The sequence below is a fragment of the Paenibacillus fonticola DSM 21315 genome (genome assembly GCF_000381905.1).
In the GTDB taxonomy this organism is placed as follows: domain Bacteria; phylum Bacillota; class Bacilli; order Paenibacillales; family Paenibacillaceae; genus Fontibacillus; species Fontibacillus fonticola.
In genome coordinates, this window is record NZ_KB907262.1 from 57,672 (window position 1) to 115,342 (window position 57,671).

The 57,671-nt window shown below is 48.1% G+C and carries 55 protein-coding genes, 1 pseudogene and 1 riboswitch (1 of these 57 only partly in view); of the genes and pseudogenes, 45 read left to right on the forward strand and 11 right to left on the reverse strand.

Annotation, left to right across the window (positions count from 1 at the left end):
• The 9 genes from G358_RS0117980 to G358_RS0118020 form a co-directional block, all read left to right on the forward strand.
• Positions 1–108, forward strand: partial view of an ATPase, T2SS/T4P/T4SS family gene (locus tag G358_RS0117980; RefSeq protein WP_019638635.1) — the end only. The gene continues 1,704 nt to the left of window position 1, outside the view; 108 of the gene's 1,812 nt are visible here — the last part of the coding sequence; the start codon falls outside the window, past its left edge; it ends in the stop codon at positions 106–108.
• Complete coding sequence (locus tag G358_RS0117985; protein WP_019638636.1) at positions 98–2,221, forward strand: hypothetical protein; 2,124 nt, start codon at positions 98–100, stop codon at positions 2,219–2,221. Before G358_RS0117980 ends, G358_RS0117985 begins: the two co-directional genes overlap by 11 nt.
• Before the next feature lie 20 nt (positions 2,222–2,241).
• Complete coding sequence (locus G358_RS0117990) at positions 2,242–2,733, forward strand: hypothetical protein (RefSeq protein ID WP_019638637.1); 492 nt, start codon at positions 2,242–2,244, stop codon at positions 2,731–2,733.
• Position 2,734: 1 nt separating this feature from the next.
• Positions 2,735–3,154 (forward strand): hypothetical protein, encoded by a 420-nt coding sequence (locus G358_RS0117995; RefSeq protein WP_019638638.1) that lies wholly within the window; start codon positions 2,735–2,737, stop codon positions 3,152–3,154.
• A gap of 9 nt (positions 3,155–3,163) precedes the next feature.
• On the forward strand, positions 3,164–3,739 hold the full coding sequence (locus tag G358_RS0118000; RefSeq protein WP_240480061.1) for a hypothetical protein: 576 nt from the start codon (positions 3,164–3,166) through the stop codon (positions 3,737–3,739).
• Positions 3,726–4,706 (forward strand): hypothetical protein, encoded by a 981-nt coding sequence (locus G358_RS0118005; RefSeq protein ID WP_019638640.1) that lies wholly within the window; start codon positions 3,726–3,728, stop codon positions 4,704–4,706. Before G358_RS0118000 ends, G358_RS0118005 begins: the two co-directional genes overlap by 14 nt.
• Before the next feature lie 89 nt (positions 4,707–4,795).
• Complete coding sequence (locus tag G358_RS0118010) at positions 4,796–6,343, forward strand: ABC-F family ATP-binding cassette domain-containing protein (RefSeq protein WP_019638641.1); 1,548 nt, start codon at positions 4,796–4,798, stop codon at positions 6,341–6,343.
• 69 nt (positions 6,344–6,412) lie between these two features.
• On the forward strand, positions 6,413–7,492 hold the full coding sequence (locus tag G358_RS0118015; protein WP_019638642.1) for a MoeB/ThiF family adenylyltransferase: 1,080 nt from the start codon (positions 6,413–6,415) through the stop codon (positions 7,490–7,492).
• Between the two features lie 107 nt (positions 7,493–7,599).
• Positions 7,600–8,277: a winged helix-turn-helix transcriptional regulator gene (locus G358_RS0118020; protein WP_019638643.1), complete on the forward strand. Its 678-nt coding sequence runs from the start codon at positions 7,600–7,602 to the stop codon at positions 8,275–8,277.
• A gap of 163 nt (positions 8,278–8,440) precedes the next feature.
• Here G358_RS0118020 and G358_RS0118025 read toward each other — a convergent pair whose 3' ends face one another.
• The 3 genes from G358_RS0118025 to G358_RS0118035 all read right to left on the reverse strand — a co-directional run bounded on the left by G358_RS0118025 (position 8,441) and on the right by G358_RS0118035 (position 10,785).
• A complete protein-coding gene (locus G358_RS0118025) occupies positions 8,441–8,962 on the reverse strand; it encodes a C40 family peptidase (protein WP_019638644.1) in 522 nt (173 codons plus the stop codon).
• 262 nt (positions 8,963–9,224) lie between these two features.
• On the reverse strand, positions 9,225–9,866 hold the full coding sequence (locus tag G358_RS0118030; protein WP_019638645.1) for a thiamine diphosphokinase: 642 nt from the start codon (positions 9,864–9,866) through the stop codon (positions 9,225–9,227).
• Between the two features lie 190 nt (positions 9,867–10,056).
• A complete protein-coding gene (locus G358_RS0118035) occupies positions 10,057–10,785 on the reverse strand; it encodes an alpha/beta hydrolase (RefSeq protein ID WP_019638646.1) in 729 nt (242 codons plus the stop codon).
• Positions 10,786–11,039: 254 nt separating this feature from the next.
• Here G358_RS0118035 and pdhA point away from each other — a divergent pair, with 254 nt between their 5' ends.
• The 13 genes from pdhA to G358_RS0118100 all read left to right on the forward strand — a co-directional run bounded on the left by pdhA (position 11,040) and on the right by G358_RS0118100 (position 23,932).
• A complete protein-coding gene (gene pdhA / locus G358_RS0118040) occupies positions 11,040–12,113 on the forward strand; it encodes a pyruvate dehydrogenase (acetyl-transferring) E1 component subunit alpha (RefSeq protein WP_019638647.1) in 1,074 nt (357 codons plus the stop codon).
• Positions 12,114–12,209: 96 nt separating this feature from the next.
• Positions 12,210–13,187, forward strand: coding sequence for an alpha-ketoacid dehydrogenase subunit beta (locus G358_RS0118045; RefSeq protein ID WP_019638648.1), 978 nt, complete (start codon positions 12,210–12,212; stop codon positions 13,185–13,187).
• A 26-nt stretch (positions 13,188–13,213) separates the two neighbouring features.
• Complete coding sequence (locus G358_RS0118050; protein ID WP_019638649.1) at positions 13,214–14,521, forward strand: dihydrolipoamide acetyltransferase family protein; 1,308 nt, start codon at positions 13,214–13,216, stop codon at positions 14,519–14,521.
• Between the two features lie 4 nt (positions 14,522–14,525).
• Positions 14,526–15,941: a dihydrolipoyl dehydrogenase gene (gene lpdA / locus G358_RS0118055; protein ID WP_019638650.1), complete on the forward strand. Its 1,416-nt coding sequence runs from the start codon at positions 14,526–14,528 to the stop codon at positions 15,939–15,941.
• 272 nt (positions 15,942–16,213) lie between these two features.
• Positions 16,214–17,059 carry a hypothetical protein gene (locus G358_RS0118060; protein ID WP_019638651.1) on the forward strand — a complete coding sequence of 282 codons (846 nt, stop codon included), beginning with the start codon at positions 16,214–16,216 and terminating at the stop codon, positions 17,057–17,059.
• A 161-nt stretch (positions 17,060–17,220) separates the two neighbouring features.
• Positions 17,221–17,685 (forward strand): VOC family protein, encoded by a 465-nt coding sequence (locus G358_RS0118065; protein WP_019638652.1) that lies wholly within the window; start codon positions 17,221–17,223, stop codon positions 17,683–17,685.
• A 73-nt stretch (positions 17,686–17,758) separates the two neighbouring features.
• A complete protein-coding gene (locus G358_RS0118070) occupies positions 17,759–18,307 on the forward strand; it encodes a nucleotidyltransferase family protein (protein ID WP_019638653.1) in 549 nt (182 codons plus the stop codon).
• 88 nt (positions 18,308–18,395) lie between these two features.
• On the forward strand, positions 18,396–19,013 hold the full coding sequence (locus G358_RS0118075) for a LysE family transporter (RefSeq protein WP_026342338.1): 618 nt from the start codon (positions 18,396–18,398) through the stop codon (positions 19,011–19,013).
• A gap of 54 nt (positions 19,014–19,067) precedes the next feature.
• Complete coding sequence (locus G358_RS0118080; RefSeq protein ID WP_019638655.1) at positions 19,068–19,583, forward strand: NUDIX hydrolase; 516 nt, start codon at positions 19,068–19,070, stop codon at positions 19,581–19,583.
• A gap of 56 nt (positions 19,584–19,639) precedes the next feature.
• The gene (locus G358_RS0118085; protein WP_019638656.1) at positions 19,640–20,071 is read left to right on the forward strand and encodes an NUDIX hydrolase; all 432 of its coding nucleotides are present in this window, start codon (positions 19,640–19,642) and stop codon (positions 20,069–20,071) included.
• A gap of 105 nt (positions 20,072–20,176) precedes the next feature.
• The gene (gene thyA / locus G358_RS0118090) at positions 20,177–20,971 is read left to right on the forward strand and encodes a thymidylate synthase (RefSeq protein ID WP_019638657.1); all 795 of its coding nucleotides are present in this window, start codon (positions 20,177–20,179) and stop codon (positions 20,969–20,971) included.
• 38 nt (positions 20,972–21,009) lie between these two features.
• A complete protein-coding gene (locus G358_RS0118095; RefSeq protein WP_019638658.1) occupies positions 21,010–21,501 on the forward strand; it encodes a dihydrofolate reductase in 492 nt (163 codons plus the stop codon).
• A 139-nt stretch (positions 21,502–21,640) separates the two neighbouring features.
• Complete coding sequence (locus G358_RS0118100; protein WP_019638659.1) at positions 21,641–23,932, forward strand: type IA DNA topoisomerase; 2,292 nt, start codon at positions 21,641–21,643, stop codon at positions 23,930–23,932.
• Positions 23,933–24,038: 106 nt separating this feature from the next.
• Here G358_RS0118100 and G358_RS0118105 read toward each other — a convergent pair whose 3' ends face one another.
• The gene (locus tag G358_RS0118105; RefSeq protein ID WP_019638660.1) at positions 24,039–24,836 is read right to left on the reverse strand and encodes an HAD family hydrolase; all 798 of its coding nucleotides are present in this window, start codon (positions 24,834–24,836) and stop codon (positions 24,039–24,041) included.
• A gap of 30 nt (positions 24,837–24,866) precedes the next feature.
• Positions 24,867–25,790 (reverse strand): ArsR/SmtB family transcription factor, encoded by a 924-nt coding sequence (locus G358_RS0118110; RefSeq protein WP_019638661.1) that lies wholly within the window; start codon positions 25,788–25,790, stop codon positions 24,867–24,869.
• A gap of 193 nt (positions 25,791–25,983) precedes the next feature.
• Between G358_RS0118110 and G358_RS0118115 the strand changes: the two genes are divergently transcribed.
• The 5 genes from G358_RS0118115 to G358_RS30415 all read left to right on the forward strand — a co-directional run bounded on the left by G358_RS0118115 (position 25,984) and on the right by G358_RS30415 (position 31,431).
• Positions 25,984–27,180, forward strand: coding sequence for an MFS transporter (locus G358_RS0118115; RefSeq protein WP_019638662.1), 1,197 nt, complete (start codon positions 25,984–25,986; stop codon positions 27,178–27,180).
• A 64-nt stretch (positions 27,181–27,244) separates the two neighbouring features.
• Positions 27,245–27,979 (forward strand): phosphonate ABC transporter ATP-binding protein, encoded by a 735-nt coding sequence (locus G358_RS0118120; RefSeq protein ID WP_019638663.1) that lies wholly within the window; start codon positions 27,245–27,247, stop codon positions 27,977–27,979.
• An 8-nt stretch (positions 27,980–27,987) separates the two neighbouring features.
• Positions 27,988–29,250 carry a hypothetical protein gene (locus G358_RS0118125; RefSeq protein WP_240480062.1) on the forward strand — a complete coding sequence of 421 codons (1,263 nt, stop codon included), beginning with the start codon at positions 27,988–27,990 and terminating at the stop codon, positions 29,248–29,250.
• Between the two features lie 25 nt (positions 29,251–29,275).
• Entirely contained in the window at positions 29,276–29,974 is a 699-nt protein-coding gene (locus G358_RS0118130) for a response regulator transcription factor (RefSeq protein WP_019638665.1), read from the forward strand.
• A complete protein-coding gene (locus G358_RS30415; protein ID WP_019638666.1) occupies positions 29,971–31,431 on the forward strand; it encodes a sensor histidine kinase in 1,461 nt (486 codons plus the stop codon). The genes G358_RS0118130 and G358_RS30415 overlap by 4 nt, the downstream gene beginning before the upstream one ends.
• A 100-nt stretch (positions 31,432–31,531) precedes the next feature.
• Here the strand turns inward: G358_RS30415 and G358_RS0118140 are convergent, their stop codons facing one another.
• Positions 31,532–32,761: a glucose-1-phosphate adenylyltransferase gene (locus tag G358_RS0118140; RefSeq protein ID WP_019638667.1), complete on the reverse strand. Its 1,230-nt coding sequence runs from the start codon at positions 32,759–32,761 to the stop codon at positions 31,532–31,534.
• Positions 32,762–32,950: 189 nt separating this feature from the next.
• Here G358_RS0118140 and glgB point away from each other — a divergent pair, with 189 nt between their 5' ends.
• Together glgB and glgA are read left to right on the forward strand one after the other, a co-directional pair.
• Positions 32,951–34,900 (forward strand): 1,4-alpha-glucan branching protein GlgB, encoded by a 1,950-nt coding sequence (gene glgB, locus G358_RS0118145; RefSeq protein ID WP_019638668.1) that lies wholly within the window; start codon positions 32,951–32,953, stop codon positions 34,898–34,900.
• The gene (gene glgA, locus G358_RS0118150; RefSeq protein ID WP_019638669.1) at positions 34,897–36,333 is read left to right on the forward strand and encodes a glycogen synthase GlgA; all 1,437 of its coding nucleotides are present in this window, start codon (positions 34,897–34,899) and stop codon (positions 36,331–36,333) included. The genes glgB and glgA overlap by 4 nt, the downstream gene beginning before the upstream one ends.
• Before the next feature lie 93 nt (positions 36,334–36,426).
• On the opposite strand, the gene G358_RS0118155 is transcribed toward glgA, so the two are convergent.
• Positions 36,427–38,172: an alpha-glycosidase gene (locus G358_RS0118155; RefSeq protein WP_019638670.1), complete on the reverse strand. Its 1,746-nt coding sequence runs from the start codon at positions 38,170–38,172 to the stop codon at positions 36,427–36,429.
• A 483-nt stretch (positions 38,173–38,655) separates the two neighbouring features.
• Here G358_RS0118155 and G358_RS0118160 point away from each other — a divergent pair, with 483 nt between their 5' ends.
• The 5 genes and pseudogenes from G358_RS0118160 to G358_RS0118180 all read left to right on the forward strand — a co-directional run bounded on the left by G358_RS0118160 (position 38,656) and on the right by G358_RS0118180 (position 43,274).
• Positions 38,656–39,462, forward strand: a complete 807-nt coding sequence (locus tag G358_RS0118160; RefSeq protein ID WP_019638671.1) for a transporter substrate-binding domain-containing protein — start codon at positions 38,656–38,658, stop codon at positions 39,460–39,462.
• A gap of 117 nt (positions 39,463–39,579) precedes the next feature.
• Entirely contained in the window at positions 39,580–40,254 is a 675-nt protein-coding gene (locus G358_RS0118165; protein ID WP_019638672.1) for an amino acid ABC transporter permease, read from the forward strand.
• Positions 40,241–40,963, forward strand: a complete 723-nt coding sequence (locus tag G358_RS0118170; RefSeq protein ID WP_019638673.1) for an amino acid ABC transporter ATP-binding protein — start codon at positions 40,241–40,243, stop codon at positions 40,961–40,963. The genes G358_RS0118165 and G358_RS0118170 overlap by 14 nt, the downstream gene beginning before the upstream one ends.
• A 179-nt stretch (positions 40,964–41,142) precedes the next feature.
• Positions 41,143–41,407: pseudogene (locus G358_RS34030) on the forward strand (hypothetical protein); the annotation flags it as partial.
• Positions 41,408–42,415: 1,008 nt separating this feature from the next.
• A riboswitch (cyclic di-AMP (ydaO/yuaA leader) is annotated at positions 42,416–42,594 on the forward strand.
• Between the two features lie 5 nt (positions 42,595–42,599).
• A complete protein-coding gene (locus G358_RS0118180) occupies positions 42,600–43,274 on the forward strand; it encodes a 3D domain-containing protein (protein WP_019638675.1) in 675 nt (224 codons plus the stop codon).
• A gap of 125 nt (positions 43,275–43,399) precedes the next feature.
• Here G358_RS0118180 and G358_RS0118185 read toward each other — a convergent pair whose 3' ends face one another.
• Positions 43,400–44,197, reverse strand: coding sequence for a polysaccharide deacetylase family protein (locus G358_RS0118185; RefSeq protein WP_019638676.1), 798 nt, complete (start codon positions 44,195–44,197; stop codon positions 43,400–43,402).
• 225 nt (positions 44,198–44,422) lie between these two features.
• Here G358_RS0118185 and G358_RS0118190 point away from each other — a divergent pair, with 225 nt between their 5' ends.
• From G358_RS0118190 to mobB, 5 genes are all read left to right on the forward strand, one after another.
• Positions 44,423–45,130 carry a dihydroorotate dehydrogenase electron transfer subunit gene (locus G358_RS0118190; RefSeq protein WP_019638677.1) on the forward strand — a complete coding sequence of 236 codons (708 nt, stop codon included), beginning with the start codon at positions 44,423–44,425 and terminating at the stop codon, positions 45,128–45,130.
• A complete protein-coding gene (locus tag G358_RS0118195; RefSeq protein ID WP_019638678.1) occupies positions 45,127–46,059 on the forward strand; it encodes a dihydroorotate dehydrogenase in 933 nt (310 codons plus the stop codon). The genes G358_RS0118190 and G358_RS0118195 overlap by 4 nt, the downstream gene beginning before the upstream one ends.
• Positions 46,056–46,412: a prenylated flavin chaperone LpdD gene (gene lpdD / locus G358_RS0118200; RefSeq protein WP_019638679.1), complete on the forward strand. Its 357-nt coding sequence runs from the start codon at positions 46,056–46,058 to the stop codon at positions 46,410–46,412. Before G358_RS0118195 ends, lpdD begins: the two co-directional genes overlap by 4 nt.
• A 146-nt stretch (positions 46,413–46,558) precedes the next feature.
• A complete protein-coding gene (locus tag G358_RS0118205) occupies positions 46,559–47,845 on the forward strand; it encodes a molybdopterin molybdotransferase MoeA (RefSeq protein WP_019638680.1) in 1,287 nt (428 codons plus the stop codon).
• A gap of 187 nt (positions 47,846–48,032) precedes the next feature.
• Positions 48,033–48,572: a molybdopterin-guanine dinucleotide biosynthesis protein B gene (mobB, locus tag G358_RS30420; RefSeq protein WP_019638681.1), complete on the forward strand. Its 540-nt coding sequence runs from the start codon at positions 48,033–48,035 to the stop codon at positions 48,570–48,572.
• Between the two features lie 151 nt (positions 48,573–48,723).
• Here mobB and xerS read toward each other — a convergent pair whose 3' ends face one another.
• Both xerS and G358_RS0118225 read right to left on the reverse strand, forming a co-directional pair.
• Positions 48,724–49,812, reverse strand: a complete 1,089-nt coding sequence (gene xerS / locus G358_RS0118215; protein ID WP_019638682.1) for a tyrosine recombinase XerS — start codon at positions 49,810–49,812, stop codon at positions 48,724–48,726.
• A 454-nt stretch (positions 49,813–50,266) separates the two neighbouring features.
• Positions 50,267–51,196, reverse strand: coding sequence for an L-lactate dehydrogenase (locus tag G358_RS0118225; RefSeq protein WP_019638684.1), 930 nt, complete (start codon positions 51,194–51,196; stop codon positions 50,267–50,269).
• 330 nt (positions 51,197–51,526) lie between these two features.
• Between G358_RS0118225 and G358_RS31825 the strand changes: the two genes are divergently transcribed.
• The 4 genes from G358_RS31825 (at position 51,527) to G358_RS0118245 (ending at position 54,953) form a co-directional block, all read left to right on the forward strand.
• On the forward strand, positions 51,527–52,516 hold the full coding sequence (locus G358_RS31825) for a polysaccharide deacetylase family protein (protein WP_019638685.1): 990 nt from the start codon (positions 51,527–51,529) through the stop codon (positions 52,514–52,516).
• Positions 52,517–52,596: 80 nt separating this feature from the next.
• On the forward strand, positions 52,597–53,865 hold the full coding sequence (locus G358_RS0118235) for a WD40/YVTN/BNR-like repeat-containing protein (protein WP_019638686.1): 1,269 nt from the start codon (positions 52,597–52,599) through the stop codon (positions 53,863–53,865).
• Positions 53,866–54,110: 245 nt separating this feature from the next.
• A complete protein-coding gene (locus tag G358_RS0118240; protein WP_019638687.1) occupies positions 54,111–54,293 on the forward strand; it encodes a hypothetical protein in 183 nt (60 codons plus the stop codon).
• 240 nt (positions 54,294–54,533) lie between these two features.
• A complete protein-coding gene (locus G358_RS0118245; RefSeq protein WP_019638688.1) occupies positions 54,534–54,953 on the forward strand; it encodes a DUF2500 domain-containing protein in 420 nt (139 codons plus the stop codon).
• A 66-nt stretch (positions 54,954–55,019) separates the two neighbouring features.
• On the opposite strand, the gene G358_RS0118250 is transcribed toward G358_RS0118245, so the two are convergent.
• On the reverse strand, positions 55,020–56,348 hold the full coding sequence (locus G358_RS0118250; protein WP_019638689.1) for an FAD-dependent oxidoreductase: 1,329 nt from the start codon (positions 56,346–56,348) through the stop codon (positions 55,020–55,022).
• A gap of 287 nt (positions 56,349–56,635) precedes the next feature.
• On the opposite strand from G358_RS0118250, the gene G358_RS0118255 reads away from it, so the two are divergent.
• Together G358_RS0118255 and gerQ are read left to right on the forward strand one after the other, a co-directional pair.
• On the forward strand, positions 56,636–57,058 hold the full coding sequence (locus G358_RS0118255; RefSeq protein WP_019638690.1) for a cell wall hydrolase: 423 nt from the start codon (positions 56,636–56,638) through the stop codon (positions 57,056–57,058).
• Between the two features lie 49 nt (positions 57,059–57,107).
• Positions 57,108–57,611, forward strand: coding sequence for a spore coat protein GerQ (gerQ, locus tag G358_RS0118260; RefSeq protein WP_019638691.1), 504 nt, complete (start codon positions 57,108–57,110; stop codon positions 57,609–57,611).
• Positions 57,612–57,671: the final 60 nt, after the last annotated feature.

Sequence of the window (57,671 nt, forward strand, 5' to 3'; positions counted from 1 at the left end):
ATATCGAGGCAAATGAGGGAAGAGATGGCCCGGGAGATGGCACAGGAAGACCGCATCGCCTTTGAACGATTTCATGACGCCTATTGGAGGGAAGAAATTGGAGCTTAAAACCGCATTAATCGGTGTGTTTTTTATTTCCCTGCTATTCTTCCTTGCCTTGTACATGGCATCCCAGAGACTGATGCGCCATGAAAGGGATGAGGCGCCCGGAAACAGTGGCAGTAATCGCAGCTTACGCGCATTTGTCCGTAATCTAATCACTGCCGTCCTGTTAAGGTCCTATGCCGTATTCAATAAAATCCCTCCGCTGCGATATTACGTCCTTAAAGTCCGCAGCAGATTGTCCTTGATGCATATGTATGCTGAATTTGAATTGCGCAGGAAGACGATGCTGTTCGTGTATACGATCTTTCTCGTATTTGGATCCGGAATTGCTGTGCTTACTGTAATAAATCCCAATATTATATTTTTTCTTACTCTATTAATTACGGCAGCTGTACTGCAAGGACTGTTTCTTGACGGGCTCGTAAATCGAATCGAGACGAAATTGCTGGAGCAAATGCTCGAATTTTTTGCCTCTGTCCGCCACGCCTACCATCGGCACAATATGGTAATTGAAGCGATTGAGGAGGCCGCGGAGGGACTGGGCGAAGAGATCGGCTCCCATGCTTATCGCATCAATGAGGCGCTGTTGTCTCCGCAGCAGAAAGTAACTTTGGAACAATATTATGAGACTGCTCCGAATCGTTATTTAAAGGCGTTTGCCGGTATATCCAGCTTAGTGCTGGATTATGGCGATAAAGCGGATATGGAGAACAAAGCGGGACGAGCACGCAAACAAGGCGCAGCGGACAAGAAGGGCTCCATCTATTTGCGGGCGATCTCCAGCCTAACGCAGGAGATTCATTTGGAGCTGATACGCCGCAACAAACTGGATTATTTGCTGAAAGGCTTGCATGTCATCGCCCTGATTCCGCTATTTTTTACGAAGCCGATCGAAATGTGGGCAAGACAAAACTTTCCGCTAATGGACCAATTTTATTTGAGCAAAGCAGGCATCATCATAAAAATATTAATATTTGTAATTATATTAATCTCATATATCCTGCTGCAAAAACTAAAAAATGATGAGGAGACCTTATATCGGGCAGCTCCTGACCTCATGCCGTGGGAAGCGCGGTTCTATAAACTTACACCGGTACGTATCGTTGTTCGCTGGTTTGTCCCGCCGGGCTCGTCCTTTGATTACTATCGCCTCACCGAGCTGTTTAAGGATACGAATCTTAAGATGAGGGTGGAGTGGTTTCAATTAAGAAGACTGAGCCTGTTTATGGCCAGCTCCCTGCTTACATTGACGTTAGCGGTATCCCTTCATATCATTTCACAGCACAGAATCATGAGCGAGCTTCCAGAGCATGCGGTGTTTTTCGGCAAAGCAACCTTATCTGAGGAGAACAAGGCCCGGGAAACGCTGGAGATAGAAAGGATGGCCATGGAAAGCCTGAACATGCCGGCAAAGGTCAGTTACGAAGCAGCCTTGAACTCGGCAGAAAAGGCGCTTTTGCTCAAAGGGAAAACAATGAGCCCGGAAAATATAAAGCTGCTTGCCAATCGGATCATTGATAAATTGAACCGTTGCAACAACGAATATTTAAAATGGTGGGAAGTCATTCTCGCTTTGGCAGCAGGAGCTGTCGCATACTGGGTTCCCTTATGGATGCTATGGTTTCACAAAAAAGTGAGGCTGATGGATATGCGGCATGAAATTTATCAATTTATGACGATGATCGGAATCTTTAAGGAATTGGAGCGTATTTCGGTCGAGGAGATTTTGGAATGGCTGTACGTTTATGCCGTAATTTTTAAAGCGCCGATTGAAGAATGTCTGTTGAATTACAGCCAGGGTGCTGAAGCTGCACTGGAGAAAATGAAAGAGGGGGTGGGCTTGGAGGAATTTCAGCGTTTGGCAGATAAGCTGCTGCTGGCAGCCGGTAAAATTACAATCGCCAAAGCATTTGACGATTTGGAGGATGAAATGTCCTTCCATTTTGAGCGGCGGCGTTTGGAATATGAGAAATCTTTGGATACTCGGGCCGGGCTTGGGCGCATGATCGGGTTTACGCCGATGTACAGCCTGGTGTTTGCCTACTTGGTCACTCCTTTAATATGGATGAGCTTTAAGCAGATGGACTTGTATTTTGAGCAAATTCAAAAATTATAAATATCAGGGAGGAAATAAAAATGAATAACGCGTCATCGGCATTGAAAGTAGCAGCGGGCATATTTTTGACCATTGCGCTTATTACGATCGTAGTCATTTTATTTGTATCGGCACAGGAGGCAACCAAGACGGCGCAAAACAACTTTTCCGACATTCAAACCGAGCTATCGCAAGCCTCGTTTACGGTGTATGACGATACAACGGTGAGCGGATCGCAAGTAACGAATGCCCTGCGGAAATTTAAAGACCGGGAGCAGTTTGGCATTCAGGTCAAAACCGGAAAAAATGGCAAGGGACAATGGTACGGCAACGTGCTGCGGGTAGGGGATAATTTGGCGGTAGAGGACTATGGGGCCGTCATTAGCGAAAAGATAGGGAACATTAACAATGCCTGGAATGAAGTTCTTGACGAATATGTAAATCCGAGCGGAAAGTTTAAAGCGAGCGTCATTAAGGACAATTCCAATGTCGTCCGCGGCATTATATTTACACAGACGACGGTCATTTATTAATATGTCTGCCGCTTTAAACAGAATGCTGTGGCTATTCGCCTCTTCCGTGCTTTGCGTCGGGGCGGCATCGGTTATATTGGAGCAGGCCAGGCTTCAGGATGAGGTGCTGAACACGCTGATTCTGTTTACGCAAGGACAGAAGGACAGCATACATTCCACGATAGGGATCTCACCGCAGCATGAACAGTATTCTGGGCTGGAATTGATGTATAGTTTGCGGCAGCTTGGCCGGCAGGGGACGATTGTAGAGATTGACGGTGCCCTGATCGATCTCGAAGGAATGGGCAGCGACGACGTGTCTATCCAAGATAGCGTTGCAGCTAGAGTTTCGGCGAGTTTGGTCATGAAGGCAAGCTATCGGGTTCATGCCCAATACAATGCTGATGGCAGTATGCGAATCATTTCGTTTTTTATTCAATGAAGGAGCTGTATGATGTCAAATGCTCTATCCAAAATTACAGCGGCAATATTGGCTGTAATTCTAGTCTATTTGTATCCGGCGGTTCAGTCCGCGCATCGTCAAGAAGATTACCGTGCGCTGGCGGCCTATAATACGTTAGTAAGATTTACTGATGCGGTTAGAAATAAAGGGTATGTAACGCAGGAGATGTACAATGATTTCGTCTATGAGCTTGCGGAATCAGGCAGCGAGTACCGGATTGACCTCGAACACCGGCATAAGAAATTCCATCCTGAGTACGGCGATGCCGCCGATTCTTCCACCTTTTTGGATCGGTTCAGCATTCATTATGAGGCGCATTACAGTCAGGAAATATTGTCACAGCTGTTCCCGGAACCTGCTGTGTTGCCTGTTGGGAAACGGGAACTGGAGTCGGGGGCGGGGCCGGTATATTTAATGGAAGTCAGCGATTATTTTACGGTTACGATTACAGCCTTAAGCCGGACCCCGTACACCATTTTCAATGAACTGCTGTACGGTCCGGCAAGCGGTAGCGGCCCGGATGCCTTCACTTATGGAGGAATGGTACTTAATGAAGATTACTGACTGGTCGATTGTTTTCATGTTAATCGTTACGCCTGTACTATGGGCTCTGAACTTGCATACCCAGGATTTGCGGGAAGCTCATAGCCTGCAGCTCCGTTATACATCTGCTTTACATACTGCGGTGCAGGACGCAGCTGCTTCGCTCAATTTAAATGAGCTGCAGCAGTTCGAGAGCGGATACGGTTCTTCGAAATTTATGAGGACGGATAAAGAGGCGGCTGTATCCGCACTAATGACTACGCTAGCTGTGAATTTTGGCATTGAGGACGATCCTCTGGCCAAGGGCATGCTCATGACGTATATCCCGGCGGTAGTAGTCATTGAGTACGATGGGTACTCTGTTTATGCCGTCGAGGATGAGGCGGATAATAAAAGTTTAACGCAGGAAAGGACACATCGCTTTAGAGCGAAGAAGCCGTATGTGTATATGGATCAGTTGGGAAACAGCATCGCATTTACGTTGGATGATGAAGTGACAGCATATGATATCCGCAATGGTCAATGGATTAGAGGCAGGCAAAGGGAGTTGCAGAACTCCGCCTCCATTCCATTATTGCAAAACCCCGAGCTGTTTGATGCCGTTCGCAGAGCTACGATAGTGCGGGCTTTGGAGGAGAGCCTGGCCGAGTATATGAACCGGCACAATGAATACGCGGCGCGAATTGGAGTGGACTATGTATTTACACTCCCTGTCATTGCACAGGAACAATGGAATAATAGTATAAATGATGTCGGAATTATCGCGTTTTTGCAGGGCATTCCGGTAGGTGATCGTTACTATAATAATTTTGCATTTGGGGGAGGACGCCTCATGCAAAAGCGTTCGTGGATTGGAGGAACTGATGAAGCGACAGGCATTAAATATTTCTTCAAAGATACGTGCCCGCTAACGTACAATCGGGAACGAATATTTACAAATCGGCGGGACGCTGCGGCAAATGGCTATTATGAAGCAGCTTGTCCATAAGCCTTCGTATAAAAACTGTTTCAGACCTTCTCCTTCTTATGCTAAAATAGGTTCTTGAATGTCATATAGAAGGAGTAAAGGTAGCCAATATGAGTTTATTAACTGTTGAGAATGTCTCCCACAATTTTGGAGACCGCATATTGTTTAAAAATGTTTCGTTCCGCCTGCTGGCAGGAGAGCATGTCGGCCTTGTCGGAGCGAATGGAGTAGGCAAGTCAACCTTGATGAATATATTGACCGGACAAGTATTGAAGGATGAGGGCAAGGTCGAGTGGACTCCAAAGCTCCGATACGGATACCTTGATCAGCATACGAAGCTGACTCCCGGAAAAACGGTTCGTGACATACTAAAGGATGCTTTTCTCCCGCTGCTGGAGCTGGAGAAGGAAATGATGGAAATTACCGGGCGAATGGCTGATGCCTCTCCGGAAGAGCTGGAACTGCTGCTCGAGCAGATGGGCGAAATCCAGGAGCAGCTGGATATCGGCGATTTCTACCTGATCGATGTAAAGGTGGAGGAAATGGCGAATGGACTCGGTTTGTCGGCGATTGGTCTCGACCGCGATGTAGCCTCATTAAGCGGCGGCCAGCGGACGAAGGTGCTTTTGGCCAAGCTGCTGCTGGAGAAGCCGACTGTATTGCTGCTGGATGAGCCGACGAACTATTTGGATGTGGAGCATATCCAGTGGCTGACGAATTATTTACAGAACTATCCGTATGCGTTCATGCTTATCTCCCATGATACCGAGTTCATGAATAAAGTTGTGAACGTCATTTATCATTTGGAGTTCGGCAAGTTAACCCGTTATTCTGCGAATTATGAAAAATTTTTGGAAATGGCGGATATCAATAAAAATCAGCATATTGATGCTTATGAGAAACAGCAGGAGTATATTAAGAAGCAAGAGGATTTCATTCAGCGGAATAAAGCCAGGTATTCTACTTCCGGCAGAGCTAAAAGCCGTGAAAAGCAATTGGATCGCCTGGATCGGATCGACAAGCCGGAAGAAGCGGCCAAACCGGTGTTCGGGTTCAAGGAAGCGCGAGCCAGCGGAAAGACGGTGTTTGAAGGCGTCGATTTTGAAATCGGATATACGCATGCTTTGCTGCCGAAAATGTCGATGACGATTGAACGCGGCGAGAAAATCGCTATCGTGGGCTGCAATGGCGTCGGTAAATCGACACTGTTAAAAACGATTTTGGGCAAAATTCCGCCAATCAGCGGAAAAACGTATCAGGGCGATTTTTTGCATCCCGCGTATTTTGAGCAAGAGGTTAAGGCAGGAAATGCGACGCCGATCGATGATGTGTGGAATGAGTTTCCCCATCTTAATCAGCATGAAGTGCGGGCTCATCTGGCGCGCTGCGGGTTGAAGAATGACCATATTACCCGCCAGCTAAGAGCGCTTAGCGGCGGTGAGCAGGCTAAAGTCCGCCTTTGCAAGCTGATGATGCGGGAAACGAATTGGATATTGTTCGATGAGCCAACAAACCATCTGGATGTTTTGGCTAAAGAAGAGCTGAAGCGGGCGTTGAAGGAATTTAAAGGCACTGTGCTGCTCGTCTCTCACGAGCCCGATTTTTATGAGGATTGGGTGACGAAAGTGTGGGACGTTGAGCAGTGGTCAATGCGGTAAGCGACATACGTTCGTTTGAACTTAATCAACTTGCCGATTAAAGCGCCTAGAGCGAAAGGAGTCGACACAATGCAGGGTATTCATGCTGTATCCTCTGCAGGGGAAGGATTGACAGGCACCCGGGATCGGTCAGACCGTTACTCCAGGCAGGAACGGTTTGCCATGATCGGTGTGGAAGGACAGCGCAAGCTGGCCGAGGGCGCCGTTCTGATCGTCGGAGCCGGCGCACTGGGAACCGGAATTGCGGAAACGTTAGTGCGGGCCGGCGTCGGGCGGATCGTCATTGCCGATCGTGATTATGTGGAATGGAGCAATTTGCAAAGGCAGCAGTTATTTGCTGAGGAAGACGCAGAGCTTCGTCTGCCCAAAGCGATTGCTGCCAGAAAGCGGCTGCAAGCAATCAATAGCGAAGTGATTATAGAGGCGCACGTCATGGACGTGACGTATGCTGAAATTCACTCTCTGCTGCCGGGAATACAGTTGATATTGGACGCAACGGACAATTTCGATACGAGAATGCTTATCAATGACGTTTCTCAACAGCAGGGCATTCCGTGGATTTATGGGGCCTGTGTAGGCAGCTATGGAATTACGTACACCGTGTTGCCAGGACATACCGCTTGCCTGAACTGCTTGCTCGGTTCGATTCCTCTTGGCGGAGACACATGTGATACCGCTGGCATTATTCCGCCCGCCGTGCAGACGGTTGTTGCCCATCAGACAACGGAAGCCTTGAAGCTGCTGACAGGGCAAAGGGAAAGCCTGCGCGGTACTTTGCTGACTTTTGACTTGTGGCGCAATGAGCAAGCGTCCCTCAAAATGAATGCAGCCAAGCGTGCGGACTGTCCCTCATGCGGCTCTCAGCCCGTATATCCTTATTTATCTTTCTCGGGCTCACGAAAGACGGAGGTGCTGTGCGGCAGAGATACGGTACAAATCCGTCCGGCACATCCGCGGGAATGGAATTTGGAGGAGACAGCCGCAGCTTTAAAGAAGCTTCATGAGGGGATTGCAGAATATAATAAATTTCTGCTCTCATTTACGGTTGGCGAACATAGGCTGGTGTTGTTTAAGGACGGAAGAGCGCTCGTTCATGGTACGAAGGATATCGTAGAAGCCAAGGTGCTGTATGACCGGTACTTTGGCTAATAGACCCTAACTCAAACCATTTCGATTTTTTCGGAATGGTTTGATTGCATTTTGTCCATCTTAATTAATATAACTGGGATGTTCATGCAGAAGGTGGGCGGGAAACAATGGAGGTTCAAATTTTATCGGCCGGAGGGGAGTTCCCGCAAAAGAGCCGATTACACAGGCAGTTAAAAGAGGCCGGTTATGCTGTGTCAGTTATTCGCATCCTTGATTTGCCGGAAGGGCAGCTTCCTAAGCAGAAGCCGGATATTTTGCTAATTGAAATAGGGGAGTCAGGGCTCGACGCTCTAAGCATGCTGAAGGAGCGTGAAGGGGGATATCCTTATCCGATTTTGGCGGTGCTGCTTGAGCGGAATACACAGCAGCTCGTATCGGCTTTTGCCGCTGGAGTGAATGATGTCGTTGATGGCTCCGTACCGTTCTTGGAGCTTGATGCGCGTATAGGCAACCTGGTTAAATTGTTTGCAAGAATGGACGATAGACTGCCGAATGAGATTGTATTTGAAGACTTGCGCATTGAGCCGAAAAGCCGCAAAGTATTCCGGGAGGGACAGTTAATCAAATTAACGCCGAAAGAATACGAACTGCTCGTATATCTAAGTAAACATGCGAACACGGTATGCCATCGTGAGGATATCCTTCAGGAGGTATGGGGTTACGATTTCGCGACGGGGACGAATGTCGTCGATGTATATGTGCGGCATTTACGTAAGAAAATAGATCGGGGCAAGGCCAGAAAGCTCATTCATACGGTGAGAGGCACAGGGTATATGATGCACTAGATGCACGAAGTAAGGAATATCATAAGTAAGCGATAAGTAAGCGATAAGTAAGGAAAATGTACGCAGTAAGGAAAAGTTGCAAGGAAAAGGGACCTTCCCATAGCAGAACAATATCTGCTATGGGAAGGCCCCTTATTTTCGTAGACTTAATGGGGATTCTGTACTAGAGCACACGGCGAGCTTTAATATAAGTTCTTTTCCATGTTCCGGAGTTCAAATCAGAGATTGTAACGCCAGGCTTGCCGTAAGTGTGCAAAATTTTGCCATTGCCTACATAGACAGCTACGTGAGTGATATTTTTTCCTGTTGAACGGCTGCCGCTAGAGAAGAATACAAGATCCCCTGCCTTCAAATTCTTTTTAGAAACAGCTACTCCTACTTTAGATTGAGCTGCAGATGTACGCGGGAGATTAACTCCATATTTTTTGAAAATATGCTTCATAAAAGAAGAGCAGTCGAAGACGCTAGTTGTCGAAGTGGAAGCACCGAATTTATAAGGTGTGCCCATATATTTTTTTCCGAAGTTGACGACTTGAGTTCCTTTAGAAACAGCTACGCTCTCTACGGATTGAGTGGCAGCTGCGGCTTGTGCTGTGCCTGCTCCACTTGCAAGCAAAGTACCAAAACCAATAGCTGATACGATGCCTACTGTCAATACTTTTTGGGATAAAGTATGAAATTTCATGTTGTTATACCTCCAAAGTTTTTTTTGACCGGCTCGATTTGAAGTATAACAGGTTTAAAACAAGCTATAATTTGCCAAACTCGCGGGATAAGTTGCCTCCCATGGCTTTGCAAGAGTTTATTAAAAAACTATTAAAGTTTACAAAAAATTAAGAAAGAACAATTGATATGAAAAGAGAAAAGCACATAAACCTTGTCGCATCAAGGGTTATGTGCTAATTTAGCTTAAAAATAAATAGTTACAATTTTGTCTCTTAACAACGTTAATCCCGGCTTTGAATGATCAGCAGCAGACCGCTTTCTATGCGGACGGTTCCTTCCGGCTGTATTAGCCGATTGCTGATGCCCAAGGATTGTCCCATGCGGAGCGTTGCATTGTCCAGCGGGTACATAAACCCGTCCAAGCTGATGCCGGTTACCTCCGGCGTAAGCGGAATCAGCGATACATAAGTGAAGCCGCGCTCCTGAATGACACTGCTCGAGCCGGTAAGCGTAATATAGTTGTGCGTATCATATATGGCACTCGGTATTTGATGCTGTAATCCCCTTAGCATCATTTGAATGTTCGCTAGCGTATGATCCATTCTCGTGCCGGTGACGCCCATCATTATAATTTCTGCAGGTTGCCTATCCATCGCTATCACATAAGCTAATTCAGTATCAGTCAAATCTTTATTTACCGGATCACAGCTAATCAATTGTCCGCTGGCGCTTTTCACTTGATCGAATTGTTCCTCATTAATGGAATCAAAATCACCAACGGCCATATGCGGATGGATTCCGTGTTCCACCAGAAATAGGGCGCCGCGATCTGCGCCGATGATCAAGTCACCCGGACGAATCTCTTCCAAATAGGCAGTATTCGTATTGCCGCCTGCAAAGATAAGTACTCGTTGTAATGTCATCTCTCTACTTCCTTTCCTATGGGAACATGCCCATCTCCAGTATAAATCAGATTTCATGCTTGCACAATTTTGCCAGAGCAGACTACAATGGACTCAGTAATGATCCCGGAAAGGAGAGGAGGGAGCAGACAGAGACATCAACTATGAAAGCGTCATCATGAGCTGCGGGAAGCGAACCCCTTTTTCTGAATTATTTCAAAAAATGGATTAGAGCATCAGGCAGCTCGTTTTGCCAAAATCCCCAAAGATGCTGGCCGTTTTTTTCGTAATATTGGACTTGAGCGCCGCGCGCTTCCAATAGTGATTTTGTCGTGCGGTTTAGTTGCACAAAATTATACGTACCTGTATCCGTCGTGTAATGATCCTCTTGAAGGCCCACAATCATATATAAGGAAAGGAAGGACAAGTCCGTCTCTGCCTCGACGATTTGCTGGGTTTTCTCGTAAAAAGCTCCCGACAAGCTGATCACTTTGGAAAACAGTTCAGGATTTTTCATAGCGATATGCAGCGAAATGGTACCCCCCAGGGAATCGCCAGCAAGAATTCGCTCAGCGGGTTCGCGGCGTACTGGATAATTGTTCTCCACGAAGGGAATAATTTCTTCAGTAAAGCAGGAAATATAGGCGTCAAAACGGTTTCCGAAGGGGGCGTATTCCTCTGTTCGGACCGATGTATCGACTTCGACTCCTACGATAATGAAAGGATCGATATCTTCGTCCAGGATGAGGCGGTTGGCATGAGTCGCGATTCGACCATAATTGAAAAATTCCTCGCCATCCTGACAATATATGACCGGGTAGCTTAATAATTCGTTGTATCCAGGGGGCAAATAAATACGCAGCGAACGTTTCTCCCCCAAGTATTTGCTCGTAATTTCCTCCTTGACGATCGTTCGTTTTAAATAGCGCGAATCCGTCATATTATTACACGCTCCTGTCTTAGCATTTTGCTTTTGAATACCTGGTAAGATAAGATTACCTTAACTGTGGCTGTAAATTTGTCATGCGGTAAAATGGTTGTCTGTTATAGTATTTCTATTTGTCTGTTATACATACAAAAATAAGTTTAAAGTACAAATTACCGGATTATCTTTGACTTATTCAGTGCAACAGATGTATAATAATTCTATAACAGCAGCACATGATAATCAAATTTTTTGTCGAGGTGAAGAAAATGAGCAAGAGCAGGGTTCCTTATGAAGTGTACACAGAGGAAGTCGAAGCTTTGTCCGTGCTATCGCCGGACGGTGAAATCGTTAACAAAGATAAAGTTCCTAATTTAAGTGATGATCAATTGAAAGAATTAATGTACCGTATGGTATTTACCCGTACATGGGATGAAAGAGCGATTAACCTGGGGCGTCAAGGCCGTCTTGGATTTTATGCGCCTGTATCCGGTCAAGAAGCTACAATGGTTGGCAGTCAGTTCGCATTGGATAAGAAAGACTTTATTTGCCCGGGCTACCGCGATATGCCTCAGCTTGTATGGCACGGTCTTCCGCTGTACCAAGCGTTCCTGTATTCCCGTGGACATCAGCATGGCGGCCAAATTCCAGAAGACGTTAACGTACTTATGCCACAAATTATTATCGGTGCCCAAGTTCTCCATGCGATGGGGATCGCCATGGGTTATAAATTGAAGAAGCAGCAGCAAGTCGCGATCACCTATACAGGTGACGGAGGTTCCTCCGAGGGCGATTTCTACGAAGCACTCAACTTTGCTGGAGTTTATAAACTGCCGGTTATTTTCTTTGTGCAAAACAACGGTTATGCGATTACTACTCCGTTCTCCAAACAAACCGCAGCTCTGTCGATCGCGCACAAAGCGGTTGCAGCAGGTATCCGCGGTGTGAAAATCGACGGTATGGACGTCTTCGCTGTAATCAGTGCTGTTGAGGAAGCTAGAGAGCGTGCTCTTAAAGGGGAAGGCGCAACATTGATTGAAGCCGTTACTTATCGATACCGTCCGCACTCCTTGTCCGACGATACTTCTAAGTACCGTACGAAGGAAGAGGAAGGCGAGTGGAGCGAGAAGGATCCGATTGCCCGTCTTGCTAAATATTTGGAGAAAAAAGGCCTGTGGACCGAAGAAGATACAGCTCGCGTCAAAGAAGAAGCAAAAGCGACTGTAAACGAGCAAATCAAGAAAGCAGAACAAACCGAAAAAATGACCATTCCTGGTCTGATCGATAGCATGTTCGAAACTACACCTAAACATTTAGAAGAGCAAAAAGCAGATTTCCAGTAAGACGAAGAGCAGGGCCTACAGAGCATGAATGAATGAATGAATGAGTGCTCGGCAGTAAAAGTCTGATTGTTTCTTAATGAGGAGGATATGAATCTAATGGCACAAATGAATTTAAAAGAAGCGATTCGTGATGCGATGCGCGTGGAATTAGAACGTGATCCTAGCGTTCTGATTTTTGGCGAGGACGTCGGTAATGTCGGTGGCGTATTCCGCGCTACAGAAGGCTTGCAAAAAGATTTCGGCGAAGAGCGCGTATTCGATACGCCGCTCGCAGAATCCGCTATCGGCGGTATGGCGGTCGGTTTGGGTGTTCAAGGATTTCGCCCGATTGCAGAAATCCAGTTCGTAGGTTTTATTTTTGAAGCACTCGATCAAATCGTTGTTCAGGCAGCCCGCATGCGCTACCGTTCCGGCGGCCGCTACAACGCTCCAATCGTATTCCGTACACCGTTCGGCGGCGGCGTTAAAGCGGCTGAGCTTCACACGGATGCATTGGAAGGTTTGATCGCGCAAACTCCGGGTATTAAATTAGTAATTCCATCGAACCCTTACGACGCTAAAGGTTTGATGATTTCCGCAATCCGCGATAACGACCCTGTGTTCTTTATGGAGCACTTGAACTTGTATCATGCTTACCGTGAAGATGTACCGGAAGGCGAATACACGGTTGAAATCGGTAAAGCGAAAGTCGTTCGCGAAGGCACTGACGTAACGATCGTATCCTATGGCCTGATGGTTCACACGGCGGTTAAAGCAGCAGAAGAACTTGAGAAAAACGGCATCAAGGCAGAGGTAATCGACCTCCGTACGCTTGTGCCTCTTGATATTGACACCGTCATTGAATCGGTGAAGAAAACGAACCGCGCGATTATCGTTCAAGAAGCTCAAAAATCTGCAGGTATCGCTGCAGAGGTCATCGCCCAAATTAACGAGAAAGCGATCCTTCACTTGGAAGCGCCGGTTCTTCGCGTAGCTCCGCCGGATACTGTTTATCCGTTCGCGCAAATCGAGGATCAATGGCTTCCGTCTCCGGCTACGATTATTGCAGGAGTGAATAAAGTACTCGAATTTTAATCTTAATGAACTAGGAGGTCTTCCAGGTGGCTAAATTTGAATATCGTTTCCCTGAGCTTGGCGAGGGGCTTCACGAAGGCGAAATTATTAAAATGCATATCAAAGTCGGTGACAAAGTAACCGACGACGATATTATTATGGAAGTGCAAAACGACAAGGCGGTCGTTGAGGTTCCTTGTCCGGTAAATGGTACGGTGCAAGAGGTGTTCGGTAAGGACGGCGCCGTGTTCCGCGTAGGTCAAGTTGTTGCCGTTATCGACGCTGAAGGCGACATTCCAGAGCAAGAAAGCGCTTCGGAAGAGCAAAGCGCGCAAGAGGCCGATGCAGCTCAAGGCGGAGCGGAAACGAAAGATTCTCCGGCAACCGAGAATCCTGCGGCTAGCAAAGACAGCGCTGCTGCTCCAGCGGCACCTAACCGTGAAGTCCTGGCTACGCCAAGCGTGCGCAAATTCGCTCGCGAGAAGGGCGTAGATTTGAGCCAGGTTCAAGGCTCCGGCAAAGCGGGCAAAATTACGCGCGAAGATGTGGAAGCATTCCTGAGCGGCGGCGGCGCACCAGCTCCTGCTCAAGACAGCGCGAAAGCAGAAGAAACAGCTCCGGCTGCAACAGCGTCTGCAGCGGTAAGCGTAAGCGCCGAAGAAGAGCGCGTACCGTTCAAAGGCATCCGCAAAGCGATTTCCAATGCAATGGTTAAATCTGCATACACAGCTCCTCATGTTACGATCATGGACGAGGTTGACGTAACCGAGCTGGTAGCGTTCCGCACGCGTATGAAGCCGATCGCCGAGAAGAAAGGCACGAAAGTAACTTATCTTCCGTTTATCGTCAAAGCGCTCGTTGCGGCTGCACGTCAATTCCCTGCGCTTAACGCTTCGATCGACGAAGAGAACAACGAAATTGTGTACAAAAAGCATTACGATATCGGTATTGCAACCGATACGGACAACGGCCTGATCGTTCCGGTGATCAAGGATGCGGATCGTAAGAGCATCTGGATGATCGCAGACGCGATTCGCGATCTGGCTGCCCGCGGACGCGAAGGCAAACTGGCTCCTAACGAAATGAGAGGAAGCACCATTTCGATTACGAATATCGGTTCTGCCGGCGGTATGTTCTTTACTCCGATCATTAACTACCCAGAGGTAGCTATTCTCGGAACTGGCCGCATCAGCGAGAAGCCGGTTGTGAAGAACGGGGAAGTTGTCGCAGCTCCGGTTATGGCTCTGTCCCTTAGCTTTGACCACCGTCTGATCGATGGTGCTACTGCTCAATACTTCATGAACTATATCAAAGAGCTGCTCTCCAACCCTGAGCTGCTCGTAATGGAGGTATAACAACATGGTCGTAGGAGACGCTTCTCTCGATATTGATACACTGGTAGTCGGTGCAGGTCCCGGCGGTTACGTGGCAGCCATTCGCGCTGCCCAGCTCGGACAAAAGGTATTGATTGTCGATAAATCGGAACTCGGCGGCGTGTGCTTGAACCGCGGCTGTATTCCTTCTAAAGCTTTGATCTCTGCTGCACACCAATATGAGTCTGCAAAAAATGCAGATGTATTCGGGGTTTCCGTGGAGAACGTAAAAGTAGATTTCTCGAAAACACAAGAATTCAAAAACGGCGTTGTTAAGCAAATGACCCAAGGTGTTGGCGGTTTGCTGAAAGGCAACAAAGTTGAGGTGTTCAATGGCGAAGTGATGTTCATCAACGAGAACGAAGCTCGCGTATTCAATGATTACGAAGCACCTCGTTACCGTTTCAAAAACTGCATCCTGGCAACGGGTTCCCGTCCGGTCGAACTCAAGCCATTCCCGTTCGGCGGGCGCATCCTGTCTTCTACTGAAGCGTTGGAGCTTCAAGAACTTCCAGGAAGCCTCGTTGTAATCGGTGGTGGATATATCGGTGCTGAGCTTGGACAAATGCTGTCCAAATTCGGAACCAAAGTAACGATTATTGAAGGACTTGACACGGTTCTCCCTGGCTTTGACAAAGACATGACCCGTCTTGTGGCGAAGAGCATGGAGAAAACAGGTATCGAGATCGTAACGAACGCAAAAGCGGAAAGTGCAGTTCAAACTGACAAAGATGTTACGATTAAATACACAGTTAACGGTGAAAGCAAAGAAATTACGGCGGATTACCTGCTTGTCACAGTTGGACGCCGTCCAAATACAGATGGTGAGCTTGGTCTTGATCTGGCAGGCGTTGAGCTGGACGATCGCGGCCTCGTTAAAGTTGACCATCAAGGACGCACATCCAATCCGAAAATTTTCGCGATCGGCGATATCGTGCCTGGTCTGGCACTCGCTCACAAAGCTTCTTACGAAGGTAAAGTGGCGGCTGAAGCTATCTCGGGACTGCCTTCTGTTGTGGATTACAAAGCGATTCCTGCTGTTGTTTTCACCGATCCAGAATGCTCGAGCGTAGGTTTGACCGAGAAAGAAGCCAAGGAGAAAGGCATTAAAGTAAAATCGGGTAAATTCCCGTTTGCCGGAAACGGCCGTGCTGTTTCCTTGAATCATCCTGAGGGCTTCATGAAGCTTGTTGCCAACGCAGAGAACAATCTTGTCATCGGCGCGCAAATCGTAGGTATCGAAGCATCCAACCTCATTACTGAGATTGCGCTTGCGATTGAAATGGGCGCGACGCTTGAAGATATCTCCCTGACGATCCACGCTCACCCGACACTGGGCGAAATCGCGATGGAAGCGGCAGAGGTTGTCGAAGGCAAACCGATCCACATTATTTCTCGTTAATTTTCACGTAACTCCTAAGAGTTACACAAACTCCTAAGCATATGGATGAGCTGCTTCTGCAGGTTTGCATAAACCTGCGGGCAGCTCTTTTTTTTTACCATAAAGAAACCATTAATAATTAAGTGTACATTTATAACTCTATTTCACTTAAAAGAATTACAAAAAATATACCAAGAGTTGTTTTGATAATGTTAAGATGTAACTATAGTTTACAAAGCTTGCATAATGAAATGAAAGAAATGAAATCGCTTGCGCTAAAGGGGGACGGATGGATGCAGAATAAGAACAAGGCCAGATTCCTAGCTGTTGCAGCTTTGTTGATTCTAGGCGTAACGGCAACATCTACGGTTGAGGCGAATCATCCGTTAACCGTATCGCTGAATGGTCAGCAATTACACTCCCGGTTTCAAGTGAATGGCGGCGAAGTGTATGCTCCGCTGCTTCCTCTAGCCACAGAACTCGGCTATAAAGTGAATTGGAACAGGCAGAGCAATTCGATAGAGATCGTAGACGGTGCTGCTAGCCTCGTACAGAGAGAAACAGCAGCAGCGCGGATTACAAAACAGCAGGTGGCAGATTGGATTGTTCAGCAAGGCAAGAAGACCGGTTATTATTTGTATGGCTTGTCCTTCGAAATGATCGACCTCGATGGCGATGGGATAGAGGAAGTCGTCGCGGCCATCGACGGGGGCGTGCATCTTGGAAATTATTTTATTTTTAAGAGAGATGCGGCTGGAAATTATCAATTAATTTTCGAAAGTCCTTGGAAGGTAGAATCGTTAAAGCTAGCGGAACCTCATCAGGTTGGCGATAAGCTGTTATATGAAACGGTTGAACGCACCGGGGGCACTGGACTTAGCATTGAGATTGTACACCTCTGGTATTTGGAGCAGGGACGGATAGTTGAAGCCTGGGCAGGAACCGTGAAGGAAATGAATGCCATGATGCCGGGTGAGTATTCACTGGCTGTAGCCGGGTACCGCATTCAGGATAACGTGTTGTATGTTTGGAGGACGTTAAGCCCGCTGGAGGATGACGCAGAAACAGTTCACGGAACGGTTGAAACGACAATGACTGCATTTGAGTTTGACGGGACTGTATTTAAAGAACGAAAGTAACACAACGGATAGCAAAATTGGAAAAGTGCGGAGCTGCGCGCTTTTTTAAGATATAGCAATTTTACGTTTTTTGTTATTACTATTTAAGTATGCGTGACACAATGCATAGGTAAATTATGAGATTTATACGATAATCGTGTTAGAACCTCGGGAGGAAGAAGATGATTCAAGGTTTATATGAAGCGCATTTACCGGTCAAAAATTTGGAGATCTCGATGAGCTTCTATAGTAATTTAGGTCTGAAATTGGCTTGGCGAGACGAGGATACGGCTTTTTTTTGGATCGAGGAGGGTCTAAGCTGGCTTGGCCTATGGGAAGGCCGGGAGCATGAAACCCCTTATCACCCATCCTTGCGCCACATCGCTTTCCGAGTGACATATGAGGATTTGAAGCAGTCTTTAGCCTGGCTGGCATCCATTCACGTTGCAGCCGTTCCATTTGGACGCAGAACGTCGGTCGAGCCCTTTGTCCGGCCCAATCAAGGCAATGCTTCGGTGTATTTTGACGATCCGGATGGGAACAGCCTGGAACTGATGTGCTTTGTCGAGGTGCCGAAGGAATTAAAGCATATAACAGATAAGCTCTCCTTGGCAGAATGGGAGAAACTGGCTCGTCCATACTTGTAGTAAATAGGTTTAGCAGGATCGACAGAAATGATAGGGATAGTTAAGATTGATAGGTTCATATTGGGAGACGGGTATGTACGTAGAGCAATTAAAGCAGATGATCGTTAAGTGCGAGCCGTTATTATGCGATTTGCGTACCATACGGCGGCTGAATTTGCCGGAGTGTTATATAGCGGCTGGATATATTCGGAGCTATGTATGGGATGTGCTGCATAGTTATGAATATCGTTCGCGGCATGAAGATATGGATGTCGTCTACTTTGATAAGCGGCATTGCAGCGAGAGCCAGGACTTGGCGCTGCAAGCGCGATTAATCGAAGAGACAGGAAATGAACGGTGGTCGGTCAAAAATCAAGCGCGAATGCATGTCCGCAACGGGGCAGCGCCATATACTTCTACATACGATGCGATGAGCCGATGGCCCGAGACTGCTACGGCCGTCGGCGTTCGCCTGAATGCGGACGATGAACTGGAGATTTGCGCGCCGCATGGACTAGACGATCTGTTTGGAATGGTGGTGCGACGGAGCCCTCTTTTTGTTGATCGGCTATATTATTTGGAGAGGGTTCGCAGGAAAAATTGGCTGCAGGACTGGCCTTTGCTTACCTGGATCAGAGACTAGACTGGTCTTTAATTTTGAACACTGCATTTGTTAAGCTGTATGCTTTTTGCATCGTTTTCTTGTATTCTGGTGTCGGGGGAAAACCGCAATGATGGTTGTTTTAAGAGGGTTCAGGTTTGGGATGATTTTGCAGCTCGCCGTGGGACCTGTGTGCATTTATATTTTTAACCTGGCTAGCAAGCACGGCTTTCCGGAGGCTGCTGTCGGGGTAGCGGCTGTGACGTTCGTCGATGCATTATTCATCCTGCTGGCCATATTTGGCGTAGCTTCCTTTATGGAGCGGCCGAAGATCAACCGGGGACTGCGCATATTCGGATTTATCGTCCTGCTTGCGTTCGGGGCGAACCTTGTACTCTCGGCTTTCGGCCTGGAGCTGCTGTCCCATTTCCGTATATCGAGCGGTGCCGAAATGGACAGGCCTTTTCTATCCAGTCTTTTGCTCACGGCCTCCAATCCGCTTACGATTTTGTTTTGGGCTGGATTGTTTTCTGCCAAAATCGCAGAAGGGGGCTTAAGCAAAGCGGGGATTTACGCTTTTGGCTTAGGAACAGTGCTGTCGACGCTAGCCTTCCTGCTGGTTATTGCCTTGGCAGGCAGCTTTATCGGGCAATTTTTGCCGCAGGGGGTGCTTAAAGTGCTGGACGGCGCTGTAGGCGTGCTGATCCTGTATTTCGCGGTTAGAATGGTTCGTTCAAGGAGCGAGTAAGCTTACGGCAGCAAAAATCTTGCAGGTTTGTTGTCCGAAGAGGGCTCGGCTTGCATGTGCAGCGGAAAGAAGGTATGCGATGTGTTAGCGAAGCTGGTAAGAATGGTGCCTGATAAGTGGCTTGTGCTCATGTATAAACGATTCCCCTTCATGCGATTGAAAAATTGGATCGTCTACAAAGCGCAGCATAAATTTCTGGTTGCCGTGCTGGGCATCATTACCAATGAATCCGGGCAAGTCCTGTTGTTGCATCACGTGTATCGGGACGAGCCGTGGGGTATGCCGGGCGGCTGGATGGAGCTGGAGAGGCCGGAGCTCGGCCTGCAGCGCGAAATTTGGGAAGAAACGGGACTGAAGGTGCGAATCGATGGGATTGCGCGGGCCGTCTATGGCACAGAGCCGAACCGGGTGGAGCTTATTTTTAAAGGGAAATTAATTGAAGGCACGTTCAGGCCATGTGCTGAAATTTCCAAAATCTGCTTCGTACGTCCTGGTGAATGGCCGAAGGGCCTTCCTGAGAGCCAAAGGAAGCTGCTGGATGATGTGCTCCACAACTTGATGCATCTGTAAGCAGCTGCGAGCCGAAAGCAATTTTAGCGTGAACATAGAGGGGGAAGTAAATACAAATGAGACGTGTTGATGTCGTATATACGCTTCTGCTTAATGAAGACGAGACGAAGATCCTTATGGTAAAAAACCACGGCAGGGATACTTGGACGCTTCCAGGCGGCACGGTAGAGCAAGGCGAGACGCTGAAAACGGCAGCAATCCGCGAAGCGAAGGAAGAGACCGGGCTGGATGTGGAAATTGGCGGTGTGGCAGCGGTCAATGAAGGCCTGTTCACGGAGCCGGGGCAGCATGTCGTCTTTGTGACTTTTCGCGGACAGATTACCGGAGGGCGCATGGAGATTGTCAGGCCGGATGAAATTGCTGCCATCGAATGGATCGAAGTGGAGCGCGCTGATGAACTGATGCCCTATTACAAGGAGAAGCTCAGGGATATCGTACGCCGAGGGGCTGAGGTTGCCTATTATGATGAGGGCGTCCGGTTGAAGTAACCCGATTTTGGCGTCTCTGAATTTACCTCTATGCTCCCATTCTGCGAAACACTTTGCTATAATGATTTAGAAATTGATAATAGACTATAGTACGGGGTGCGATATATGAGAGCATATTTAGATTTGTTGCAGGATGTGCTGGATAACGGAACGGTCAAGGAAGACCGCACGGGCACGGGCACGCTGTCCGTATTCGGCCGCCAGCTTCACTTTGATCTGAGTAAGGGGTTTCCGCTCGTCACAACGAAACGGATCCATTTGAAATCGGTTGTTCATGAACTGCTATGGTTCCTTAAAGGGGATACGAATATAGCTTATTTAAAAGAAAACGGCGTTCGTATTTGGGACGAATGGGCGGATGAGAACGGTGATTTAGGGCCGGTATACGGCTCGCAGTGGCGGTCCTGGGAAGCGCCGGACGGCAGAAAGATCGATCAGATCTCCAATGTGATCGAAGCGATCAAGAACAATCCCGATTCACGCCGCCATCTCGTAAGTGCCTGGAATGTAGCGGAAGTCGACAACATGAAGCTGCCGCCATGCCATTTTGTGTTCCAATTTTATGTTGCGAATGGGAAGCTGTCGTGCATGCTGACGATGCGGTCCGTCGACACGTTCCTCGGCTTGCCTTTCAATATTGCCAGCTATGCGCTCTTGACCCATATGGTGGCGCACCAATGCGGGCTGGAGGTTGGCGAGTTCGTTTGGTCCGGCGGGGACGTCCACATCTATAGCAACCATTTGGAGCAGGTGAAGACGCAGTTGGCGCGGGAGCCTTACGAACTGCCTAAACTGGTCATCAAGCGCAAGCCGGATTCGATCTTTGATTACGTATACGAAGATTTTGAGTTCGTCGATTATGAGCATCATCCGACAATCAAAGCGACGGTAGCCGTATAGCAGCCGCAGTTTAATAGGGGAGAAAAGGGGTGTGCTATATGGGTATTTCGCTAATTTGGGCCATGGATCGAAATGGCTTGGTTGGCAAGGGCAATGATTTGCCCTGGAGATTGCCAAACGACATGAATTTCTTCAAACAGCAGACCAAGGGCAAAACGGTCGTCATGGGCCGAAAAACATGGGAATCCTTAAGAGTCCGGCCGCTTCCTGGACGCCGAAATATCGTGCTGACGGGTGACCGTTCGTATGAAGCCGAGGGCGCCGAAGTGGTATATTCCGTGGACGAGGTGCTGGATATCGCGAGGAACGATGACTTGATGATCATCGGCGGCGGCAGTGTGTACGGGCAGTTTATTCCGCATGCTGACCGTTTATTCGTTACCCGGATCGACGCGGAATTTGAGGGAGATGTTCATTTTCCTCCGCTGGATTGGTCGCAGTTTGCTTTGGACGAGGAGATGCCTGGCATGCGGGACGAGAAAAATTTATACGATCACCGGTTTATGATCTATGAGCGCCGCAAGGGCTAAAAGAAATAGAAATTAAGCCAGCAATCTTCTAAAATATGATATAATAGAGTGTGCATCGGAGCTGCGCAGAGCGCAGCTCTTTGTTTTGGCTACGATAGGAAATGAAGACGTAATTGTGATAGAAAGGCGGCTTAAACCGATGAAAACGCTCGTAATCGCAGAGAAACCGGACATGGGTCGAACGATCGCTGCCGTCATCGAACCGAGAGCGAAAAATAACCGATCGTATTTGGAAGGCGAGCACTACATCATCACATGGGCGATCGGCCATTTGCTCGGCCTGGCGGAACCGGACGCTTACGATGAGAAATACAAGCGCTGGAACTTCGGCGATTTGCCGATCCTGCCCGAGCGATTCAAGATCGTGCCTAATCCGAGAACGAAGGATCAGTTGAAGACGATCGGCGAAGTGGCCAAGCGCTGCAATAGCATCGTTAACGCCTGCGATGCCGGGAGGGAAGGCCAGTACATATTCGCTTTGATCCAGCAGCAATTGAAGCTGACGCAGCCTGTAAAGCGGCTGTGGATTTCTGACTTGACGGCGGAGAGCATCCAGAAAGGCTTCGATACTCTGCATGAAGAGGCGGAGTTCGACAATTTGACGCAGGCGGCGAGAGCACGGAGCGAGGCAGACTGGCTGATCGGCATGAACGCGTCGCGCGCTTTTACGACCAAGCATCGTACGCTGCTGTCGGTCGGCCGGGTCCAGACTCCGGTCTTGGCGCTGATTTACGACCGGCAAAAGGAAATCGAGAGCTTTGACTCGCTGACCTATTATGAAATTAAGGCAGAGTTCGAGCAGCTTGGCCGCAAGTATGCGGGGACATGGCAGGGTGACCGGCTGACGGATGCAGAGAAGGCGGGAGCCATCGCGGATAAAGTGCGGGGCAAGGAAGGCCGAATTAGCGAGTATGAGGTCAAGGATACGAAGGAGTATCCGTTCAAACTGTATGATTTGACGCTGCTGCAGCGTGACGCGAACGCAAAATACGGCTATTCGGCCAAGAAGACTTTGGACTTGGCTCAGGCGCTCTATGAACGGCATAAAGTGATCTCTTATCCCAGGACGAACTCGAACTATGTAACGGAACAAAATATCGATGGCATGCATAAAGCACTGCACATGCTCAAATCCGGCCCCTACCAGCAGCTGGTGGAGGGAGCAAATCCGCGGCTCGTGCACGTCGGCAATAAATCAGTCTGCAACCCGGCGCGGGTTGAGGATCACCATGCGATCCTGCCGACGCTGCGGCGGGCGGGAACGCTCAGCAAGGAAGAGCAGAACGTGTACGACTTGGTCATTCGCCGTTTTCTCTCGCATTTCTATCCGCCCGCCGAGTACAAGCAGCATACTGTCCTCACTGAGGTTGCCGGTGAAACCTTCAAGACGAACGTGAAAGAACTGCTATCCCTGGGCTGGAAAGTATGTCAGCCTGAAGATCCGCGGGCCAGCAGCCGCGGGAAGAAGAAGGATGAGGAAGAGGAGCAGGAGGAGCTGGTCAGCGAACCGTTCCACGTCGAGAAGGATAAGCCTGTTCAATGCCTCGATGCGCAGGCGAAGGAGAAGGCGACCCAGCCGCCTAAGGCTTATACAGAAGGCACTCTGCTGAAAGCGATGGAGAGTGCCGGGAAGCAGCTTGAAAACGAAGAACTGCGGGACGCGATGAAGGACGCAGGACTCGGTACGCCAGCTACGCGGGCCGCGACGATTGAACGCCTCAAAAACGTCGGTTACATTACGATGCAGGGCAAGCGCATTACCGTAACCCAAAAAGGAAGGACGGCCATCGAGCTCATTCGTCATGCGGGCATCGAGCTGCTGACCTCGCCGGAGATGACCGGGCAGTGGGAGCGCAGACTGTATCAAATTTCCAAGGGCGAGGCGGCCAGGGAGAAATTCATGGATAACGTCAAGCGTTTCACGTTATCGATCATCGATAAAGTCCGGGTTCAGCCGAAGGCGGATGCCTCCTTATTCGAGATGGCGGAGGAAGAGCGGAAGGGCGCCCGCGGCAAAGGCTCGAAAGCGAAAGGCTCATCCCATCGCAATGCATCTGGATCGGGGCAGAGCGGCAGTGCATCGAAGGCGAAAAGCCAAGGTTCGTCGGCGAACAAGGCCGCAAGCGCCTCGGCGCCGTCGACACCGGGCTCATTGCAGCCGCTTGCACCCTGCCCGCGGGAGGGCTGCGGAGGCCAGCTTATCGAAGGGCGCAAAGGCTATGGCTGTACGCATTATAAACAAGGATGCGGATTTGTAATATGGAAGGAATTTGCCGGGAAAAATATTTCCGTGAACATGCTCACCTCACTAGTCAGCAAGGGGCAGACACAGCTGCTAACATTTAAACAGCCTGAGGGTGATTTCAAAGCCAGAATCGTCCTGGCTGATCAGGTTAGCGGCAAGTTAGGGCTGGCCAAAGTAGAAGAGTAGCTGGACAAGGGCGAAGATTACGGTAGCAGCAAAAACACGGTTGCCAGTATAAGCAGGCAACCGTGTTTTGTTATCGCAATTCGCTAGCAGCTGGCTTGAAGTTCATTCATATAAAGCGGCGAGCTGCAGCAGGCCGAAGATCGTTACTTCGTATCCCTTGTGCAGCGTTCTTCAGACTTTCGGCGATAATGTTCGGCACTTGTTCCAAGGAAGAAACGGTATACATGGACGTATCCGTGCTCTCCTTTAGTTCGACTAGATTAAATGACCATTCATTAGGATGCTTAATATAAATCGTATGAATACCGGCGGTGAGCGCTGGAGCGATGTCGGTGCGCAGACTGTTGCCAATCATCCAGGTTCGCTTTCGGTCGAAGTGTCGTGAACGCAGTATTTTTTCCAATTCATTAATATTTTTGTGCCTGCGGATATAAATGCGATCCTCGAAGTAGGCCGACAGCTTCAATTGGTCGATCTTCCGCTGCTGGATCGCTTTGTCGCCCCCGGTGTATAGATTCAGTTCATGGCCTTGCTCCAGTAATATATCGAGCGTCTCCATCATCCCGGGATACGGTTCGACCTCCTGTTCATATACGCTCATCGCGAGCCGGGACAATGTATCCTCCTCGGCAGGAAGGGCAGAGCGTCCCAGCAGAGAACAGAAGTAGCGGTACGTATCGACGAGCGACTCCGCGAAATGGCTGCTAATAAAACCTACTTTTTCCACTCCGGCAATATCGATTTCCGTTTGCTTGGCGAGAATTTCATGCTTCGTTAAACGCTCAGTTCCGAGCCAGTCCAGCAGCAGTGCTGCGAACTGGTCTAAAATTTGTTCAAAGTATATGTTGCAATGGATCAGTGTATCGTCTAAATCAAAAATAATTTGCTGCCGCAGTGTATTCACAGCAGGTCACCCCTTTGTATCTAAAAACGTTTACGATAGGCGGATATACGACTCCAAAAACATTTGCAGTTCAGCTGCACCATCCGGGCGAATACTGAATTTCTCCGTATCGTTGCTGTCCACAAGATGTACGCGGAGCAGCCCGGCTACCCGCAGCCGCATAAGATGATGCATCAGCTTGTCCTCTGATTCGTTCAGATGGTCGACCATCTCCTGCAACGACTTCGGCTCATCCGCGACATATCGAAGCAATCTGAGCCGCTCGGGCCTGACGAGGGCCCGCGTCAGCCGCAGAAGGCAGGTCGGCGGTTCGTCCTCATCCAGTTCGGGAATATCGATGGGATACTGTATGAACAGTACATCGGAATAGAAGCCATACGTATTGATTGGCCGAAAATGAATAGATGGAACTAGCACGACACGCTCAATTGGCAGCCCCGGTTCCAGCACAAGTCCGCCTGATGCATATTCCACCAGCGCTTCCGAATCCATCTTATGCAGCAATGTTGCCTTCTCGGCCGCATCCTCCTCCAGGAGGGAAGCGTATTGCAAGGTGATCTCCTTGAAGTACAATTCGTTCCATTTGCGCAGGAGCGGAATGTAGCTGCTGCGAATGCGCTGGATTTCTACAGTAGTCATATTGGGAATATAGGATTTAATACTATGGTAAAGAACTTCTTCAGCCGAAAACTCAAGATGGTCAAGAAAAGCCTCGATATCCGTATTGTCGCTGCGATCAATAGCCCAGGCATACAGTACATCGTAATCGGTAAAAGGAAATTGCGCGGCTTCGATAAACGGTTGTCGAGCATCGGGGCTGAATCGTGAGCTAATATCGTCGAGCCATTCCAGTCCTACATCGAGATTGTTCACCCATTTACGGGTTGTAAATACTATGAAACTGCTGATCAGCTCATAGATTGGAGAAACGTCGACTTTGACATTGTAAGCCATGACAAGAAACCTCCCAGACATCTTTGCATCCATAACCATTATGGCTTGTTTGACACGAGATTGTCTACTATAATGTTTATGTTATGTATAGCATGCGTGGCTATAAATGAATTATATCCTACAATTGGTAACGGAAAGTCGTCATCTGTTGACGATTTTCTTTCTTTTTTGACAAAGGAGTATAAAAGACAACATGAAAGATCAACGAAACAGCATCATCTCGCCTGTATTTATATTAATTATGGTTGTCATCGTTGCAGGACTCAGCCAAGGGCTGCTGCTCCCTGTGCTATCGATATTAATGGAAGAGAGGGGGATTTCCTCCTCGGTGAATGGCTTGCATGCTGCGGCGCTGTACATCGGCTCGTTTGGCATGTCGCTCGTTGCCGTAAAAGTGCTGGGACGAATCGGATTCAAAAAGTTAATTATGGGCGGACTTGTTCTCGTAATGGCCGCGCTTCCGCTATTCCCTCTCATTTCAGATCTTAAATTGTGGTTCGTGCTCCGGCTGCTAGTCGGAATCGGCGACAGTGCCCTTCATTTTGCCTCTCAGCTCTGGATGCTGCTCATTACTCCCCCGAACCAACGGGGTAAAAATATTTCGATCTACGGGATGTCATACGGTATCGGATTCAGTATCGGACCTTTGGCGATCCGGCTGCTGCCATACGGGCAGCTGGTGCCTTTTCTGCTGCTGTCTGTAATTATCGCTTTAGTGCTCGTACTAGTTTATATGAAAATGCCCAGCACCGTCCCTGATTCTATGACAGAGGAACAAAATAAGCAAACTGGCCAGCGTAAAGCAGCGCAAATTTACCGGATCGCCTGGTTTGCTTTAATTCCTTCATTACTATACGGCTATATGGAAGCGGCCATGAATAGCAATTTCCCGATTTATGGGCTGCGTACTGGTTTGACTGCGGGGCAAATTTCCACGCTGCTTCCCTTTTTCGGTATCGGCGGGCTCATCCTGCAGCTTCCGTTAGGCTATTTAAGCGACCGTTATGGCCGTAAAATGATCCTTATGGTTGCCGGCAGTCTGGGAGGCCTGCTATTCCTGATTGTTCCGTTGTTAGGCCAGCACTATTTCGGCCTGATGCTCATCTTTATGGTTACCGGCGGACTGGTCGGCTCGTTCTTCTCCTTGGGCCTCGCTTATGCTGCTGATATACTGCCGCGTCATCTATTGCCTGTAGCGAATGTGATCGCGTCGTTTCACTTTAACCTAGGCAGCATTGTTGGACCGAATTTGGGCGGAATCGTCATGCATTTCGGTTCTGCCGGTCTGCTCTTTGTATTTCTTGGCTTGTCTTATTTGCTTTTTACCTTGTCCGGTTTCGCTTTTAAAGCGGATGTTGGCAATAAATCAGCAAATATGAAAATGGTGTAATGGATTTTCCGCGCTATTTCCAATAAACTAAAGGAAGAGAAGCATCGACCAAAGGAGAATTGTCATGATCAAGGTAAATCATTTGAAGAAGTCTGTGGAAGGCAATACATTGCAAGTTTTGCATGGCATCAGTACGGAGTTTGAAGCAGGCGAAATGATCGGTGTCGTTGGTCCCAGCGGCAGCGGAAAAAGCATTTTGCTGCAATGCCTCGCCCTCCGGGAAAGCTGGAATGATGGCGATTACAGCTGGGACGGGAATACGGTCATTCGCGGCGGCGGCAAAGGGGCGAGGAAATATCGTTCCAAATGCGCATACTTGGAACAGAATCCGTCGCTTAATCCTGAAAAAACGGCGTTAAAAAATGTACTGATCGGACAAGCCGGACAGACTTCCTTGCTCAGAAGGCTGACAGGAATGGTTCGTTCGGACGATTATATGGGCGCCATGGACGAGCTGGAGAAGTTCGGATTGCTCGATAAAGCCCATTTGAAGGCGGGGAAATTAAGCGGCGGAGAGCGTCAGCGTGTGGCGATTTGCCGGGCGCTTGTGCACGGCGCCGGGTTTATTGCGGCGGACGAGCCTGTGCTCGGGCTGGATCCCCATTCTGCGGACAAAGTGATGGGCACGCTGAAAAGCCTCTGCACCGAGCAAAGCAAAATTGTTGTTGCCGCGCTGCCTATTGAGCTGGCAGAGCGGTTCTGCACTAGAATATGGGGGATTTTCGAAGGCCAGCTGAAGCTGGATGTGAAAGGAAGAAGACTTACGAAGGAAGAGAAACGGCTCATCGATTTGGAATGAAAAGAGTGATGGGATTGAATGTGAATAGATGGGTTTCTGTCGTTGGGATGGCTGTGCTGCTGCTAGTTCTAAGCGGCTGCAACTTCATGATGGATCCCAAATCGTTAATGAAAACGCCGGAGCTAAGCTCGGATAAAGAAACACTGCGCAGCGTCATCAACACCGAACTGAAGGGGGCGGAGATTCGGCCCCGGGATGCCGACGATATTAGCTCGATTCGGGTTGTCGACCTGAACAAGGACGGTATTATGGAGGCTGTAGTTTTCTATGAAACTCCGCTGGAGAAAGTGAAGATCCATGGTTTGATACTGGAAAACCAGAATGATACCTGGGTCCCGAAGGTAAGGTTCGACGGAGAAGGACAGGTGCTCGAATCGTTCGAGCTTAAGGATGTTACCGGTAATGGCCAAATTAACATTGTCGCGGGATTTTCCAGCGGCGACAAGCAGCTGCAGAAAGGCCTTATCGTGTATTCGTATACTGGGTCCTCGGTCGAAAGGCTGCTGGAGCTTCCATATAATTATTATGTTATCGACGATTTGAATGCTGATGACCAGCTCGATATTACGGTCGTATCCCTGAAGAAGGATCAATTTACTACAATAACGACCTATCAGTATGATCAAGCGTCCTTTCAGGAGCTGGATAAATTGCAGCTGGACGATGCTGTAACCGGCTATTACAATGTCGTTCACGGCGATATTACGCCGGATCAGCGGGGGATTATCCTCGATGCCGTTTCCGGCGAGCTGTCGGGGTACTCTATCATGATCGGAATGGAAGACGGCAAGCTGGTGGACTTTATCCCGGATCGGAGCTCCACGCTGAAGGACTATCAGATTATGAGCGGGGATGTAAATGATGACGGCATTTTGGAAATAGGCATGCTGGAGACGCCGAAAGGATGGGAGTACATCGCTTTTAATGATATTCCCTGGCTGTTTTCTTATTATAAATGGGAACCGGACAAAGGGCTGACCTTTGTTATGCAGCAGTATATGGATTTGGCCGGCAGGTTCTACTTTAATCTCCCTAAGGAATGGTGGGGCAAAGTGACGATCGATATTAAGTCTATTAAGGATGAGCACATCAAATTTGTTGATATCGATACGAACGCCACGCTTGCCGAAATTCGCTTTTTCTCGTTGGCACAATGGGAGCAGGTTCAGGAAAATTGGGAATTGTTTGCCCGGGACAACGACAAAGTGATCGGGTTTCTCAGTCACACTGATTTAAAGGTAAACAAGGGCGAGAAAGAAATAAAACGCTGATCATAAAAAAAGGGAGGATGGCAAGTTGAGTAAAGTGTTAATTTTGGAAGATGAGGAGTCCATTCGCAGCTTTATCGTTATCAACCTGAAGCGCAACGGCTTTGAAGTGATTGAGGCAGCGGATGGCCATGAGGCGCTGGACCGCTTTCACAGCATTCCAGATATCGATATCGCTTTGCTGGATGTGATGGTACCGGGTGTGGACGGGTTTGAGGTGTGCCGCAAAATCAGGGAAACGAACGAGCGCATCGGGATTATTTTCCTAACCGCTAAGGTGCAGGAGCAGGATAAAGTATATGCGCTGTCTGTCGGTGCGGACGACCATATTAGCAAACCGTTCAGTCCGACCGAATTAATCGCCCGCATTCAGTCGCTGTTAAGGCGCGTTAATGTGTACAGGGAGAACAGTGCGAAGGTGACGTTTAGCTCCGGTCCGTTCACCCTGGATCTGATCAGCAAGCAATTCAAGAAAAATGGCCAGCTGATCGAGCTGACGCCAACGGAATTTTCGCTGATTCAATATTTCCTGGAGAAGGAGAATACCCCGCTTAGCCGCGACCTGCTGCTGGACCATGTTTGGGGCAAGGAATATATGGGAGATCCGAAAATCGTTGACGTCAATATCCGGCGCCTTCGCCAAAAAATTGAGAACAACCCTTCCGAACCGACCTTCCTGCAAACTGTGTGGGGTCATGGTTATAAATGGAAGGGCGAGGGTCAATGATCAAAAGAGGAATTGGACGCCAGATCGTCCTGCACTATTTTATAGTAGTATTTGTTACGCTCTTTATGGTGGAGATTATTTTTGCCTTTGCTGCCAGAGCCTACTACTATCAGACGATTGAAAATCATATGATCAATCATTCCACATGGGCTTCGGATTACTTTCAGAAGTTCGTGAAGCTGTATGCGGAGAAGGATCCCGATTATTTTACGGAAATGCTGCGTACGTTTGAACTCGATAATACCGAGCTGATGATTTTGAACCGAAAAGGCGAGGTCAAAGCAAGCAGCACCCAATTCCAGGCGGATAAGGCGATTCAAACGAGCGATGTGCCGCAGGCGGTGGCAGGGAGCGTCGGGAAATGGGTCGGCAGGCAGTCTACAGGAGAATGGGTCATGGCCATATCGACTCCGCTGCAGGTTCGCGGTGAAAACCGCTATATTGTCAGATATGTAACCTCCCTGGAGGCCGTCAATGCCAAACTGATGAATTTAACGCTGCTATCGGTAGGAGTGGGGGCTGCGGTGCTGGCGCTTGTCACCTTGTTCAGCATCGGGCTGGCGAATTCGATCGTAAGGCCGATCAACAACATTCGCGCCGTGTCCGCGCAAATGGCCAAAGGGAAATTTGATGCCCGGATTAAAGGGGATTATAAATACGAGCTTGGCGAATTGGCCTCAACACTGAACTATATGGCCGAGGAAATCGTCAGAAGCAATCAGATCAAAGACGATTTCATCTCATCCATATCGCATGAGCTCCGGACGCCATTAACGGGAATCAAAGGCTGGAGCGAGACACTGACTTCCGGCGGCTTCGATCCGGAAGAGACCAAGATCGGCATGCAAATTATATCCAAGGAAACCGAGCGGCTGATCGGTCTTGTCGAAGAGATGCTGGACTTCTCCAAGCTGCAGCAAAATGAAATGAAGCTGGTCATCGCTCGGGTGAATTTGAAGGAATTGCTCCAGGAGACGATGCTGAACGTATGGGCCAAGGCGGAGCAGAAGAAAATTCAATTAAAGCTCGATGACCGGACCGATCGGCCGGTAATTATTTTTGGTGACGGCAATCGGTTAAAGCAGGTGTTTCTGAACCTTGTGGATAATGCGGTTAAGTTCTCCAGCGAGAACAGCTGGGTCCATCTCGTCATTTCCTTGAAGGGCAGCAGCACAGCGTTAGTTCAGGTTGTAGACAGCGGGATTGGAATCAGTGAGGAGCATATCGGCAAGGTGAGGGACCGCTTCTTTCAGGTGAATCATAACCGGGGAGGAACCGGGCTTGGACTCGCGATCAGCCAGCAGCTCGTTGAGCTGCATCATGGCGAAATGGACATACACAGCGAGCTCGGCGCGGGTACGACCGTATCTGTCACCTTGCCATTGCCGGAAATGATTGGAGATAACGATTCAAACGCTGCTGAGGCAGCGACGGATTCTTTAGCCGCACCGGAATGAATTTAATACACATTAATCTTAAAGAGCGGATCATGATGATCCGCTCTTTGTTATATATATAATAATATGGAAGATGGACAAAGCCTGCAGCAAATTGAAATTAGGAGGATAAGCCTTCTGCCCGTAAACGAGCCGTTTTGTCGTATACTTCTTTGAGTAAGCGGGAAGGCTGGGTACGGACAGCAGGTTTTGCCAGCACCGTCTCGTTTGGCCCGATGACAATAATTTCGTTGGCTGTGCCCTTGATGATCGCACCGTCTTTTATGATCGCGCCTTCGCCAATGATGGCCCGTTCGATCAGCACGTTGCGGCCGACCAGCACGTTCGGCATAATGATGCTGTCCTTGATTTTCGTTTGGCGCCCCACCTCAGAGCCTCCGAAAATGACAGACCGTTCGGCGTATCCTTCCAAGGTGCAGCAGTCATGGATCATGGAGGCTTTCATCCCGGCGTTTCGCGCTTTGACGGAATTGAGTTTTGTGCGGCTGTCCCGTGTAAACATCGGCCAACTGTCATTGTGCAGCGTCCAGCCGTTTTCCCCAGAGAGAAGGTCCATGTGAGCGTCCCATAAGCTTTGGACTGTTCCGACATCGCGCCAATATCCTTTAAATTCATAGGCATGCAGCGGGGAGGAGCCGGAGAGCATTTTTGGAATGACATCTTTACCGAAATCATGACTGGAATCCGGATCGTTGGCATCGGCAATTAAATGCTGTTTCAGAAACTCCCAGTTGAACAGGTATATGCCCATGGAAGCCAGGTTGCTGGCCGGCTGTTCCGGCTTCTCGGCAAACTCGGTAATTCGCTGCTCCCGGTCTATGGACATTACGCCGAACCGATGAGCTTCCTCCCAGGGTACCGGCATGACCGATATGGTCGCTAAAGCTTTACGGCTCGTATGCGTTTGAATCATCTCCCGGTAATCCATGTGATAAATATGGTCTCCAGACAAAACGAGCACATTTTCAGGCGAATACTGGTCTACATACTCGATGTTTTTATAAATGGCATCGGCGGTACCCACATATTGAGCATTTCCTGTTGCTCCTGTGTTGTAAGAAGGAAGCAGCGCTATTCCACCTCTATCCGTATACGGCAATCCCCAGGCATCGCCGTCGCCGATATGCTGATGGAGTGATTCCGCTTCATATTGTGTCAGAACACCGATTGTATCGATTCCTGAATTTACGCAATTGCTGAGAGGAAAATCGATAATACGGTATTTACTGCCAAAGGGCACTGCCGGTTTAGCCTGTTTGGCCGTTAGGGGAGACAATCTTCGGCCTTCTCCTCCGGCCAACAGCATGGCAATGCATTCTTTTTTATTCATGTCGTTTTCCCTCCCTGTGGATTTTCAAGTAGTAGTAGTTACATAAACGAGTTATGCAGCCCTTGAAACGAATAAAAAGAAAATTGGATGTAAAGTTTCATTATTTTTTTCAAGCCGCTATATCCTTATTCATCCTTGTCTTATGTGGGTAATTTAATTGATGGAACTTTTAAAAAAGCAGGTGATCGATTGCCAGAGCAACTGTCCAAGCCCGTTATTTCATCGAGCGATATTTACTTGTTTCATGAAGGAACACTGTACCGAAGCTATCTGACGTTCGGTGCTCATCTGACGGTCGAAGAAGGCCGGACAGGTGTCAGATTTACCGTTTGGGCGCCTCATGCGCTTCGCGTCGGCATTGCGTCAGACTGGAATGAATGGAGAGGGCAAAACGATTTATTATATAAGATACCCGAATCGGGAATTTGGACTCGCTTTTTTGCCGGGGTAACGGAAGGAACTTTTTACAAGTATGAAATTACTGGTCCGGACGGCGAGACATTTCTGAAGGCAGATCCCTACGCTTTCCATGCGGAGGTGCGCCCGGCTACGGCATCTGTCGTCAAGTCGCTTGCCGGGTACGCATGGAAAGATGGCTCATGGAGAAGAAGGAACAGGGTGCCCTTTCACAAGCCGCTTAACATTTATGAAGTCCATTTTGGCACATGGAGGCGGAAGCCGGATGGATCGTATTATTCCTACCGTGAGATGGCGGACGAGTTAATCCCTTATGTCGTGAAAATGGGGTACACCCATCTTGAAATTATGCCGCTGGCCGAGCATCCTTATGATTTGTCGTGGGGGTATCAGGCCACGGGTTATTTTGCGCCGACAAGCCGTTATGGCGAGCCGGATGATCTGATGTATTTTGTTGACCGCTGTCATCAGGCAGGCATTGGCGTACTGCTGGATTGGGTTCCCGGCCATTTCACTAAAGATGCCCACGGCCTGCGGATGTTCGATGGCACCCCGCTGTATGAATACGCCGATCCACTAATGGCGGAGAAGCCGGGTTGGGGAACGCTCAGCTTTGATTTTTCAAAGCCGGAGGTCCGCGCTTTTCTAATTTCCAACGCCCTCTATTGGCTGGATGTGTATCATTTTGACGGCTTGCGGGTCGATGCCGTAACGAGCATGATTCGCCTTGATTTCGAGAAGCAAGCTGGGCAGTACCGTCCGAATGAACAGGGCGGGGTTGAAAATTTGGACGCTGTTTCCTTTCTAAGGCAGCTGAACCAGACCGTATTCCATTACTACCCGCACGCGCTAATGATGGCTGAGGAATCCAGCGCCTGGCCACTCGTCACTTCTCCCGCAGAAACTGGCGGACTTGGCTTCAATTATAAATGGAACATGGGGTGGATGAACGATACGCTGCAGTATATGGAGACGGATTTTTCGAAACGGCCGCAGCACCATAACTTACTCACTTTTCCGATTTGCTACGCCTATGCCGAAAATTTTGCGCTCCCGCTGTCACATGATGAAGTCGTGCATGGTAAAAAATCGCTGCTAAATAAAATGCCTGGCAGCTATGAACAAAAGTTTTCCGGATTGCGGGTGCTGTTGGGGTATCAAATGACATCTCCCGGGAAGAAGCTATTATTTATGGGTGCGGAATTTGGCCAGTTTATCGAATGGAAGGATACAGATCAATTGGACTGGTTTTTGCTGGAATACGATTCGCATCGAAGCATGCACTACTACACCGCGGAGCTGAACCGGCTTTATTTGCAGGAACGCGCTTTATGGGAATTGGACCATAGCTTTGACGGATACGAATGGATTAATCCGCATGACAGCGGGCAAGGTGTCATTTGCTATTTACGCAAAAGCAAGCGAGCTGGCGACACCCTTCTGGTCGTCATTAACTTTCAGGCCGTCAGCCGGCCGGAATATCGCATTGGGGTGCCAAGGGCTGGGGAGTACGAGCAAATATTCAACAGTAATGAGTTGGCTTATGGAGGTAGGGACGAAGTGAATCAGCAGCGTATTTTGACCTCCGCAAAAATAACATGGCACGATCGGCCGCACAGCATAGTGATGGCCGTTGCGCCGCTTAGTATGACGATTTGGAAGAAGGTTGCAAAGCGCAGAGCTTCTTCCGCAAAGTCCACAAAGAGGAGGACGAATAAATGAAAATATTGTTCGCTGCGGCTGAAGCAGCGCCGTTCATTAAAACAGGCGGTTTGGCCGATGTTATCGGTGCACTGCCTAAAGCGCTGCAGCAGGCCGGACACGACGTGCGTGTAGTGCTGCCCAAATACCGGGATATTCCCGGTTCGTTCACTCACCTCCTTGAACATGTTAGGGTAGTCGAAGTTCCGGTGGGATGGCGGCGGCAGTACGGCGGAATCGAAGCATTGCAATGGGACGGCATCCCGGTGTATTTCATCGATAACGAATATTATTTCGGGAGAGAAGGCGTGTATGGCTATTGGGATGATGGGGAAAGATTCGCTTATTTTAACCAGGCCGTCCTGGAAATGCTGCCCGCGATTGACTTTGCCCCCGACGTGCTGCATTGCCATGATTGGCATACTGCGATGATTCCGCTGCTGCTCAAGGAGCATTACCGCCACGATCCGTTTTATGCTGGCATTCGTACCGTATTCACCGTGCACAACTTACTGTATCAGGGGCTGTTTCCGCCTGAAGTACTCGGTGACCTGTTAAGTTTGCCGCACAGTTATTATACGCCGGAAGGCGTCGAATATAACGGTGCTGTAAGTTTTATGAAAGCAGGACTTCTGTTTTCAAACCATGTCACAACTGTGAGCCCCACTTATGCAGAGGAAATCAAGACAGAATATTACGGTTACGGTCTGGATGGGCTGCTTCGTTCTCTCGGTGACCGTTTGTCCGGCATCGTGAATGGAATCGACACGAAACTATACAATCCAGCGACAGATTCCGCGCTATTCAGCCGCTATCGCACAAGCTGGAGCAAGAAGCTGGAAAACAAAACCGCTCTGCAGCATGAGCTAGGCCTGCCTGAATCGGCGGATGTGCCCTTAGTCGCGATGGTAACCCGCTTGGTTGAATCCAAGGGACTCGATCTGGTCATGCGCATTGCTGATGAATGGCTAGCCTATGACGATGTCCAGCTGGTCATTCTTGGAACCGGCGACCGTTCATATGAGGAGTGGTTTCGTGAAGCGGCCCTTCGCCATCCGCAAAAGCTGTCCGTGCAAATCAAATTCAGCGATGAGCTGTCGCGAAAAATATATGCAGGCAGCGATCTGTTTCTGATGCCTTCGAAATTTGAGCCTTGCGGGATTAGCCAGCTGCTTGCTTTACGCTACGGCAGCATTCCGGTCGTCCGCGAAACGGGCGGTCTGAACGATACGGTGCAATCCTACCGTCCGGAGACTGGAGAGGGGAATGGGTTTACGTTTACGAATTACAATGCCCACGACTTGCTGCATACACTGCGGCGGGGCATCGGGTACTACAGGCAGCCGGAGCATTGGAAGCAGCTGCTGCGCAATGCGTATGCCGGGGATTACAGCTGGCAGGCATCGGCGCGGCAATATAGCGATATTTATGAACGGGTCACTTCCGAGGCGTAAACGTCTTACGCATATGAAACAAAGCAGAAAAAAACCGCTGCCGGCAGCAGTATGCCAGCAGCGGTTCGCTATTTGTCATCCAAGCAGGCTTTGCTATTTCAGCTTACGGAACAATATGCGATATCCAAACGGATCGAGGGTAATATTCATCATCCCCTTCTCCGGGACGACGGATTCACCTGTCAAAGCGTCATACCAGTCTTTCGTGTCCATAGGATGTGACAGGGTACGCTGCTTCTCCATATTGTTCATCCAAATCGTAAAGTGAACTTTGTCATCCATACGCTCATAAACGATGCAAGGATCGTTATGTTCGGCATGCAGAAAGCGAAACCGGCCTTGGCGCAAGGCATTATGCTTTTTACGGAGGGCGATCATTAATTTGTAGAAGTCATACAGCTCGCGATCCTGCTTATTGGGGTCCCAAATCATGCATTTGCGGCAATCGGGATCCGCCCCTCCGGTAATGCCGACCTCATCCCCATAAAAAATGCACGGAGTACCAATATAAGTGAACAGAAATACGACACACAGCTTCAATTTGCGCTTGTCGTTTCCCACCCGGGTTAAAAGGCGGGGAGTGTCGTGGCTGCACAGCATGTTAAATACGACTTCGTTCGTCTGCTGCGGATAACGCATAATTAGCGAGCCCATTTCATTGGCGAAATTATAGCCGTCCATACCGCCATTGAAAAAATTGAGCACTTTATCGGCAAAAGGGTAGTTCATTACGGAATCGAATTGATCTCCGAGCAGCCAGTTTAAAGAATCGCTCCACACTTCGCCGATAATATAAGCTTCCGGATTCGCTTTCTTGACAATTTGCCGGAAATCGCGCCAGAAATGGTGATCAATTTCGTTGGCAACATCGAGGCGCCAGCCGTCGAGATTAATTTCCTTAATCCAATATTCCGCCACGCCGAGCAAATATTGCTTCACTTCCGGATTTGCGGTGTTGAATTTAGGCATATTGCCAAAAAAACCAAACGTATCGTACGAGGGCATGCCGTTCTTGATGGTCACCGGAAACTCATTAATATGAAACCAGTCGCGGTATTTAGAACCTTCGCCATGCTTCATTACATCCTGAAAAGGGGGGAAGCCTTCGCTGCAATGATTGAACACGGCATCGAGCACGACCCGGATTCCCTTGGCATGACAAGCTTCCACGAGCCGCTTCAGCAAGGCGTTATCGCCAAAATGCGGATCAACCTGCTTATAATCGACCGTATCGTACTTATGGTTGGAAGGGGAAGTGAAAAGCGGTGTGAAATATATCGCATTAATGCCAAGATCGGTCAAATCGTCAAGATGGTCGAGCACGCCTTGAAGATCCCCGCCGAAATAGTTGTCGATTTTAGGAGTTCCGCCCCAAGGCTCGGTAACCTTCGGGTCGTTGGCAGGATCGCCATTGGCGAAGCGTTCAGGCATAATTTGATAAAATACAGCCTGCTTGGCCCATTCGGGAACTTTGATTACATCGATTTCATGAATGTACGGAAATTCGTACAAATCCCCAGGCGGAGTAGGGGGATGGTGCTGAATACCGCTGTCCAGCATATATATGGCCTCATTGCCGGATGTTAGCTTAAATGCATACGAAAGCCGTTTGAACTTCGGTTTGACAGCAACTTCCCAATAATCGAACATGCCATCATGGGCCGCTTTTTCCAGCTTGAATTCCTGATATGTTTTATTCCAGTCATACTTGTCGCCCGTCATGGCGTATACCTGCTCTACATCATCCCGTTTGGTGCGCACACGCAGATGTATCGTTGATTTGTCATAAGCATAAGCCCATTTGTCGCGGGGAACATGGTAAAAAGCTTCTAGCAGCATGCGGCCACCTCCTTCAACATCGTACTACAGCTAATTAATAACCAATTGGAGCTTGGTATGAACCATTATTCCCTTTTTTAGATGGGCGCATGATACAAATGAATCATTGGATCGATATTTGTGTAATAAATGGCAGGGCAGATATCACTTTATGTCTAAAGAGAAATAAAATAAATCACACTAAGAGTGCATAATATGAAAGTTTTGTGTATATCATAAATGAATTTTTGCAGGATATAAGCAGGAGCAAGTAGGGAGAAGCAGAGGGGGATAGTTCGAATTGAATGTAAATATATGGTTTTTTTATTTTGTTTATGATGTTGGAGTCAGATAAATTCTTATTGACCGAGGTATGATAAAGATAACAAAATCGGTGTTGAATTGTCGAAAATTTCTTTTGCATATATATACATTATGTTTTATAATTAGCCCAGTGAATTGATGATTCGATCATTATTTTTAGAAAAGCAGGGAGAGACAATAATGAAAAAATGGGGTTTCTTATTCGTTGCAATCGTAATGTTAACTGCCGTGTTAGCGGCTTGCGGCCAAGATAAGGAAGCGAAGAACAGCTCGCAGGGAGCAGGCGGTACAGCAAGCAAAAAGCTGGTTCTCGGGCTGAGCGCGGATTTCCCGCCATATGAGTTCCAGATCAAAAACGATAAGGGTCAAGTGGAAATTGTCGGATTCGATGTGGAAATCGCCAAGGAAATTGCAAAGGATATGGGCGCAGAGCTGGAAATTAAAAATATGGTGTTTACTTCTTTGCTGAATGAGCTGCGGAGCGGACGCGTAGATATGGTTATTTCCGGGCTAAGTCCAACGCCGAAGCGGGCGAAGGAAATCGATATGTCGCAAATTTATTACAACGCCGAGCAAGCCGTCGTAGTGCGTGAGGCGGATAAAGATAAATATGCTACCGCTGCCTCTTTGGAAGGGCAAAAGATCGGCGTACAGAAAAGCTCGATACAAGAAGATATCGCCAAGGAAATTACCGGTGCGAAGCTGACCTCGCTGGACAAAATATCCGACATTATTATGCAGCTCGATTCTGGCCGCGTGGATGTGGCGATTATCGAAGGGCCGGTAGCGGAGTCTTTCGTTAAAAATGTTAAGGGCATCGCAATTACCGACGCGAAGCTGGAGGTAGAGGATGACGGCTATGTCGTCGGCATTAAAAAAGGAAACCAGGAGCTGCTTGACCAAGTGAATTCCACATTGGATCGGTTGATGAATGACGGCAGCATCGAAAAATTTGTCAAAGAAGCCAGCGATCTGTCGATAAAATAAAAAAGGATTTGCCAGGCCGATTGCGAAGATAAATGACAGCGGAAAATAGCGGAGCGTATTCGCTATTTTCTGTTTTTTGAAGAGGATACAATAAACAAATAGAAGGATGATTAATTTATGGATTTTTTTATGGAGTTCGGAACGATGTTCTGGGAATACCGCAATTATTTTATGACGGGACTGCAATATACGCTGCTGCTCGCAGCGCTTGCCGTTTTTTGCGGGTTCATTCTCGGCTTGTTCATTGCTCTGATCCGGATGTCGCCGTGGGGAATCGTGCGTTTCTTCGGGCATGTCTGGGTTGAATTTTTACGCGGCACACCAATGCTTGTGCAGCTGATGATCGTGCACTACGGCTTATCCTACATGTTTAATATTAATTTCAGCCCGATCGAATCCGGGGCCATTACGCTGTCCGTTAACAGCTCGGCTTATTTAGCCGAAATATTCCGGGCGGGCATTCAAGCTATTGACCGCGGTCAAGGTGAAGCTGCCCGTTCTCTCGGCATGACGCAAGGACAAGCAATGCGGTTCATTATTATCCCGCAAGCGATTAAAAATGTGCTGCCGGCCATCGGCAATGAGTTCGTTGTCATCGTCAAAGAATCGTCGATCGTTTCGTTTATTGGCGTGGCGGAATTGATGTTCCAGGCGGGCGCAGTTCAGGGAGACTCATATAACCCGATGACGCCTTACTTGATCGTTGCATTAATGTATTTTATTATTACATTCACTCTGTCCAGGTTGTTAAACCGGTTTGAAAGGAGATTGCAAGCTAGTGATAACCGTTAAGGGATTGCATAAGAAATTCGGTCAACTGCATATTTTAAAAGGCATCGATCTGGAAATTCATAAGGGCGAGGTTGTTGTAGTCATCGGGCCGAGCGGTTCAGGGAAAAGCACTTTCCTGCGCTGCCTGAACAGGCTGGAGGAGCCGACGAGCGGAGAAATTATGTTCCAAGGAGAACTCATTACTGCGAAGAAGCACAATATTAACGCGACCCGCGAAAAGATGGGGATGGTATTCCAGCATTTCAATCTGTTTCCGCATAAGACGGTGCTGGACAATATTATGATGGCTCCGATTCAAGTGAAGAAGCAAAACCGGAGCCAGGCGGAGGCAACAGCGCTGGAGCTGCTGCAAAAGGTAGGGCTGGAAGATAAGCGCGATGCTTATCCGGCCCAATTATCCGGCGGGCAGAAGCAGCGGATCGCAATCGCGAGAGCGCTGGCGATGGAGCCGCATGTGATGCTCTTCGATGAACCGACATCGGCGCTTGACCCTGAGATGGTCGGCGAAGTGCTGGAGGTTATGAAGAGCCTCGCCGTCGGCGGGATGACGATGGTCATCGTTACGCACGAAATGGGGTTTGCACGCGAAGTAGGCGATCGCATTCTGTTTATGGATCAAGGCGTCGTTGTTGAACAAGGGACACCGCAGCAGGTGTTCGGTGCGCCCGAGCACGAACGGACGCAAAATTTCCTGAGCAAGGTACTGTAAAGCAGAAAAGACACAAAGACAGGTTAATTTGCTACCGGCGTCTCACAGCCCGAAAATTAAATAAGGCTGGGTCTTTTCCCCTTTACATTCCAATCACAAGCAGATGCTTGTGATTTTTTATTTTTTAGGCTTTAGCAGTTGTGTGAAACGCACGAAACAAAAAACGACCCGCTATACGGGAGGGTTCGTTAATGATCTTTGAGAAGCATGCGCAGTTAAAGTATAAATATGGGAATCGCTTGGGCAGAAGGATATTTAAACATTGTTGCTAGCAGACAACTTGACGGTGGATGGGAAGCGGGCTGTATCTAATGTACAGTGAACCTAAATGAAACCACTGTAGCGAAACTGTAGCGAAATACATTCGTGAACAAGAAGCACATAATCAAGCCATAGATAAGCTGAGTGTAGAGTGTAAAAGAGTATGAAGATCCGTTCAGTAGTAAAGAAATATTTAACTGGCAAGTGAAAGTGACAAATAACACTGAGCCTGAACAGATTTGTGGTCAGGTTAACGTCTTTAGGCGCAGTTTGGCAACAGGGGGTTATACGCCAAGAGCAAACTCCGCCCGTTGGACGGATGGTCATGATTTAATTACCCGAAATTACCCGAAAATTACAGTGGAAGCCTCATGCCCGGAAATACCGCCTATATTGTCCTTCACCCTGCAGAACCTTTACAGATTTCTGCATCCTATACTTCATCCTATACTAAGTATTTACGAATGGCCACGCAGTCACGCTGGAAAACCACGTCGTTAACTTCGGTTCTGGAGAATGTTATTGCTTCCAAAGATTGGATTCTGTTGTTTGATTCTAACGAATATCATCCACGCTATTTGCACATATTTGCAATGGTTTTAAATCTAAGGAATCTCAGACACTCTATTTTGCCGTTTATCGTCTGTTTGGAGCAGTAAAGACTGAAATAACGTTGCCCAGCTTCGTTACATTTTGAGGAGGGTTATTTTTACGCAGATAGCGATCATCAGCTTCGTTATAAAATTTCAGGGCTTAAATGAAGCCACTGTAGCGAAATACATTCGTGAACAAGAAGCACATGATCAAGCCATAGATAAGTTGAGTGTAGAGTGTAAAAGAGTATGAAGATCCGTTCAGCAGCAACAACAGCAAGAAAGAAATAAACCAGTTTAACTGGTAAGTGAAAGGGACAAATAACACTGAGCTTGAACAGATTTGTGGTCAGGCTAGCGTCTTTAGGCACAGTTTGGCAACAGGGGGTTATACGCCAAGAGCAAACCCCGCCCGTTGGACGGATGGTCATGATTATTTGAAAGGAAGAGGGAATATGACACAAAAGAAAAATAAGTTGTTTCCCGATTGTTCTAATAAACTTTTTGTTACCTTATTCAAATCGGGTAAAGCTGATAAATGCTGGGTTTTTTGGTATTGGAAACAATTGCATAAGCTATAGGTTACAAAATTGTGATATATTCAATACGGCCGAAACACTGCGAAGGCAGGTGCGGGGGACGATTTTTGACAAGCGGGTGCAAATAAGCAATAAGCCGGCAGCTTGTCTTGGGGTGAAGCGCAGCGGCAGAGGCGCAGGGAGCTATCCTTTTTCCCGAATCCGACAACTAACTCCGCAGGCAATTGTTAAAGGAGGAGCAGCATGATTAAACAGCTTAGAAAGCGTAAATGGGTAACAGGAATCAAAACAGCGGTAATTGCAGCAGGATTTATAGGGGCGCTGAGTACGGTGCCAGTTTATGCGGATTCAGTACATACGGCAAAGGAAGGAGATACGTTTTACTTTCTGGCTAAACAGTATGGAGTCGATATGAACCAGCTGATGAAAGCTAATCCGGACATTAAAGCAACGAATATTTATGGCGGATTAAAAATAAAAATTCCAGGCGGCAGCACAGTAAAGGCGCTTTCTGCTTCAGGCAGCAAGATACAGGCGCTATCCGTGCCAAAAGTATTATCAAGTGAACGCGTTGTACAAGCGTGGGGCAAAACCTTTAATTACAGTAAGACGATTAATGTGAAGGCAACGGCTTATTCAGCGGATGCCAGCGAGAACGGATGGGGACCGGTAGATTATTACGGCAACTCTTTGAAGCTGGGAACGATAGCGGTAGATCCGAATGTCATTCCAATGGGCACGAAGGTGCTCGTAACCGGCCACAGCCATCCGGATTTGCCGAAAGATTCGTTTGTAGCGACGGCTATGGACCAGGGCAGCGCGATTAAAGGAAACCGGATTGATATATTCATTCCTGCCAGCCCGCAAAAGGTAAGCCAGTTCGGGTTCCAGGATGTGAAGCTGTACGTGCTTGAATAGCAACGACTGTATGTCAAAAGAACGTCCCTTCATTGCCGAAAGGCCGGTGAACAACCGCAAGTTATGCGGTTTGACACGGCGGCTGACGGCAGGTTTTGGGATGTTCTTTTTTTTGCTTCTTCACCTTAGAGCGACTTTGGCTCGTGCAGCAATTCAGGGATTGTAACGAAGCGATATCCACGATTTCGCAAAATGCGGATGATGTCCGGCAGCGCTTCAATTGTCCCGGTCAGATCCGAGCCGCTGCCCCCGCCGGCATGCTGCAGCACAATCGAGCCCGGTCCGACGGTGCTTAACACGTTGTGCTTCACTTTATTTTTGTCCAGCGCTTTCCAATCTAGCGAGTCCACGTTCCAATTTACGATTTTGTAACCATTCTTCTTGGCCCACTTCAATTGCTCCTCATTTATTTCACCGTAGGGAGGACGGATAAAGCGAGGCTTATAGCCAATAAGCTTTTCGATCAGTTTTTCTGTGCGTTTAATTTCATTTTTAAATTCGTCGACTGATTTTTTTTTGAATAAGGGATGGAAGTAGGAGTGGTTGCCGATGACATGTCCTTCCCGGTGAATTCGCTGCAGCAGCTCAGGATGCTTCTTCGCCCGGTGGCCCACGACGAAAAAGGTTGCTTTTACGCCGTGCTGCTTCAGCACATCCAGTACCTTAGGCGTAAACCGGGGATCGGGTACATCATCGAATGTCAAGGCAATTTGCTTGACTTCAGGTCCGCTGAATTTGAACGTTTCCGAATATTTGCGGCGCAACTCACCCAATGTCATTGGTTTGGCATCAGCGTTTACCGATTGTTGGGAGGAGGCGGATTCCGCAGGCGGTTGCGAGGATTGTGCTGACACGGCGGCAGTCCCCGTTGCAAGCGCAGCACATATAAGCAGCGCCAGCATCGCATGAATCAATTTATACATGAATGACCTTCTCCTTTAATCGCTAATTGTTATGTACTGGTATGCCCCAAATCGGGCACAATTATGACCGTGGCTATCATTGAGGTAAGAAAAATATTCCATTAGGTGCTCCAAATCTTGCTGCCATTCCTTTCATGTGTGCGATATATCACAGACTTGCCCGCTCAAAAATAGCATCTTAAATGAAGCGCAGTTAGACGTGATTCGCTAGAGAGGTGAGGGAATATGGCGGAAGTAATCGCAAACGTTGAAGTGGCCCCGAACATATACAGGTTGAAGGCATCGGGAGCGTTCCCGGGGCGGATGGGGCAGTTTTATATGGTTCGGGCCTGGGACAGTTATCCGCTGCTGTCCAGACCCCTCAGCATCTTCAATCGCAGTGAAGAGGGGATCGAGTTCTTGTATCAAGTGAAAGGAGAGGGCACGAAGCTGCTTAGCGATTTACGGGCTGGTGATGAGCTGCAGCTAGAGGGGCCTTTCGGCAACGGTTTTCCAGACCGGGCAATAAAACCTGGTGGACGCATTGCCGTCGTTGGTGGAGGGATAGGCATAGCCCCATTGTATTATGCGCTCCGCAGTTGGCCGGACTGTGACGTCTATTTGGGATTCAGTAAAGAACCGTATTTGACGGAACAGTTTAAAGCTGCCACACAAGGGAAAGTGAACGTTAATGTAGGCGGTTTCGTGCTGGATGAGGTCGATTTACACGCTTATGATTTGATCGTAGCCTGCGGACCCGAGCCGATGCTGGCTGCGGTTCAGCAGAAGAAGCTGTTGTCCGGCAGCGGGGTGGAAGTGTACGTTTCGTTGGAAAACCGCATGGCATGCGGCATTGGAGCATGTCTTGTATGCAGCGTGAAATGCCGGGACACCCGGCGAAAGGCTTGCACGGATGGACCTGTGTTTCTGGCGGAAGAGGTGATTTTTGGATGATTAATACAGCGTATACGATCGCAGGAGTCCATTTTAAAAATCCGGTCGTCATGGCTTCCGGTACGTTTGGCTTCGGGCAGGAATACGCCGCTTTGTACGACATTAACCGGCTGGGAGGCATTTCCGGCAAAGGGCTGACGCTGCACGCGAAAGCAGGGAACGACGGAATTCGCGTCTTTGAGACGCCGGCTGGAATGTTGAACAGCGTAGGGCTGGAAAATCCGGGAATCGAGGCTTTCCTGCGCGATGAATGCCCGCGCTGGGAAAGCTTGAACCTGGCGAGAATCGCCAACTTAGGCGGAAATACGATCGAAGAGTATGTGGAAGGTGCCCGGTTGATTGAAGAAGATGCACTGTTCCGCAAGCGGAATGGAAATCAGGCCGTGGATATGATTGAATTGAACATCTCCTGCCCGAACGTCAAGGCAGGTGGAATGGCCTACGGGATCAGGACGGAGGTTGCCCGCGAAGTCGTACGGGAAATTCGCCGCACGACAACGCTCCCTCTAATGGTCAAGCTGTCCCCGAATGCGGAGGATGTCGTGGCGATGGCCGTGATGTGCGAGGAAGAAGGCGCGGATGCCGTCTCGCTGGTCAATACATTTTCCGCTATGAAAATCGATATTTACAAGCGGCGCAGCGTATTTGACAACTTGTACGCGGGGCTATCGGGGCCGGCGATCAAGCCGATAGCGCTGCGAATGGTGCACCAGGTAAGTAAAGCCGTGGCCATACCTGTAGTTGGCATGGGCGGAATCAGCAGTGCGGAGGACATCATCGAATACATTATGGCAGGCGCAGCGGCCGTTCAGGTTGGGACGCATAACTTTGTTCATTTACGGGCAGGCGAACAGCTGATTGACGGGGTGGAATCGTTTATGCGGCGCGAAGGCATAGGCTCGCTGGATGAAATAAGAGGCATAATATGATGACGGAAGCTTTATATCCGCAATTTGCGGATCTCACGCTGCAAACGATTGTGCTGGGCCGCGACCGTCTCTTCATTATATCGGGGGGCGACCGACATATCGGCGCTTCCTCCACCGCTTATTGGGAACAGGGACAGTCTGTCGTGCAAAGCTGCGCCGTCCCTGGACATAAAGAATACGAGTTATGCGAACAGTTGGCTTTGCGTGCGGCGGCACAGCTGCAATGCACAGTAACGGTCGTTATGGGGATACATTACGATCAGCTTACAAGGGCCGAAATCAACTATATTTGTCAAAAAGTGACCACCTTGATGGAGCACTATTTAACGGAATGCGCGGACGAATCCGTTTAAATGCAAGGCAGGATGGGTTAATAAAAAGGGAGCAGACCGGGCAAGGCAGCTCCTTTTTTTGTACGCAGATTGATTTTTTAAGTGAAGAAGGCTATACATGGAGATAGCGATTATTTACTTAACAGTGGGAAAATGGGGGAATTGCAATGAATACAATGCATAGCAAAGGGCATGACAATGATGAGAAATTCCGGCGTACCGCCGTTTCGGTATCCGAAGCACAGGCAAGGATTATGGCCTTTGCCCGCCCTGGACATATAGAGGAGGTGCCTTTGCTTCATGCAGACGGACGGGTTTTGGCCGCAGATATTGCTGCTCCGCATCCGTTCCCTCATTTTCGCCGCTCCGGTATGGATGGATTTGCGGTTATGAGCAGCGATTTGCAGAGCTGCAGCAGCGGTAATCCCGTAGAGCTGAAGGTGATCGACGATATTCCTTGCGGCTCTTTGCCTGCTGTCCCGCTCGTATCAGGCACAGCGTCACGCATTATGACGGGGGCCAAGGTACCTGATGAGGCTGATGCCGTCATTATGCTGGAAATGACAGAACCTTTTGTACGGGACGGCCAAAAGTGGATTACAATCAAACGCCAGCTGGAGAGCGGAAAAAATATAACGCCGATAGGCTTCGAACTGGCGCAGGGAGACGTCATATTGGAGCGGGGACGCCGGATCGGAACGGGTGAACTGTCGGTGCTGGCCACATTCGGTATTCATCAGGTGCCGGTGATAAAGAGACCGCGCATAGCTATTTTCTCGACAGGCTCCGAGCTGCTGCGGATCGACGAACCGCTGCAGGACGGCAAAATTCGCAACAGCAATACTTACATGCTGGCTAGCCAGATCAGCCGGGCTGGCGGAGAGCCTCATATTCTTGAAGCGATTGAGGATGATTTGCCGGGTGCAAAGCGTAAAGTGGAGGAGGCCTTCGCCGATTACGATGTCGTAATTACTACCGGAGGTGTATCGGTAGGCGATTATGACATTATGGCCGATCTCGTACGCGGGCCGGCGATGGAAATGCTGTTCAACAAGGTTACTATGCGTCCCGGCAGCGTTACCACCGCAGCGGTGAAGGAAGGAAAGCTGCTGTTTGCCCTGTCCGGGAACCCCGGGGCGTGTTTTGTCGGCTGTGAGTTGTTCGTGCGGCCTTATATTGGCGCCATGCTTGGCATCGGTCAGCCGTACTTGCCTGAATTTCAAGCGGAGTTGGGACAAACGTATTCTAAAGTCAACAACTTTACCCGCTTTGTAAGAGGGAAATTAGTTTGGAAGGACGGCCGCCCAGTGGTATTTCCAGCCACCTTGGATGAATCGAGCGTTATGATTACGATTAAGGACAGCGACGTTCTGATCATCATTCCTCCTACGAACGAAGGTGTGCAGGCAGGCGAACTTGTGCAAGTGTTAAAGCTGCCGGAGCCGATGCTTTAATCTCGTTTATTTTTTATTCTGGGCTTACACATTCCTTGCTATCCTGTTGCTGGAATTTGTATAAATACAGGAACTATACTAGAACTAAACAGAAACTTATTATAGGAACCAGCTAGAGTTTGTACTGGAACTAAAATGGAAGCAAGATGGAACTAAGGATGCAACTGAGGGGAAGGAGAAGATGCAAATGCCGGTCATCCAAATCGTAGGTTTTAAAAATAGCGGTAAAACGACATTGATCTGCAAACTGCTGGAAATACTGAATGCCATGAACTTAAGAGTCGCGGTCATCAAACATGATATTCACGGTTTTGAAGCTGACCGCGAGAATACGGACACGTTTCGTCATCGCCGGGCCGGCGCTGTTGCAACAGCGATCACTTCTCCTTGGCGTACGGCGGTCATTGAAGAGCGGGAGACGCAGTTAAGCGATCTTATCCAGCGGTTTGCCGACTACGATATGACGATCGTAGAGGGATTTAAGCAGGAGCATTATCCTAAAATTGTGTTAATACGAAATCCGGAAGATCTTGCGCTGCTGCACGAAGTGACTGGCATTGAAGCCATTGTGTTCAGGCAGGAGGCCGAGGAGTGCCGGGACAATGACGGTACGGGCGGTGTACTGGCAGGTTCCGGCCTGCCTTGCTACAGCATTGATGATGTGGAGGAAATTGCTAAGCTGATTATTCTTCGTACGATGCCTCGCATTAGAGAAAGTCAGTTATGACCTTTCCGAAGTTTACGAGCCGCCAGGGAACCGTTTGTCATTTCAGTCGTTTCTTTTATGACAAACGGTAATCCATGGCGGCTCGCGGTTCATTTCTCACTTATAGCTGCGGATTGTTAAGTTATAGATTGTTGAGTAACGGATAGTCTAGTTATAGATTGTCATCCAGCCGCCGTTCGATAGCTTCAGACATCGTCTTGTCGGTTAGATGGGCATAGACTTCCGTCGTTTCGGTAGAAGCGTGACCGAGCTGCTCTTTCGTCTTATAAATATCATTTTGCAAATAATAGTCGGTCGCAAACGAATGCCGCAGCTTATGAACGGTTAAATACGGCTTGCCGAACCGTTTAGCATATTTAATGATCATCGCCTGGATGGCCCGTTTGGTCATGCGCTTGCCTTCCTTTTGGCCGTTGGGAACAGCGACGAACAGCCCCTTTTCCCGTTTAGGCGTATTGTACCGGCTCTGACGCAGCTGCAAATATTCAACCAGCTCATCTTTGGACTGTTCACGGAAGTAGACCGGTGTTTTGAATGTTTCATCATTATTCCCTTTGCGAAATACATAAATGATTTTGTTGGCCAAATCCAGATCATCGACATTGAGATTTACGACCTCAGAGACGCGAAGCCCGGAATTCAAAATGAGGCTGGCGATACAGGCATCTCTTTCTTTGTTAAGCTCATGGGCATATAACGCCTGTTTGTTGTTATGAACATCAGCGGCATAGCCTTCGCGGATATAGCCGATGAACTCCAGCAGCTCGTCATCCTCCAGCAGTTTCCCCTTCAGCTTCGCAGCGGTGTCCTTCGGTTTATGGATACGCTTGATTTCTACCTTGGCCATAATATTGCGCTTGAGCAGCGGGTAGAAGTCTTCGTCCTCGGCAATTTGGCTCAAATAGTGGAATAGCGAACGAAGGGAGGACATTTTGCGCGACACCGTAACTCTGGAGTTTGTGCCATCGACGCGGGTCGTTAAGTGCAGCCTGAATCCAACGACATTTTCCATCCGCAGCGTTTCCAGATCCAGCAATGAAATTTGCGTATTCGTTTCAGCCGCCGACAAGCCTTCAGCCCGGAGCCAGCCAAAAAAAGCTTCATAATCCCGCACGTATTCCAAAAGCGTGGAAGGCGACAGATCGGGCAGCTTATAATCGATAAATTGCTGTACGAACCAGGGCATGTGCACTACTTTTTCATCTAACTTTTTTCGGTCGATCGTTTTTTGGACATTCATCCTGCGGTACCTCCGAATTAATACGGTTATGCCATTATTGTAACATAAACAGCAGCGATAAGACCGAACTTGTATAAATTCGAAAAACACACTATATGAAAAATTCATAATAACAAACCAATTTTTGACGGATCTTGTCACATCTTTAACAAACCCAATCTAACTGCCTATCTAGCACCTACCATAAGTTGAAAGAGATAAGTTAAAAGAGAACAGCAAAATGTCGGGATCCGAAGCTGTAGGCAAACGGTTTACGGACAAAAAAAGCGGATGGCGAGGACACGCCTCCATTATAATTAATAATATTAATTATAATGGTTAATGTCATTAATTTATAGTGTGCTAGAGGCGTTAGCGAACAAAAGCCGGCCCCATTGATCAGATTGGAGAACCGGCTTTGATCGTTAATTGCAATTGTCAGTTCATACCGCTCGAAAGCCGAAATTTGTTGGAGTTACAGCCCAAGCTTTTCAATCTCGCTTTTGAGTTTGTCTGCGGAATGCTGGAATTTCTTCAGCTCTTCATTTTCCAGCTGCAAGTCAAGTACATTCCGGACACCAGTCCGATCAACGATACTCGGCACACCAAGGTATACGTCTGATACGCCATTGTAATTGTTAAGCAGGGTAGATACGTTTAGCACAGAGCCTTCATCCTGCAGGATAGAAGTAACGATCCGGTCTAGGGCCAAGGCAATCGCGTAGGAGGTAGCTCCCTTGGCGTTGATGATTTCATAGGCAGCATTTTTAGTGCTGTTAAAAATAGCCTCCTGATCTTCCCCCGAAAATTCCAAACCGATTCCTGCGACATTGGCCAGACTCCAAAGCGGCACTTCAGTATCACCGTGTTCTCCGATGATATGCGCATGAATACTGCGCGGATTGATCCCTTTATTTTGCCCGATCAAATACCGGAAACGGGCGCTATCGAGCAAAGTACCCGACCCGATAACACGGTTGGAAGGGAAGCCGCTTATTTTCAAGGACACGTAGGATAAAATATCAACCGGGTTCGTAGCTACAAGAATAATCCCGTGATTGTTGTATTGGACAATGTTCTTGATAATACTGTCGAAAATTCCCGCATTGCGTTTCAGAAGATCAATACGAGTCTCGCCTGGAGCTTGGGATGCCCCCGCTGCAATAATAATAATATCCGCATCTTTACAATCGCTGTAATCACCGGCCCATAGTTTGACACCGCCTGTAAAAGGGAGGCCGTGATTCATATCCAGCGCTTCTCCGAGGGCTCTTTCTTTATTCGCATCGATAAGCACTAATTCGGATACGCGTTCCCGCAGCAATAATGTATAGGCCGTAGTTGCTCCTACAGCGCCCGTTCCAATAATAACAACCCGGCTTGATCTTAATTGTGTCGTCAACATATCATCTCCTTCATCCTACGCACATATGTATTAACTCCTCTTCATTGTACATGAATCACTTAAAATTTAAAGCACAATATTAAAGTTTGAAATAATAGAATTGGAATATTTGTAATTTAAGTTGAGGAAACGTGGGTGCAGGCGACAATATTTTGAATAAAGAGAACTTTAGTAGATGAAAATTTTTGCAAATACGGACATTTAGCAAATGTAGTCTTTTAGCAGATGAGAACATTGTAACCATCGATGTAACCATTCTGTAAGGACGTCATGTTTCTTTTATATTATTCTAGTAATATACATAGAGAGAGAGGGAACTGGTGGCTAAAGATGTCGAATATTGAGCAAAAGGAATTTGAAAATGCGAGTACAGGCAGCAGGCAGGACCTAACCCGAAAAAAATCGGGCGGACGTTTTAAAAAACGAATTATTTTCTCAGCAATAGTATTATCATGTACCGCATTAATTATGTCAGGGGCAGCAATGAATTCTTATTTTAGTGTATCAGCTCCGCAAGGCAATGGAGCCTCGATCGTCACTCCCAAATTGGCTGGATTCAACGAAAGCAGCCGCATATTAGAAGGATTAGCTTCAGAAAATGACAACAACGGCCATAATGAGACGAACACTGCCTCTCCAGAAGCGGACAAGCCAGCTCATAGTGAAGAGCCGCCAAGCGCTACGGAAAATAAGGCGGCGAAATCTGCGCCTAAAGTAGCCTATTTAACTTTTGATGACGGTCCGGGCCCATATACGGATAAAATCGTTGAAATATTAAATCAGCACAGCATTCATGCCACCTTCTTCGTGATCGGAAACCAGCTTAAAGGATACGAAGATTCGGTTAAGGCCGCTTCGGGAAGCGGCAATTATATCGGGCTGCACAGTATGACTCATAATAAGAAAAATTTGTACGAAAGCGGGAGCTCCGCATATTTTATCAAGGAATTTAAACGGGAACAGAAGATGGTGGAGAAAATTACAGGGCACTCACCTAGCCTCATTCGCGCACCTTATGGCAGTAAACCGCAAATTAACAAAAAATTTCGCGACGATATCGTCGAGTCCGGATTTAAGATGTGGGACTGGACCGTTGACTCTAAAGATTGGCAGCACACCGGCAAGCCGGATAAAGTGCTGCAGGAAATTAAGCGGCAAGTTCATCGCGACGTTGAAGTTATTTTGTTCCATGAGAAAAAACAAACGGTTGAGGCCCTTCCGCAAATTATTGATTATTTGACGAATAAAGGATATGCGTTTGCCGTATATAAGCCGGATCGGCATTTTTCTGTTAACTTTGCAAACGACTCTCGCTTGTAGCTATAGACTGTTAATCTATTTGAACTGTGTATGATATAATAGGATCGGCAGGTTGAACCGGTTAGTGAGGTGGCTGATTGTTGAGTTTAAGTTATAAATTGTTAGGGGCTCTGCTTGCGGCAAGCTTGTTTTTGACCGCCTGCTCCACGCCGCCGGAGGCGGTGGTGGGCCCGGCGGATGAGGAGCCTGAAGAAGGACAGATGATTACCATCGAAATCCCGGAAGTGCTTAATGAGCAAACATCGGCTAACAAGGAGGACGGGAAGCAATACCAGATACAGACGCGGCTGACTGACTTCCATCTTTTTAGCGAAAGTTCAGGGATCGCTTGGGGCTCCACTCGCAGTGAACTCAGGTTGTATCTTACGCAGAACAGCGGAAAAACCTGGACAAGTATTTCACCAGCAGCATCGGTTCAGTTTCCCAATCATCCCAAATATAATAAAGACATTTTCTTTATCGATCCATCCCATGGCTGGGTTGTCCGCAATCCGGTCGGAACTAGCGATGCTATTGTGCTGCGTACACGGGATGGGGGGGCGACATGGAAAATCGCTTCTTTGCCAGGGTCCAGCCGCATCGCCGCTATTTATTTTACGGATGTTGACCATGGCTGGATTCTTACAGCCAGCAGTTATCCGGATAAAGAGGAGAAGAAGCTCTATCAAACGGAGGACGGCGGGGCCACATGGTCTAAAATTATGAGCAGTCCATCCGGTACGGATGCGAATCTCGACCATGCTTTTCCTGTGCTGAGCAGCGATATTTCGATGATGTTCCGCGATACGATGAACGGTTACTTGAGTATGGTTGTTTCGGGGATTCCCAAGCTCTATGCGACGAGCAATGGAGGAATCAGCTGGTCAGAGGTGACCGGTTTTTTCTCTACCGAGAAGTATAAATCCTGTAATCAGTTTACGGCGGGTGAATTGCAGTTTTTCTCCAATGAGCCATCGGGCGGATGGATCCCGGTCGGCTGCGTCAAAGAAGAGGCGACGAAATATAACGGCTATTACACGGCCGATCAAGGAAGCACTTGGACAATAGTACCTTATGACACTTTCTGGCAGAGTGGATTGAACGAGCTAGTTCCTCCTACTTTTACTAGCAGCAAAGAAGGATGGTTCATACACAACTCCAGTGTATATCACACGACAGATCAAGGAAACAGCTGGACGGCTTTGCCGAAAAGTGATGTGCTTGCAAAAATTATTGAGGAATATCCTGAAATCGTAAAGCTCAGGTTCTCAACCTCCCGGGTAGGCTGGCTGCTTGTAGCACAGAGCAATCAGAAACGTTCTTTACTGCTGCAAACCGTAGATGGGGGCATCAGCTGGCGAGTTTTATAATATGCAATCAATCAAAAAGTCATTTTTTTAATGTTGAGGCGGCTAGCGTGTATCCTGCTTTACGGCGTTGAAAAAATGGCTTTTTCGTTTTCAGCAGCAAATGCTGGAGTGCCGCCCAACTGGAACATAAACTTATGAATGTTTATGATAATGTGAAAATAATCACATTGTATAGATCAAGTATGTGATATATTTAACTCATAAAGAGCAACAGTTATTCCAACTTACAAATAGGAGTGATAGAAATGAAGACAAACCAAGACACGGTAACTCGCAACCTGCTTCAATTTTGCTATACTTGTGAAGATGCTCACTTGTGCACGACAGAGGAGATGTGCAAAGCCTGCTGGGCAGAGAATGGGCTGTATGAAGCCGAAGAGGCCGGAGCAGAAGAAACTCGCGAGTTGTTGCAGTTATACTATGCTTAACTCCATATCCTTTATCGTTTGCGATTGACCTTCGGTTCAGAATATAGAACCGAAGGTCATTTTATTTTTTTACCGAAGGGGCAGACGTTTGGTATTCCAAATGAATTCAAAATAGGACAAGGCGACTAATTTAACAATCTCAGCTTGACAAGATTCCCAGTACATCGCATATACATAAACATGAAGAGGGGACAGGTGACAACGGTTCAACTGCTGGCGTGAATAGGAGGGAGAAGAAAAATGCAAGCATGGGTGGAAATGTTCGGAATTATGAATACGGCGCTTCCCATTTTCTTCGTTATCATCCTAGGGATCATTTTAATTTCAGTAGGCCGGGGCGTGCTGCAGCACCTATCCAACTCCAGGCAGCCGGTGCTTATCGTTCCAACAGTGATCGTCGGCAAACGTACAGAAGTATCCCATCGTCATAATATCGACAGCTCTGTGAGCCAATCGGATAGTAAATACTATATTACGTTTGAAGTAGAAAGCGGAGACCGCCTGGAATTTTCGGTGAGCGGCTCTGAGTATGGGCAATGCGCGGAAGGAGATCAGGGTAAACTGTCCTTCAAAGGGAATCGCTATTTGGGGTTTGAGCGTTTGGGCAAGTCCTATTTGAGCGGTGACGGAGCGGACCATAGGTTTCGAAGAAATTGTTAAAGCTGGACCCATTCGTTCCGCATAACATAGAAAGAGCTGTCCGATTGGGACAGCTCTTTGTCTATATTAAGAATAAGATAGTTCTCTCGTCTGCGATGTATTGGCCAGAATCGTCTGCGCGACCTTGCGCCCACTGGAAAAAGCACGTTCTGCTAATTCGCCCTTGCCCTCGCAGCCATCGCCACAGAAGAAGAAGGGAGTCCCAGCAAGCTGGACAGGCAGCAGTTTATTCGATTGGATATTTTTGACGCTTGCCACCATCGCTTTCTTCGAGACGCGCTTCACTACAGTATGTTCGCGCCAATCTGGATAATACGCATCAAATAGCGCTTCCATTTGCAACGTTTTGCTTTCCAGGTATTGTTTCTTTTCATTTTCGTCTGCAAAGTCATCGTTCAAATAAGCAATCCCTTGCAGCAGCTGCCCGCCGTCGGGAACAACAGTATGGTCTGTAGCCGACACGTCACTGATAAACAGCTTGTTGTTCATATCGCTGATATAGTGGAATGGGCGATTGACGACTTTGGAGAAACCGACATCGTATACAAGAACTTCGGTTGATGTATTGTTCTTGTAAGGCTCCAGAGCCGAGCTCCACGGTGATGTCTCCAGGAGCTTGACGATTTGCTGTACCGGCATGGCAAAGATCACCTGGTCAAATACTAATGATTCGCGTGTTTTCGTATTCAAGATGAATTTGTCATTCTCCATAGATATCGATTCCACAGGCTCTTTGACGGCAATTTCCCAGTCTTCATTGCGAGAAATTTTATCTGCCAGCTGATTCGTGATCGTCGACCAACTGCCCAGAATGTAGTTCACTGGTTTCTGCGAAAGGAACAAATTGTGATAGTACTCGGCGATGACTTCGCCGGACACCTTCCTTGCTTCTTCCGGTGTAATGAAAAAATTGGAGCTGACTAAATGCTCCCACAGTTCCTTTACGTCAGGTGAGGCGTTCGATTGATTCAAGTATTCACCTAATGTCGGGTAGTTCTTCAAGTGGTGAATATTTGTAATCACTGCGGCAATTTCGGCCACGAACCTGAATTTCTCCATCGTGGTCAATACGCCGGTTTTCATAATATTTACGAAATCGAGTGGAGCGGGAGTGAGCTGACCATGCTTAGCATATACAACACTCCGTTTGTCAACCTGCTTACTATGAAAACGGAGCTTTAGTTCGTTCTCCATATTCAGCAAAGTGTGTCTGTCAATTCCATAAACTGCATGTGCGCCAAAATTTAGCGTAAAACCAGATTTCTCATAAGTAAAAGCTCTTCCACCCAACTGCGGGCTACGCTCGAACACTGTTCCCTGTACACCCGGACGGTCAGACAGATAAGCAGCGGCCGTCAACCCGGCAAGCCCACCGCCAACAATCGCGATCCTCATTAGTCGTACCTCCCATTCGTTTTGTGAAGCGCAGCGTCCGCGCTCCTCGCAACAGTTCTGCTCCGATGTCAATGTATTGTCCGAAGCATGGATTCACTCTTAGTATATGCTATTCATGTAAGCGCGTCCATAGAAATAGACACGATTTGTTCAAAAATGTAATCGTATTCACCATGAACCTTGGCAATATAAGATTGACATAACAGAAGTAATAAAAAAACTGGCACAATTATAGGCATATGCACATAGAATGTATCGTTCATAAGAGATTAAAGGAGGAAGGCCAGTTGGCTGTCATCAAAGCAAACTCCGGGGATGTTAGATTGCTGGCACGTCTTATGCGGGCAGAGGCCGAGGGTGAAGGCGAGCAGGGGATGCTGATGGTAGGAAATGTAGGCGTCAACCGGATTCTTGGCAATTGCCTGGATTTTAGAGATATCCGCGATATGAATCGCATGGTTTTCCAATCCCCGGGAGGATTTGAAGCGACACAGAAAGGATATTTTTATCAAAGAGCGCGGAATTCGGACATACGCCTGGCTCAACGTGTCGTCAATGGGGAACGTGTGTGGCCTGCCAGCAATGCCTTATGGTTTTTCCGGCCGGCTGGAGGCTGTCCGGGGACATGGTACAATCAGCAAAACACGGGAAGATTCAAATCGCACTGCTTCTTCAGTCCGTCGTTTGAAGATTGTCCAAGTGTATATTGACGGGGGAGATTTCCCTTTTTTTGAATAAACATTAGAGGAGGCTTTATTCATGTATAATCCAACATACCGGCCGGTTACCTATACGATCGGCAGCGGTCATGCCGGCGCACATACCGGCGCACATATCGGGACACATACCGGGACACATGCCGGGACACATGCCGGAGGAAGTACTTATCCATCGCAATATCAGGTGCAAGGAGGAACTGTTTATCCGCCGCAGGTGCCTAGCGGCAGCCCGATGACAATGACAGGCACGGTTGTGCCAACTGCGATTCCCCAATTTGAGCAGTCGTACATCGAGAACATTTTGCGTTTGAATTTGGGCAAAGTAGGAACCTTCTATATGACCTATGAGAACAACTCGGAGTGGAACGCTAAAGTATTTAAAGGCGTTCTCGAAGCCGCTGGACGGGACCACATTATTATTAGCGACCCGGCGACTGGCATGCGGACGATTTTGCTTATGGTGAATTTTGACTACGCAACTTTTGACGAGCCGCTTGTGTATACGTATCCGGGAACGATCGGAAATCCTCAATCCGCAAGATAATTATAAAAATGCCCCTGACCAGGCTGCCTCTCTTCCAGGCAGTCTTGTTTCTTTTGTCAA

Excerpts from the sequence above, each read along its gene's own strand:
- G358_RS0118060 (WP_019638651.1), top strand. The coding sequence starts at position 16,214 with ATGCAGAATAAGAACAAGGCCAGATTCCTAGCTGTTGCAGCTTTGTTG.
- G358_RS0118250 (WP_019638689.1), bottom strand. The coding sequence starts at position 56,348 with ATGAGGATCGCGATTGTTGGCGGTGGGCTTGCCGGGTTGACGGCCGCT.
- G358_RS31825 (WP_019638685.1), top strand. The coding sequence starts at position 51,527 with ATGTCGAATATTGAGCAAAAGGAATTTGAAAATGCGAGTACAGGCAGC.
- G358_RS0118075 (WP_026342338.1), top strand. The coding sequence starts at position 18,396 with ATGATGGTTGTTTTAAGAGGGTTCAGGTTTGGGATGATTTTGCAGCTC.
- G358_RS0118015 (WP_019638642.1), top strand. The coding sequence starts at position 6,413 with ATGCAGGGTATTCATGCTGTATCCTCTGCAGGGGAAGGATTGACAGGC.
- G358_RS0118095 (WP_019638658.1), top strand. The coding sequence starts at position 21,010 with ATGGGTATTTCGCTAATTTGGGCCATGGATCGAAATGGCTTGGTTGGC.
- G358_RS0118180 (WP_019638675.1), top strand. The coding sequence starts at position 42,600 with ATGATTAAACAGCTTAGAAAGCGTAAATGGGTAACAGGAATCAAAACA.
- G358_RS0117995 (WP_019638638.1), top strand. The coding sequence starts at position 2,735 with ATGTCTGCCGCTTTAAACAGAATGCTGTGGCTATTCGCCTCTTCCGTG.
- G358_RS0118120 (WP_019638663.1), top strand. The coding sequence starts at position 27,245 with ATGATCAAGGTAAATCATTTGAAGAAGTCTGTGGAAGGCAATACATTG.
- G358_RS0118195 (WP_019638678.1), top strand. The coding sequence starts at position 45,127 with ATGATTAATACAGCGTATACGATCGCAGGAGTCCATTTTAAAAATCCG.
- G358_RS0118160 (WP_019638671.1), top strand. The coding sequence starts at position 38,656 with ATGAAAAAATGGGGTTTCTTATTCGTTGCAATCGTAATGTTAACTGCC.
- G358_RS0118080 (WP_019638655.1), top strand. The coding sequence starts at position 19,068 with ATGTGCAGCGGAAAGAAGGTATGCGATGTGTTAGCGAAGCTGGTAAGA.
- G358_RS0118110 (WP_019638661.1), bottom strand. The coding sequence starts at position 25,790 with ATGGCTTACAATGTCAAAGTCGACGTTTCTCCAATCTATGAGCTGATC.
- G358_RS0118020 (WP_019638643.1), top strand. The coding sequence starts at position 7,600 with ATGGAGGTTCAAATTTTATCGGCCGGAGGGGAGTTCCCGCAAAAGAGC.
- G358_RS0118155 (WP_019638670.1), bottom strand. The coding sequence starts at position 38,172 with ATGCTGCTAGAAGCTTTTTACCATGTTCCCCGCGACAAATGGGCTTAT.
- mobB (WP_019638681.1), top strand. The coding sequence starts at position 48,033 with ATGCCGGTCATCCAAATCGTAGGTTTTAAAAATAGCGGTAAAACGACA.
- lpdA (WP_019638650.1), top strand. The coding sequence starts at position 14,526 with ATGGTCGTAGGAGACGCTTCTCTCGATATTGATACACTGGTAGTCGGT.
- lpdD (WP_019638679.1), top strand. The coding sequence starts at position 46,056 with ATGATGACGGAAGCTTTATATCCGCAATTTGCGGATCTCACGCTGCAA.
- G358_RS0118065 (WP_019638652.1), top strand. The coding sequence starts at position 17,221 with ATGATTCAAGGTTTATATGAAGCGCATTTACCGGTCAAAAATTTGGAG.
- glgA (WP_019638669.1), top strand. The coding sequence starts at position 34,897 with ATGAAAATATTGTTCGCTGCGGCTGAAGCAGCGCCGTTCATTAAAACA.
- thyA (WP_019638657.1), top strand. The coding sequence starts at position 20,177 with ATGAGAGCATATTTAGATTTGTTGCAGGATGTGCTGGATAACGGAACG.
- G358_RS0118010 (WP_019638641.1), top strand. The coding sequence starts at position 4,796 with ATGAGTTTATTAACTGTTGAGAATGTCTCCCACAATTTTGGAGACCGC.
- G358_RS0118245 (WP_019638688.1), top strand. The coding sequence starts at position 54,534 with ATGCAAGCATGGGTGGAAATGTTCGGAATTATGAATACGGCGCTTCCC.
- G358_RS0118225 (WP_019638684.1), bottom strand. The coding sequence starts at position 51,196 with ATGTTGACGACACAATTAAGATCAAGCCGGGTTGTTATTATTGGAACG.
- G358_RS0118030 (WP_019638645.1), bottom strand. The coding sequence starts at position 9,866 with ATGACATTACAACGAGTACTTATCTTTGCAGGCGGCAATACGAATACT.
- G358_RS0118085 (WP_019638656.1), top strand. The coding sequence starts at position 19,640 with ATGAGACGTGTTGATGTCGTATATACGCTTCTGCTTAATGAAGACGAG.
- G358_RS0118070 (WP_019638653.1), top strand. The coding sequence starts at position 17,759 with ATGTACGTAGAGCAATTAAAGCAGATGATCGTTAAGTGCGAGCCGTTA.
- gerQ (WP_019638691.1), top strand. The coding sequence starts at position 57,108 with ATGTATAATCCAACATACCGGCCGGTTACCTATACGATCGGCAGCGGT.
- G358_RS0118035 (WP_019638646.1), bottom strand. The coding sequence starts at position 10,785 with ATGACGGATTCGCGCTATTTAAAACGAACGATCGTCAAGGAGGAAATT.
- G358_RS0118240 (WP_019638687.1), top strand. The coding sequence starts at position 54,111 with ATGAAGACAAACCAAGACACGGTAACTCGCAACCTGCTTCAATTTTGC.
- G358_RS0118165 (WP_019638672.1), top strand. The coding sequence starts at position 39,580 with ATGGATTTTTTTATGGAGTTCGGAACGATGTTCTGGGAATACCGCAAT.
- G358_RS0118025 (WP_019638644.1), bottom strand. The coding sequence starts at position 8,962 with ATGAAATTTCATACTTTATCCCAAAAAGTATTGACAGTAGGCATCGTA.
- G358_RS0118100 (WP_019638659.1), top strand. The coding sequence starts at position 21,641 with ATGAAAACGCTCGTAATCGCAGAGAAACCGGACATGGGTCGAACGATC.
- G358_RS0118125 (WP_240480062.1), top strand. The coding sequence starts at position 27,988 with ATGGGATTGAATGTGAATAGATGGGTTTCTGTCGTTGGGATGGCTGTG.
- G358_RS0118005 (WP_019638640.1), top strand. The coding sequence starts at position 3,726 with ATGAAGATTACTGACTGGTCGATTGTTTTCATGTTAATCGTTACGCCT.
- G358_RS0118205 (WP_019638680.1), top strand. The coding sequence starts at position 46,559 with ATGAATACAATGCATAGCAAAGGGCATGACAATGATGAGAAATTCCGG.
- G358_RS30415 (WP_019638666.1), top strand. The coding sequence starts at position 29,971 with ATGATCAAAAGAGGAATTGGACGCCAGATCGTCCTGCACTATTTTATA.
- G358_RS0118190 (WP_019638677.1), top strand. The coding sequence starts at position 44,423 with ATGGCGGAAGTAATCGCAAACGTTGAAGTGGCCCCGAACATATACAGG.
- xerS (WP_019638682.1), bottom strand. The coding sequence starts at position 49,812 with ATGAATGTCCAAAAAACGATCGACCGAAAAAAGTTAGATGAAAAAGTA.
- pdhA (WP_019638647.1), top strand. The coding sequence starts at position 11,040 with ATGAGCAAGAGCAGGGTTCCTTATGAAGTGTACACAGAGGAAGTCGAA.
- G358_RS0118000 (WP_240480061.1), top strand. The coding sequence starts at position 3,164 with ATGATGTCAAATGCTCTATCCAAAATTACAGCGGCAATATTGGCTGTA.
- G358_RS0117990 (WP_019638637.1), top strand. The coding sequence starts at position 2,242 with ATGAATAACGCGTCATCGGCATTGAAAGTAGCAGCGGGCATATTTTTG.
- G358_RS0118140 (WP_019638667.1), bottom strand. The coding sequence starts at position 32,761 with ATGAATAAAAAAGAATGCATTGCCATGCTGTTGGCCGGAGGAGAAGGC.
- G358_RS0118045 (WP_019638648.1), top strand. The coding sequence starts at position 12,210 with ATGGCACAAATGAATTTAAAAGAAGCGATTCGTGATGCGATGCGCGTG.
- G358_RS0118185 (WP_019638676.1), bottom strand. The coding sequence starts at position 44,197 with ATGTATAAATTGATTCATGCGATGCTGGCGCTGCTTATATGTGCTGCG.
- G358_RS0118115 (WP_019638662.1), top strand. The coding sequence starts at position 25,984 with ATGAAAGATCAACGAAACAGCATCATCTCGCCTGTATTTATATTAATT.